Source organism: Streptomyces sp. DSM 118878, assembly GCF_052936595.1.
Genome location: NZ_CP193622.1, coordinates 3,797,496 through 3,851,554, shown reverse-complemented (window position 1 = coordinate 3,851,554; position 54,059 = coordinate 3,797,496). Strand labels below are relative to the sequence as shown.

Annotated in this window: 64 protein-coding genes and 4 tRNA genes (1 of these 68 only partly in view); 60 read left to right on the top strand and 8 right to left on the bottom strand. The window is 67.5% G+C overall.

All coding sequences use genetic code 11. From position 1 onward, the window contains the following. Positions 1 to 135: 135 nt before the first annotated feature. The 3 genes from htpX to ACRAKF_RS16975 all read left to right on the top strand — a co-directional run bounded on the left by htpX (position 136) and on the right by ACRAKF_RS16975 (position 1,799). Entirely contained in the window at positions 136 to 999 is an 864-nt protein-coding gene (gene htpX, locus ACRAKF_RS16985) for a zinc metalloprotease HtpX (RefSeq protein ID WP_447038009.1), read from the top strand. After that, positions 996 to 1,391: a YccF domain-containing protein gene (locus ACRAKF_RS16980; RefSeq protein ID WP_447038008.1), complete on the top strand. Its 396-nt coding sequence runs from the start codon at positions 996 to 998 to the stop codon at positions 1,389 to 1,391. Before htpX ends, ACRAKF_RS16980 begins: the two co-directional genes overlap by 4 nt. Positions 1,392 to 1,532: 141 nt before the next feature. After that, the gene (locus ACRAKF_RS16975; protein WP_447038007.1) at positions 1,533 to 1,799 is read left to right on the top strand and encodes a GlsB/YeaQ/YmgE family stress response membrane protein; all 267 of its coding nucleotides are present in this window, start codon (positions 1,533 to 1,535) and stop codon (positions 1,797 to 1,799) included. A 100-nt stretch (positions 1,800 to 1,899) separates the two neighbouring features. Here ACRAKF_RS16975 and ACRAKF_RS16970 read toward each other — a convergent pair whose 3' ends face one another. After that, positions 1,900 to 2,388, bottom strand: a complete 489-nt coding sequence (locus ACRAKF_RS16970) for a YajQ family cyclic di-GMP-binding protein (protein ID WP_447038006.1) — start codon at positions 2,386 to 2,388, stop codon at positions 1,900 to 1,902. 196 nt (positions 2,389 to 2,584) lie between these two features. Between ACRAKF_RS16970 and ACRAKF_RS16965 the strand changes: the two genes are divergently transcribed. Beyond that, positions 2,585 to 2,666, top strand: a tRNA-Tyr gene (locus tag ACRAKF_RS16965). A gap of 117 nt (positions 2,667 to 2,783) precedes the next feature. Beyond that, on the top strand, positions 2,784 to 2,996 hold the full coding sequence (locus ACRAKF_RS16960) for a hypothetical protein (protein WP_447038005.1): 213 nt from the start codon (positions 2,784 to 2,786) through the stop codon (positions 2,994 to 2,996). Between the two features lie 60 nt (positions 2,997 to 3,056). On the opposite strand, the gene ACRAKF_RS16955 is transcribed toward ACRAKF_RS16960, so the two are convergent. Next, the gene (locus ACRAKF_RS16955; protein ID WP_447038004.1) at positions 3,057 to 3,713 is read right to left on the bottom strand and encodes an SDR family oxidoreductase; all 657 of its coding nucleotides are present in this window, start codon (positions 3,711 to 3,713) and stop codon (positions 3,057 to 3,059) included. Between the two features lie 198 nt (positions 3,714 to 3,911). Beyond that, positions 3,912 to 5,213, bottom strand: coding sequence for a hydrolase (locus ACRAKF_RS16950; RefSeq protein ID WP_447038003.1), 1,302 nt, complete (start codon positions 5,211 to 5,213; stop codon positions 3,912 to 3,914). 277 nt (positions 5,214 to 5,490) lie between these two features. Here ACRAKF_RS16950 and ACRAKF_RS16945 point away from each other — a divergent pair. From ACRAKF_RS16945 to ACRAKF_RS16910, 8 genes are all read left to right on the top strand, one after another. Beyond that, positions 5,491 to 5,563, top strand: a tRNA-Thr gene (locus ACRAKF_RS16945). Positions 5,564 to 5,611: 48 nt separating this feature from the next. Continuing rightward, positions 5,612 to 5,684 (top strand) — tRNA-Met (locus ACRAKF_RS16940). Positions 5,685 to 5,769: 85 nt separating this feature from the next. After that, positions 5,770 to 5,934 carry a 50S ribosomal protein L33 gene (rpmG, locus tag ACRAKF_RS16935; RefSeq protein ID WP_006347275.1) on the top strand — a complete coding sequence of 55 codons (165 nt, stop codon included), beginning with the start codon at positions 5,770 to 5,772 and terminating at the stop codon, positions 5,932 to 5,934. 85 nt (positions 5,935 to 6,019) lie between these two features. Beyond that, positions 6,020 to 6,496 carry an FAS1-like dehydratase domain-containing protein gene (locus ACRAKF_RS16930; protein ID WP_447038002.1) on the top strand — a complete coding sequence of 159 codons (477 nt, stop codon included), beginning with the start codon at positions 6,020 to 6,022 and terminating at the stop codon, positions 6,494 to 6,496. Between the two features lie 4 nt (positions 6,497 to 6,500). Next, complete coding sequence (locus tag ACRAKF_RS16925; RefSeq protein WP_447038001.1) at positions 6,501 to 6,929, top strand: MaoC family dehydratase; 429 nt, start codon at positions 6,501 to 6,503, stop codon at positions 6,927 to 6,929. A gap of 169 nt (positions 6,930 to 7,098) precedes the next feature. Continuing rightward, entirely contained in the window at positions 7,099 to 7,656 is a 558-nt protein-coding gene (locus tag ACRAKF_RS16920) for a TetR/AcrR family transcriptional regulator (RefSeq protein WP_447038000.1), read from the top strand. Positions 7,657 to 7,793: 137 nt separating this feature from the next. Continuing rightward, the gene (locus ACRAKF_RS16915) at positions 7,794 to 9,236 is read left to right on the top strand and encodes an MFS transporter (RefSeq protein WP_447037999.1); all 1,443 of its coding nucleotides are present in this window, start codon (positions 7,794 to 7,796) and stop codon (positions 9,234 to 9,236) included. A 48-nt stretch (positions 9,237 to 9,284) separates the two neighbouring features. Further along, positions 9,285 to 10,397 carry a UDP-N-acetylmuramate dehydrogenase gene (locus ACRAKF_RS16910; protein WP_447042024.1) on the top strand — a complete coding sequence of 371 codons (1,113 nt, stop codon included), beginning with the start codon at positions 9,285 to 9,287 and terminating at the stop codon, positions 10,395 to 10,397. 16 nt (positions 10,398 to 10,413) lie between these two features. Here ACRAKF_RS16910 and ACRAKF_RS16905 read toward each other — a convergent pair whose 3' ends face one another. Further along, positions 10,414 to 11,046, bottom strand: a complete 633-nt coding sequence (locus ACRAKF_RS16905; RefSeq protein ID WP_447037998.1) for an NAD(P)-dependent oxidoreductase — start codon at positions 11,044 to 11,046, stop codon at positions 10,414 to 10,416. Positions 11,047 to 11,156: 110 nt separating this feature from the next. Between ACRAKF_RS16905 and ACRAKF_RS16900 the strand changes: the two genes are divergently transcribed. Beyond that, entirely contained in the window at positions 11,157 to 11,756 is a 600-nt protein-coding gene (locus ACRAKF_RS16900) for a TetR/AcrR family transcriptional regulator (protein ID WP_447037997.1), read from the top strand. Here ACRAKF_RS16900 and ACRAKF_RS16895 read toward each other — a convergent pair. Together ACRAKF_RS16895 and ACRAKF_RS16890 are read right to left on the bottom strand one after the other, a co-directional pair. Next, positions 11,746 to 12,765, bottom strand: coding sequence for an adenosine deaminase (locus ACRAKF_RS16895; RefSeq protein WP_447037996.1), 1,020 nt, complete (start codon positions 12,763 to 12,765; stop codon positions 11,746 to 11,748). The genes ACRAKF_RS16900 and ACRAKF_RS16895 overlap by 11 nt on opposite strands. Before the next feature lie 145 nt (positions 12,766 to 12,910). Beyond that, positions 12,911 to 14,137, bottom strand: coding sequence for a pyridoxal phosphate-dependent aminotransferase (locus ACRAKF_RS16890; protein ID WP_447037995.1), 1,227 nt, complete (start codon positions 14,135 to 14,137; stop codon positions 12,911 to 12,913). A gap of 181 nt (positions 14,138 to 14,318) precedes the next feature. On the opposite strand from ACRAKF_RS16890, the gene ACRAKF_RS16885 reads away from it, so the two are divergent. The 15 genes from ACRAKF_RS16885 (at position 14,319) to tuf (ending at position 33,482) form a co-directional block, all read left to right on the top strand. Continuing rightward, positions 14,319 to 14,391: transfer RNA gene (locus tag ACRAKF_RS16885), tRNA-Trp, on the top strand. A 107-nt stretch (positions 14,392 to 14,498) separates the two neighbouring features. Then, a complete protein-coding gene (gene secE, locus ACRAKF_RS16880) occupies positions 14,499 to 14,786 on the top strand; it encodes a preprotein translocase subunit SecE (protein ID WP_447037994.1) in 288 nt (95 codons plus the stop codon). 77 nt (positions 14,787 to 14,863) lie between these two features. Then, positions 14,864 to 15,784 (top strand): transcription termination/antitermination protein NusG, encoded by a 921-nt coding sequence (gene nusG / locus ACRAKF_RS16875; protein WP_447037993.1) that lies wholly within the window; start codon positions 14,864 to 14,866, stop codon positions 15,782 to 15,784. A 196-nt stretch (positions 15,785 to 15,980) separates the two neighbouring features. After that, positions 15,981 to 16,415 carry a 50S ribosomal protein L11 gene (gene rplK, locus ACRAKF_RS16870; RefSeq protein WP_355803871.1) on the top strand — a complete coding sequence of 145 codons (435 nt, stop codon included), beginning with the start codon at positions 15,981 to 15,983 and terminating at the stop codon, positions 16,413 to 16,415. Positions 16,416 to 16,501: 86 nt separating this feature from the next. Beyond that, positions 16,502 to 17,224, top strand: a complete 723-nt coding sequence (rplA, locus tag ACRAKF_RS16865) for a 50S ribosomal protein L1 (protein WP_447037992.1) — start codon at positions 16,502 to 16,504, stop codon at positions 17,222 to 17,224. 176 nt (positions 17,225 to 17,400) lie between these two features. Next, positions 17,401 to 18,303, top strand: coding sequence for a hypothetical protein (locus ACRAKF_RS16860; RefSeq protein ID WP_447037991.1), 903 nt, complete (start codon positions 17,401 to 17,403; stop codon positions 18,301 to 18,303). Positions 18,304 to 18,430: 127 nt separating this feature from the next. Then, positions 18,431 to 19,432 carry a hypothetical protein gene (locus tag ACRAKF_RS16855; RefSeq protein ID WP_447037990.1) on the top strand — a complete coding sequence of 334 codons (1,002 nt, stop codon included), beginning with the start codon at positions 18,431 to 18,433 and terminating at the stop codon, positions 19,430 to 19,432. Between the two features lie 261 nt (positions 19,433 to 19,693). Next, positions 19,694 to 20,224, top strand: coding sequence for a 50S ribosomal protein L10 (gene rplJ, locus ACRAKF_RS16850; protein WP_447037989.1), 531 nt, complete (start codon positions 19,694 to 19,696; stop codon positions 20,222 to 20,224). A 113-nt stretch (positions 20,225 to 20,337) separates the two neighbouring features. Then, the gene (gene rplL / locus ACRAKF_RS16845) at positions 20,338 to 20,718 is read left to right on the top strand and encodes a 50S ribosomal protein L7/L12 (RefSeq protein WP_447037988.1); all 381 of its coding nucleotides are present in this window, start codon (positions 20,338 to 20,340) and stop codon (positions 20,716 to 20,718) included. Positions 20,719 to 21,293: 575 nt separating this feature from the next. Beyond that, complete coding sequence (gene rpoB / locus ACRAKF_RS16840) at positions 21,294 to 24,779, top strand: DNA-directed RNA polymerase subunit beta (protein WP_447037987.1); 3,486 nt, start codon at positions 21,294 to 21,296, stop codon at positions 24,777 to 24,779. Between the two features lie 96 nt (positions 24,780 to 24,875). Beyond that, positions 24,876 to 28,790 (top strand): DNA-directed RNA polymerase subunit beta', encoded by a 3,915-nt coding sequence (locus ACRAKF_RS16835; protein WP_447037986.1) that lies wholly within the window; start codon positions 24,876 to 24,878, stop codon positions 28,788 to 28,790. A gap of 343 nt (positions 28,791 to 29,133) precedes the next feature. Further along, on the top strand, positions 29,134 to 29,505 hold the full coding sequence (gene rpsL, locus ACRAKF_RS16830; protein WP_003948652.1) for a 30S ribosomal protein S12: 372 nt from the start codon (positions 29,134 to 29,136) through the stop codon (positions 29,503 to 29,505). Between the two features lie 2 nt (positions 29,506 to 29,507). Beyond that, positions 29,508 to 29,978: a 30S ribosomal protein S7 gene (rpsG, locus tag ACRAKF_RS16825; RefSeq protein ID WP_055553483.1), complete on the top strand. Its 471-nt coding sequence runs from the start codon at positions 29,508 to 29,510 to the stop codon at positions 29,976 to 29,978. Positions 29,979 to 30,017: 39 nt separating this feature from the next. Beyond that, positions 30,018 to 32,144: an elongation factor G gene (fusA, locus tag ACRAKF_RS16820; protein ID WP_447037985.1), complete on the top strand. Its 2,127-nt coding sequence runs from the start codon at positions 30,018 to 30,020 to the stop codon at positions 32,142 to 32,144. Positions 32,145 to 32,288: 144 nt separating this feature from the next. Further along, complete coding sequence (gene tuf / locus ACRAKF_RS16815) at positions 32,289 to 33,482, top strand: elongation factor Tu (protein ID WP_447037984.1); 1,194 nt, start codon at positions 32,289 to 32,291, stop codon at positions 33,480 to 33,482. An 877-nt stretch (positions 33,483 to 34,359) separates the two neighbouring features. Here tuf and ACRAKF_RS16810 read toward each other — a convergent pair. Further along, complete coding sequence (locus tag ACRAKF_RS16810; protein WP_447037983.1) at positions 34,360 to 35,838, bottom strand: ADP-ribosylglycohydrolase family protein; 1,479 nt, start codon at positions 35,836 to 35,838, stop codon at positions 34,360 to 34,362. A gap of 509 nt (positions 35,839 to 36,347) precedes the next feature. Between ACRAKF_RS16810 and rpsJ the strand changes: the two genes are divergently transcribed. From rpsJ to truA, 31 genes are all read left to right on the top strand, one after another. Further along, positions 36,348 to 36,656, top strand: coding sequence for a 30S ribosomal protein S10 (gene rpsJ / locus ACRAKF_RS16805; protein WP_003948644.1), 309 nt, complete (start codon positions 36,348 to 36,350; stop codon positions 36,654 to 36,656). A 14-nt stretch (positions 36,657 to 36,670) separates the two neighbouring features. Continuing rightward, positions 36,671 to 37,315 (top strand): 50S ribosomal protein L3, encoded by a 645-nt coding sequence (gene rplC, locus ACRAKF_RS16800; RefSeq protein ID WP_447037982.1) that lies wholly within the window; start codon positions 36,671 to 36,673, stop codon positions 37,313 to 37,315. 8 nt (positions 37,316 to 37,323) lie between these two features. Then, the gene (gene rplD, locus ACRAKF_RS16795) at positions 37,324 to 37,977 is read left to right on the top strand and encodes a 50S ribosomal protein L4 (RefSeq protein ID WP_447037981.1); all 654 of its coding nucleotides are present in this window, start codon (positions 37,324 to 37,326) and stop codon (positions 37,975 to 37,977) included. Beyond that, a complete protein-coding gene (gene rplW / locus ACRAKF_RS16790) occupies positions 37,977 to 38,396 on the top strand; it encodes a 50S ribosomal protein L23 (RefSeq protein WP_447037980.1) in 420 nt (139 codons plus the stop codon). Before rplD ends, rplW begins: the two co-directional genes overlap by 1 nt. Before the next feature lie 39 nt (positions 38,397 to 38,435). Continuing rightward, positions 38,436 to 39,272, top strand: coding sequence for a 50S ribosomal protein L2 (gene rplB, locus ACRAKF_RS16785; RefSeq protein WP_447037979.1), 837 nt, complete (start codon positions 38,436 to 38,438; stop codon positions 39,270 to 39,272). Positions 39,273 to 39,284: 12 nt separating this feature from the next. Beyond that, positions 39,285 to 39,566, top strand: a complete 282-nt coding sequence (gene rpsS, locus ACRAKF_RS16780; RefSeq protein ID WP_447037978.1) for a 30S ribosomal protein S19 — start codon at positions 39,285 to 39,287, stop codon at positions 39,564 to 39,566. A gap of 42 nt (positions 39,567 to 39,608) precedes the next feature. Beyond that, positions 39,609 to 39,956, top strand: a complete 348-nt coding sequence (gene rplV / locus ACRAKF_RS16775) for a 50S ribosomal protein L22 (RefSeq protein ID WP_199547356.1) — start codon at positions 39,609 to 39,611, stop codon at positions 39,954 to 39,956. Continuing rightward, on the top strand, positions 39,956 to 40,798 hold the full coding sequence (gene rpsC / locus ACRAKF_RS16770) for a 30S ribosomal protein S3 (RefSeq protein ID WP_447037977.1): 843 nt from the start codon (positions 39,956 to 39,958) through the stop codon (positions 40,796 to 40,798). Before rplV ends, rpsC begins: the two co-directional genes overlap by 1 nt. Positions 40,799 to 40,803: 5 nt before the next feature. Next, positions 40,804 to 41,223, top strand: coding sequence for a 50S ribosomal protein L16 (gene rplP, locus ACRAKF_RS16765; protein ID WP_014047785.1), 420 nt, complete (start codon positions 40,804 to 40,806; stop codon positions 41,221 to 41,223). After that, positions 41,223 to 41,447, top strand: coding sequence for a 50S ribosomal protein L29 (gene rpmC / locus ACRAKF_RS16760; protein WP_005481220.1), 225 nt, complete (start codon positions 41,223 to 41,225; stop codon positions 41,445 to 41,447). Before rplP ends, rpmC begins: the two co-directional genes overlap by 1 nt. Beyond that, complete coding sequence (rpsQ, locus tag ACRAKF_RS16755; RefSeq protein ID WP_150171090.1) at positions 41,447 to 41,734, top strand: 30S ribosomal protein S17; 288 nt, start codon at positions 41,447 to 41,449, stop codon at positions 41,732 to 41,734. Before rpmC ends, rpsQ begins: the two co-directional genes overlap by 1 nt. Before the next feature lie 99 nt (positions 41,735 to 41,833). After that, positions 41,834 to 42,202, top strand: a complete 369-nt coding sequence (gene rplN, locus ACRAKF_RS16750; RefSeq protein ID WP_003974257.1) for a 50S ribosomal protein L14 — start codon at positions 41,834 to 41,836, stop codon at positions 42,200 to 42,202. Positions 42,203 to 42,204: 2 nt separating this feature from the next. Further along, on the top strand, positions 42,205 to 42,528 hold the full coding sequence (gene rplX, locus ACRAKF_RS16745) for a 50S ribosomal protein L24 (protein ID WP_384359238.1): 324 nt from the start codon (positions 42,205 to 42,207) through the stop codon (positions 42,526 to 42,528). After that, positions 42,528 to 43,085, top strand: a complete 558-nt coding sequence (gene rplE, locus ACRAKF_RS16740; RefSeq protein WP_135332558.1) for a 50S ribosomal protein L5 — start codon at positions 42,528 to 42,530, stop codon at positions 43,083 to 43,085. The genes rplX and rplE overlap by 1 nt, the downstream gene beginning before the upstream one ends. Positions 43,086 to 43,090: 5 nt before the next feature. Then, on the top strand, positions 43,091 to 43,276 hold the full coding sequence (locus tag ACRAKF_RS16735) for a type Z 30S ribosomal protein S14 (RefSeq protein WP_003956452.1): 186 nt from the start codon (positions 43,091 to 43,093) through the stop codon (positions 43,274 to 43,276). A 209-nt stretch (positions 43,277 to 43,485) separates the two neighbouring features. After that, on the top strand, positions 43,486 to 43,884 hold the full coding sequence (rpsH, locus tag ACRAKF_RS16730) for a 30S ribosomal protein S8 (RefSeq protein ID WP_018528360.1): 399 nt from the start codon (positions 43,486 to 43,488) through the stop codon (positions 43,882 to 43,884). 21 nt (positions 43,885 to 43,905) lie between these two features. After that, positions 43,906 to 44,445 carry a 50S ribosomal protein L6 gene (rplF, locus tag ACRAKF_RS16725; RefSeq protein ID WP_447037976.1) on the top strand — a complete coding sequence of 180 codons (540 nt, stop codon included), beginning with the start codon at positions 43,906 to 43,908 and terminating at the stop codon, positions 44,443 to 44,445. A gap of 3 nt (positions 44,446 to 44,448) precedes the next feature. Continuing rightward, positions 44,449 to 44,832 (top strand): 50S ribosomal protein L18, encoded by a 384-nt coding sequence (gene rplR / locus ACRAKF_RS16720; RefSeq protein ID WP_398300201.1) that lies wholly within the window; start codon positions 44,449 to 44,451, stop codon positions 44,830 to 44,832. Between the two features lie 63 nt (positions 44,833 to 44,895). Then, the gene (gene rpsE / locus ACRAKF_RS16715) at positions 44,896 to 45,501 is read left to right on the top strand and encodes a 30S ribosomal protein S5 (RefSeq protein WP_389714785.1); all 606 of its coding nucleotides are present in this window, start codon (positions 44,896 to 44,898) and stop codon (positions 45,499 to 45,501) included. Then, positions 45,501 to 45,683 carry a 50S ribosomal protein L30 gene (gene rpmD / locus ACRAKF_RS16710; protein WP_447037975.1) on the top strand — a complete coding sequence of 61 codons (183 nt, stop codon included), beginning with the start codon at positions 45,501 to 45,503 and terminating at the stop codon, positions 45,681 to 45,683. The genes rpsE and rpmD overlap by 1 nt, the downstream gene beginning before the upstream one ends. A 1-nt stretch (position 45,684) precedes the next feature. Continuing rightward, a complete protein-coding gene (rplO, locus tag ACRAKF_RS16705; RefSeq protein WP_055564835.1) occupies positions 45,685 to 46,140 on the top strand; it encodes a 50S ribosomal protein L15 in 456 nt (151 codons plus the stop codon). Between the two features lie 225 nt (positions 46,141 to 46,365). After that, positions 46,366 to 47,679: a preprotein translocase subunit SecY gene (gene secY, locus ACRAKF_RS16700; protein WP_447037974.1), complete on the top strand. Its 1,314-nt coding sequence runs from the start codon at positions 46,366 to 46,368 to the stop codon at positions 47,677 to 47,679. Beyond that, positions 47,679 to 48,332: an adenylate kinase gene (locus ACRAKF_RS16695; RefSeq protein WP_447037973.1), complete on the top strand. Its 654-nt coding sequence runs from the start codon at positions 47,679 to 47,681 to the stop codon at positions 48,330 to 48,332. Before secY ends, ACRAKF_RS16695 begins: the two co-directional genes overlap by 1 nt. A gap of 95 nt (positions 48,333 to 48,427) precedes the next feature. Then, entirely contained in the window at positions 48,428 to 49,264 is an 837-nt protein-coding gene (gene map / locus ACRAKF_RS16690; protein WP_447037972.1) for a type I methionyl aminopeptidase, read from the top strand. Positions 49,265 to 49,591: 327 nt separating this feature from the next. Further along, positions 49,592 to 49,813, top strand: a complete 222-nt coding sequence (infA, locus tag ACRAKF_RS16685; RefSeq protein ID WP_003948620.1) for a translation initiation factor IF-1 — start codon at positions 49,592 to 49,594, stop codon at positions 49,811 to 49,813. A 58-nt stretch (positions 49,814 to 49,871) separates the two neighbouring features. Beyond that, the gene (gene rpmJ, locus ACRAKF_RS16680; protein WP_003974245.1) at positions 49,872 to 49,985 is read left to right on the top strand and encodes a 50S ribosomal protein L36; all 114 of its coding nucleotides are present in this window, start codon (positions 49,872 to 49,874) and stop codon (positions 49,983 to 49,985) included. A 206-nt stretch (positions 49,986 to 50,191) separates the two neighbouring features. Further along, positions 50,192 to 50,572, top strand: a complete 381-nt coding sequence (gene rpsM / locus ACRAKF_RS16675) for a 30S ribosomal protein S13 (protein ID WP_447037971.1) — start codon at positions 50,192 to 50,194, stop codon at positions 50,570 to 50,572. A gap of 65 nt (positions 50,573 to 50,637) precedes the next feature. Next, entirely contained in the window at positions 50,638 to 51,042 is a 405-nt protein-coding gene (gene rpsK, locus ACRAKF_RS16670) for a 30S ribosomal protein S11 (RefSeq protein ID WP_003948617.1), read from the top strand. 148 nt (positions 51,043 to 51,190) lie between these two features. Then, entirely contained in the window at positions 51,191 to 52,213 is a 1,023-nt protein-coding gene (locus ACRAKF_RS16665) for a DNA-directed RNA polymerase subunit alpha (RefSeq protein WP_016645160.1), read from the top strand. A gap of 125 nt (positions 52,214 to 52,338) precedes the next feature. Further along, positions 52,339 to 52,839, top strand: a complete 501-nt coding sequence (rplQ, locus tag ACRAKF_RS16660; protein WP_447037970.1) for a 50S ribosomal protein L17 — start codon at positions 52,339 to 52,341, stop codon at positions 52,837 to 52,839. Between the two features lie 76 nt (positions 52,840 to 52,915). After that, entirely contained in the window at positions 52,916 to 53,770 is an 855-nt protein-coding gene (gene truA, locus ACRAKF_RS16655) for a tRNA pseudouridine(38-40) synthase TruA (protein WP_447037969.1), read from the top strand. 31 nt (positions 53,771 to 53,801) lie between these two features. Here truA and ACRAKF_RS16650 read toward each other — a convergent pair whose 3' ends face one another. Further along, a protein-coding gene (locus ACRAKF_RS16650; protein ID WP_447037968.1) for a hypothetical protein crosses the window boundary here: on the bottom strand, positions 53,802 to 54,059 show its final stretch. It continues 609 nt past the right edge of the window; the window shows 258 of its 867 coding nt (coding positions 610-867); its start codon lies off the right edge, out of view; it ends in the stop codon at positions 53,802 to 53,804.

Sequence of the window (54,059 nt, the reverse complement as noted above, 5' to 3'; positions counted from 1 at the left end):
CGGCCCACAGCGCTCCTGCGCGCACAAGGGAACTAGTGCTCTCCGCCTGGCGTTGACCAGTACGGGAGGGTCCACTGAACAGTGGAAGCACCAGTCAGCAGAGGGTTCCCCCACGCACCACCAGGAGGGCGTACCGTGCACCGCCGGCACAACGGGTTGAAGACCGCCGTACTCCTCGGGGGACTGTCCGCGCTCATCCTCGTCATCGGCAGTTTCTTCGGGCGTACGGGACTGGTCGTCGCGCTCTTCGTGGCGCTCGGCACCAACGCGTACGCCTACTGGAACAGCGACAAGCTGGCCCTGCGCGCGATGCGCGCCCGCCCGGTCAGCGAATTCGAGGCCCCCGAGCTGTACCGCATGGTCCGCGAGCTCTCCACCCAGGCCCGTCAGCCCATGCCCCGCCTGTACATCTCGCCCACCGAGGCCCCCAACGCCTTCGCGACCGGCCGCAACCCGCGCAACGCCGCCGTGTGCTGCACGGACGGCATCCTCCGCCTCCTGGACGAGCGCGAGCTGCGCGGCGTCATCGGCCACGAGCTCAGCCATGTCTACAACCGCGACATCCTGATCTCCTCGGTCGCCGGCGCCCTCGCCTCCGTGATCATGTTCCTGGTCAACTTCGCCTGGCTGATCCCGGTCGGCCGCTCGAACGACAACGACGGCCCCGGCATCTTCGGCATGCTCCTGATCATGCTGCTCGGCCCGCTCGCGGCCTCCATCATCCAGCTCGCGATCAGCCGTTCCAGGGAGTACGAGGCCGACACGTCCGGGGCGCAGCTGACCGGCGACCCGCTGGCCCTCGCCAGCGCCCTGCGAAAGCTCGACGCGGGGACGAAGCAGTTGCCGCTGCCGCCGGAGCCGCGTCTCGAGACGGCGAGTCACATGATGATCGCCAACCCCTTCCGCCCGGGACAGGGCATGTCCAAGATGTTCTCCACGCACCCGCCCATGGCGGAGCGCATCGCCCGACTCGAGCAGATGGCAGGTCGCAACCAGTGAAGACAGTCCTCAACGTCATATGGCTCGTCCTGTGCGGCTTCTGGATGTTCCTCGCCTACCTCCTCGCGGGCGCGCTGCTCTGCGTCACGATCATCGGCATCCCCTTCGGCCTGGCGAGCTTCCGCATCGGCCGCTATGCGCTGTGGCCCTTCGGCTATACGACGGTCGAGCGTCGCGACGCGGGCGCGCCCTCCTGCGTGGGCAACGTCCTGTGGCTGGTCCTCGCGGGCTGGTGGCTCGCGATCGGCCACATCGTCACCGGCGTACTTCTGTGCGTCACGATCATCGGCATCCCCCTGGGCATCGCCAACTTCAAGCTGATCCCGGTCTCCCTGCTGCCGCTCGGCCGCGACATCGTCCGCACGGACCAGCCGTTCGCCGCGCGCTACTAGGCACGACCGCCGCCAGGCACCACGCCCGGCTGACGTGTGTCCTGCACCTCACGGCATCACCGCAACCGCGTTCGTACGCACTGACGTCCTTCAGGACAACAGCGCACAAAAGCTCATCGCGCGGGAAAGGCAGGTCACCGTATGGGCATCGTCAGTTGGATCGTTCTGGGGCTGCTCGCGGGCGCCGCCGCCAAACTGCTGCTGCCCGGACGCGACCCGGGCGGGTTCATCGGCACCACCGTCATCGGCATCGCGGGCGCCTTCATCGGCGGCTGGCTCTCCGCCCGCTACCTCGACCGCCCCATCGACGGCCACTTCTACGACGGCGCGACGTGGGCGGCGGCCATCGGCGGCTCTCTCGTACTGCTGGTCGGCTACCGCATCCTCTTCGGCCACTCACGCCGCTGAGCAAGGATTTCCCCCGACTGCGGCCAGCAGCAAGGGCGGGTACCCGATCCGGGTGCCCGCCCTCCGTCGTCGTACGACCGGCTCACTGGTGGCCCGTTGCCTACCGGTAGTTGACGTACTGCAGGGCGAAGTCGAAGTCCTGCCCCTTGAGGAGCGCCTGTACGGCCTGAAGGTCGTCGCGGCTCTTCGAGCTGACCCGCAGCTCGTCGCCCTGGACCTGCGCCTTGACGCCCTTCGGGCCCTCATCGCGGATGATCTTGGCGACCTTCTTGGCGTTCTCCTGGGAGATGCCCTCCTCGATCGACGCGAAGATCTTGTACTCCTTGCCGGACAGCTGCGGCTCGCCCGCGTCCAGCGACTTCAGCGAGATGCCGCGCTTGATCAGCTTGGACTGGAAGATGTCGAGGATCGCCTTGACCCGCTCCTCGCCGTTCGCCTCCATCAGGATCTTCTCCCCGGACCACGAGATCGAGGCACCGGTGCCCTTGAAGTCGTAGCGCTGCGAGATCTCCTTGGCGGCCTGGTTGAGGGCGTTGTCGACCTCCTGCCGCTCGACCTTCGAGACGATGTCGAAACTGGAGTCGGCCATGTCCTGTGGCTCCTTGTATCGGGGTCTGCGTACTCAGCGGATACGCGGCCGCCTGGCGCCGACCGCGTCCGCAAAGCCTAGTCACAGCCCCCGCGCCGGGCGCTGATCAATCGGGTGGCGAAGCACCCCTGTCCATCAGGTATCGTTTACGTCGTTGCCACGGAGCCCCGCGAAAGCGGAGCGAGGCAGCAAACCCGGCGGTGTGCCCGAGCGGCCAAAGGGAGCAGACTGTAAATCTGCCGGCTCAGCCTTCCCAGGTTCGAATCCTGGCGCCGCCACATGAAGGTAAACCCCTCCGAACTGCGGAAATGCAGTTCGGAGGGGGTTTCTTCGTTTCGGGGCGCCGTCCTGCGTGCGATGAGCCCCGGGCGCTTCTCCACAGGCACACTGATCACATGTCGTCCCGTCGCAGGAACTGCCCGGAGTGCCGCCGTGAGATCGCCGTGGTCGGCGGGCGGTTCGCCCGTCACGATCCGGCGGGGCCGCGCGCCTCGGGCGAGCTGGTCTCCTGCCCGGGCTCCCGCAGGCAGGCGCCGCTGGGCGCCGCGCAGGCCGCTCTGGACGGCTACACCGTCCCGGATGCCCCGGGGCAGCTCCCGCTCTTCTGAAGGGCCCCCAGGGGGCCTTCTGGCGCCCGCGGTGACGCGAGCCTCCCGCCCCCGAGCGCCTCAGTTGCCCGCGACCGACTTGACCGCCACCGACACCGGCACCGAACCGCTCACCAGCTCCAGCGTCAGGCCCGCCGTCGCCGACGTCTCCAGGAGCTCCGCGAGCACCGCGGCGACATCGTCCCGTGGGACGGGTCCGCGCCCGGTCGACGCCTCCAGACGCACCAGCCCCGTGCCCGCGTCGTCCGTCAGCATCCCGGGACGCAGGATCGTCCAGTCGAGACCGGCACGCGCGCGTACGTTCGCGTCCGCCTCGCCCTTGGCTCTCAGGTAGGCGTCGAAGACCTCGTCCCCCTGGTGCGCCGGGTCGGCGCCCATGGACGAGACGACGACGTACCGCCGTACGCCCGCGCGTTCCGCCGCGTCGGCGAAGAGCACGGCCGCCCCGCGGTCCACGGTGTCCTTGCGGTCGACGCCGCTGCCCGGACCCGCGCCCGCCGCGAAAACGGCCGCGTCGGCCCCGCGCAGCCGGTCGGCGACCTCGTCGACCGAGGCCGACTCCAGGTCGCACAGCACCGGTTCGGCGCCGGCCGCGCGGAGGTCGTCCCCCTGCCCGGCGTCGCGGATCAGCCCGGCGACCTCGTCACCGCGCGCGGCGAGCAGCCGCTCCAGCCGCAGCGCGATCTGACCGTGTCCTCCAGCGATGACAATGCGCATGCTTTCGACCGTACGGCAGGGCGGGCGGGATCGCCGTGCACGGGACGTCCGCCCCGCGCGTCCCCGGACGCGACCCGGTCGCGTCCAGGCCTTCCCGAGGACGACGAAAACCGGCCCCACGCTTCAAGACCCCACGCTCCAAGACCCCACGCTCCAAGACCCCACGCTTCAAGAGCCCACGCTTCAAGACCCCACGCTTCAAGAAGACGCCTCCCCGCCCCTCGGCCTCCCCGGCTCGTTCCCCGTGCCCTGGGCGCGCCCCTGGCGCGGCAGGTCCAGCGCCACGGCCGCCGCCGAGTCGCAGTACTCCCGCACCGCGCTGGTCCGCGCCACCACGCGCCCCCGGTGCACCACGATCCGGCTGTACGCGAGCGACAGCGCCCCCGCGAGGCGGTCACCCCGCACCGCGAGCAGCTCGGCGGGGAAGCCGGCCTCCACCCGTACCTCCGGCAGGCCCATGGCGGCCCGCGCCGCCCCGCTCACCGCGTCGTAGGACTCCTCGGGGCGCAGTCCGTACCGCGAGGCCAGCAGGTAGGCGGCCTCCAGCGGGTCACCGCGGCCCACGGGGTTCGCCGCGTCCCGCATGGAGCCGCTGCCCGCGGCGACCCGCACCCCCGCCGCGCGCAGCAGCCGTACCGGCGCGTCACCGTGCCGCTCGGAGTTCGCGCACCCGCCCTGCGGCAGGCAGACCACCGTCACGCCGGCCGCGGCGAGCTGCTCGGCGGTGCGGGAGGCCACCTCTCTGGGCAGCCGGCCGAGCCCGCCGCAGGGGCCGATCGTGACCCCGGCGCGCAGGCCGCCCGCCATGGCGGCGAGCCGTCCGAGCCGGGCGGGGTCGGCGCCGTCCGTGTGCAGGTCGACGGGGCAGCCGTGCTCGGCGGCGAGCTCGAGGACGGCCTCCGCGTACCCCGTCGGATCGGGGTCGAGATCCGGACAACCGCCCACTACGGAGGCGCCCATTTTCACCGCGTCCCGCAGCATCGAGAGCCCGTCGGCCCCCGCGACGCCGGTCAGCAGCCGCGGCACCGCGACCGCCGCCAGGTCGACGAGGCCCCGCAGCGAACGCCGCGCCTGGAGCACGGCCTCCATCGGGCCGAGCTCCTGGACGTCGCCGATGCGCACGTGCGACCGCAGGGCCGTCGCGCCGTGCCCGAGCTGTAGCAGAGCCGCCTCGGTGGCCCTGCGCTGCACGTCGGGGACGTCGTACGAGACGGGGCCCGGGGCGTCGGCGGAGAGCGCCGTGTCACCGTGCGCGTGCGGCTCGGCGGCGGCCGGGAGCAGGAGGTAGCCGCCGAGGTTCACGCGCGAGCCGTGCGCGGTCAGGCTGCCGGCCGTGCCGACCGCCTCGATGTGTCCGCCGTCGAGCCGGACGTCCACCGTGCGTCCGTCGGTGAGCCGGGCGCCGCAGAGCAGCAGGGAACCGGATTCGGCCGCGGCGTCGGGACCGGACGGTCCTGAGGAGCCGGAGGAGTGGGGCTGCTGCGGCTGGCTGTCGGGCATCGCGCTCCTGGGGTTCTGGGGCGGCTGCTGTGGGGTCGGGTGGCTGCTGTGGATGCGATGGGGCGCCAAGATCACACAGCGTGTGCCGAGCCTAGGACGGCGACAGGTCCGCTTCGAGGAGGAGCGCAATAGTCGTACCGGTGTGGTGTGAGGGTCCGGACGCGGTACGGATGAGGCGGTCACAGACGCCTGGGACGGCTCTCCGGATGGCCGCGTAGAACCGTCGGGAAACGGATTTGGGCGATCGGCGACCAACCGTGTAATGTCTTCATCGCTCGCCCCAATAGCTCAGTCGGTAGAGCGTCTCCATGGTAAGGAGAAGGTCTGCGGTTCGATTCCGCATTGGGGCTCTGATGTCAAGTGATCCTCGCCTTCGGGCGAGGTGATCAGGGCATCGCAGCGGTGTAGCTCAGTCGGTAGAGCAAGCGGCTCATAATCGCTGTGTCACCGGTTCAAGTCCGGTCACCGCTACTACTGGTAGCCGATTGTGGGGTCGGTCCTTCGATCGGCTACTCTTGTATGCGTTCATCCGTCCATCCGTCCAAGGAGCACTCACGTGGCTGCCACCGACGTCCGCCCGAAGATCACGCTGGCCTGCGTGGAGTGCAAGGAGCGGAACTACATCACCAAGAAGAACCGGCGTAACAACCCGGACCGTCTTGAGATGAAGAAGCACTGCCCGCGTTGCAAGGCGCACACTGCGCACCGCGAAACGCGCTAAAAACAGGCTCGTACCCGAGGCCGTCCCCGATTTTGGGGGCGGCCTCGTGTCGTTCACTCAACCAACCACAGGAGGTACCGAGTCCATGGCGCTCGACCAGTCCTTCGTGGGGCGGTCCTATCCGCCCACCGATCCTTATGAGGTCGGCCGGGAGAAGATCCGCGAGTTCGCAGAGGCGGTGGGCGACGCCAATCCCGCGTACACCGACGCGAAGGCCGCCGAGGCGCTCGGTCACCCCGATGTGATCGCCCCGCCGACTTTTGTGTTCGCGATCACTTTCAAGGCCGCGGGCCAGGTAATCGAGGACCCGCAGCTCGGGCTCGATTACAGCCGCGTGGTGCACGGCGACCAGAAGTTCACCTATACCCGCCCGGTGCGCGCGGGCGACAGGCTTTCGGTCACGTCGACCATCGAGAACATCAAGACGCTCGCGGGAAACGAGATCATCGACATTCGCGGCGAGGTCCACGACGAGGCCGGCGAGCACGTGATGACCGCCTGGACCAAACTCGTCGCGCGCGCGGCGGAGCCCGCGGCCGAGCCCGCGGAAGAGGGGGCCTGAAGCCATGACGGCGAAGATTTCCTACGGTGACGTCGAGGTCGGTACCGAACTGCCGCCGCAGAGCTTCCCGGTGACACGCGCCACACTCGTGCGGTACGCGGGCGCGTCCGGGGACTTCAACCCGATCCACTGGAACGAGAAGTTCGCGGTCGAGGTCGGTCTCCCCGACGTCATCGCGCATGGCATGTTCACCATGGCCGAGGCGATCCGTGTGGTGACCGACTGGGTGGGCGACCCCGGGGCGATCGAGGAGTACGGCGTGCGCTTCACCAAGCCCGTCGTCGTCCCGAACGACGATCAGGGAGCCACCATCGAGGTCAGCGCCAAGGTCGCGGAGAAGCTCGACGACAACCGCGTACGGGTCGACCTCCTCGCGAGGAGCGCGGGTCTGAAGGTCCTCGGCATGTCGCGAGCGGTCGTACGGCTGGCCTGACGGCCGGCCTGGCGACTGGCCTGGCGGCCGGTCGCTATCAGTCGCATAGCTGTTGGTAAGGGGCGTTCTCCATTGAGGACGCCCCTTACGGCGTTACGGCGGCCCTCCTGGCGGCGCTCCCTCATTTGTGGGCCTTGACTGCTTAGTGATTGGCCACTAACTTACTCGCATGGTCAGGATGAGCGCTGAGGAGCGACGCGAGAGCGTCATCCGTGCGGCGATGGTCGAATTCGCCCGCGGTGGCTACAAGGGCACCTCCACCGAGGTCATCGCCAAGCGTGTGGGGGTCTCGCAGCCGTATCTCTTCCGGCTCTTCCCGAGCAAGCAGGCCATCTTCCTCGCCGCCTCCGAGCGGTGCTGCCGGGAGGTCAACGAGGTCTTCAGGCGGGCCGCCGAGGGGCTGGAGGCGGAGGAAGCCGTCCATGCCGCGGGGGAGGCCTATCGGGCGCTCATCGCCGACGACCCGGACATGCTGCTCATGCAGATGCAGATGTACGTCGCGGTGGCCTCCGCGGAGGCGGGCGGCGACCGGGAGTTCGGGGAGGCGCTTCGGGCCGCCTGGATGGAGATGTACGACACGGTCGTGCTCATCCAGGGCGGGGATGCCGATGAGGCGACGTCCTTCCTGGCGTACGGGATGTTGATCAACGTCCTGGTGTCGATGGGGTTCCGGCCCGATCACCGGGTGTGGCGAGGGTTCTACGACTCGGCGCAGCCGAAGGGATGAGTCCGGCGCGGGCGTCCGTGAGGTGCCGTGCACGCGCGCGTGAGGTGGTGAGCGCCGAGGTGGAGCGCACGCGCGTGCGGTGCGGATTTTTATGGCCGCAAAAGTTAGTCATCAATAACTAATCTTTGGGGGAAGCGATGTCACAGCAGTCGGCACGGCCCGGGGGAGCGGTCTGGGCCCTCGTCATCACCAGCGTCGCCGGATTCATGGCGGCGCTCGACAACCTCGTCGTCACCACCGCCCTGCCCTCCATCCACGAGGACTTCGGCGGCGGTATGCACGACCTGGAGTGGACGGTGAGCGCCTACACCCTCACCTTCGCCGTGCTGCTGATGTTCGGCGCGGCTCTGGGCGACCGTTTCGGCCGCCGCAAGCTGTTCATCGTGGGCCTCGCGATCTTCACCGTGGCGTCCGCCGGGGCGGCCCTCGCGCCCGGCCTGGAGCAGCTGATCGCCGCCCGCGCGGTGCAGGGCGTCGGCGCCGCGATCATGATGCCGCTGACGCTGACCCTGCTGACGGCGGCCGTGCCGGCGGACAGGCGCGGCATGGCGTACGGGATATGGGGCGCCGTCAACGGCCTCGCGGTCGCCGGCGGGCCCCTCATCGGCGGCAGCCTCACCGAGCACATCTCCTGGCACTGGATCTTCTGGCTGAACGTCCCGATCGGCCTGGCCCTGCTGCCGCTGGCCCGCCTCCGCCTTGTCGAGTCGTACGGGCCCGGGGCGCGCCTGGACATCACCGGCACCGTGCTCGCCAGTGGCGGCCTCTTCGGCATCGTCTACGCCCTGGTGCGCGGGCCGCTCGACGGCTGGAGCAGCGTCACCGTGCTCACCGGGCTCATCGCGGGCACCGCGCTGCTCGCCGGGTTCGTCCACCACGGCATCCGCAGCAAGGCGCCGATGCTGCCCATGCGCCTCTTCCGCAGCCGCGCGTTCTCCGGGATCAACGCGGCGAGCCTGCTGATGTTCCTCGGCATGTTCGGCTCGATCTTCCTGCTCAGCCAGTACATGCAGAGGGTGCTCGGGTACTCGCCCACGGAGGCGGGGCTGCGGATGCTGCCCTGGACCGGCATGCCGATGCTCGTCGCGCCCCTGGCGGGCTACCTCTCCGACCGCATCGGCGGCCGGCCGGTCGTCGCCGCCGGGCTGTTCCTCCAGGCCGTCGGCCTGGGCTGGTACGGGGCGGTGGTCGCGTCCGACGCCACGTACGCCTCTCAGCTCCCTGCCCTGATCATCAGCGGCATCGGGATGTCCCTGTACTTCGCTCCGGCCTCCGCCCTGGTCATGTCCAGCGTCGCGCCGCACGAGCACGGCATCGCGTCGGGCGCCAACAACGCGCTGCGCGAGGTGGGCGGCGCCCTCGGCATAGCCGTCATGTCCTCGGTTTTCTCGGCGCAGGGCAGCCTCGACTCGCCGCAGGGCTTCGTGGACGGCCTGGAACCCGCCCTGTGGGTCGGCGCCGTGACGGTGGCGCTGGCCTCGGTGGCCGCGCTGTGCATCCCCTCGCGTCGCGGCGGGGGCACGCCCGGCCAGACCCCGGAGGCGCCGGAGCGACGGAAGGACGAGCTGCTGACCGCCTGAGGCCGCCAGCCGCCAGCCGCCAGCCGTCGCCGCCAGTGCCGCCTGCGGCTGCCACCAGTACGGCCCCGCCGGGATCGGCGGGGCCGCTCTCGTACTCTTGGGCACGTGCAGGAACTCCATGACGCCCCGCTCGCCCCGCTGACGACCTTCCGTCTCGGCGGCCCCGCGACCCGCCTGATCACCGCGACGACCGACGCCGAGGTGGTCGAAGCCGTCCGCGAAGCCGACGCATCCGGTACGCCACTGCTGCTCATCGGCGGTGGATCGAACCTGGTCATCGGCGACAAGGGATTCGACGGCACCGCCCTGCGCATCGCCACCAAGGGCTTCGAGCTCGACGGGACGAAGCTGGAGCTGGCCGCCGGTGAGGTCTGGACGGACGCGGTCGAACGCACCGTCGAGGCGGGCCTCGCCGGCATCGAGTGCCTGGCCGGAATCCCCGGCTCGGCCGGTGCGACGCCGATCCAGAACGTGGGCGCGTACGGCCAGGAGGTCTCGTCGACGATCACCGAAGTGATCGCGTACGACCGGCGGTCGCACGAGACGGTCGTGATTCCGAACGCCGAGTGCGACTTCTCCTACCGGCACAGCCGCTTCAAGGCCGACGCCGACCGTTTCGTGGTCCTGCGGGTCCGCTTCGCGCTCGAGGACGCGGGTGGGATGAGCGCCCCCGTCAAGTACCCGGAGACGGCGCGCACGCTCGGCGTGGAGGCGGGCGACCGGGTGCCCGCGGCGGTGGCCAGGGAGACCGTCCTGAAGCTGCGGGCGGGCAAAGGCATGGTGCTCGACCCCGAGGACCACGACAGCTGGTCGGCCGGGTCGTTCTTCACCAACCCGATCCTCACCGAGGAGCAGTTCGCCGCCTTCCACGCGCGCGTGGCGGACCGCCTCGGCCCGGACGTCACGCCGCCCGGCTTCCCGGCGGGCGACGGCCGTGTGAAGACCTCCGCCGCCTGGCTCATCGACAAGGCGGGCTTCACCAAGGGCTACGGAAAGGGCCGGGCGCGCATCTCCACCAAGCACACCCTGGCCCTCACCAACCGCGGCGGCGCGACCACCGAGGACCTCCTGGCGCTGGCCCGCGAGGTCGTGGCCGGGGTCCGGGACGCCTTCGGGATCACGCTGGTCAACGAGCCGGTGACGGTGGGCGTCAGCCTGTAGGGGCAGACGACAGGATCTAGTACGCCACCCCCACCCCCTGCTTCACCGTCGACGGGTCGGCGATCATCGACAGCATGGCGTGCGCGACATCGGCGCGGCCGATGAAGCGTCCGCTGCGCGGGGTGCCGCCGACGGCCTTCCGGTAGACGCCGGTCAGGGGCTTGTCCTGGAGCCTCGGCGGCCGGACCGACGTCCAGTCCGTGGCGCTCCGGGCCAGCTCGGCCTCCATGCTCCGCAGGTCGTCGTAGACGCTCTTGAGGACCGCGCCGACCAACGCGAGCATCGCCCGGTCGGCCAGCGGCTGCCGTGGGGCCGGGGGGCCGAGCGGGGCGGCGCTGACCACGAGGATCCTGCGCACCGCCTCGGCGTCCATCGCCGCCAGGACCGACCGCGTGAGCCCCGTGGCGACTCCGGCGTCCGCGCGCCTGCGGGCACCGAGCCCGGAGAGCACCGCGTCCCGCCCCGCCACCGCCGCCCGAAGCGCCTCGGGGTCCTTGAGGTCGGCCCGGAACACCTCCAGGTCCGCTCCCTCGGCAGTGAACCGGGCGGGGTCACGCACCACGGCCGTGACCTGGTGCCCCGCCGTGAGTGCCTGCCTGACGATCTCTCCGCCGATGCCGCCGGTCGCACCGAACACCGTGAGCTTCATGGTTCGTCCTCCCCGAGTGGGTAGTGAGGTGAACACCAGGTGGGTAAGTATTCACTCACCCCTAGGGTGGGTAAGTACTCACTCACTCGTCAAGTCTGGTTGGACGACACATGCAGCAGAAGCCCACCCGGGCCCGCATCCTGGACGCGGCACATGAACTGATGCTGACCCTCGGCCTCTCCCGCGCCACCACCAAGGAGATCGCCAAGGCGGCCGGCTGCTCCGAAGCCGCGCTCTACAAGCATTTCGCGAACAAGGAGGAGCTGTTCGTGAGCGTCCTCCAGGAGCGGCTGCCCCGGCTCGGCCCGCTGCTCCAGCGTCTCACCGAGGAGCCGGGGGAGCGCGGCGTGGAGGAGAACCTCACGGAAATCGCCCGCCTGGCCAGCGATTTCTACGCCGAGAGCTTCCCGATCGCCGCGTCCCTGTACGCCGAGACCAAGCTCAAGCGCCGCCATGAGGACGCGCTCCAGAAGATGGGCAAGGGACCCCACGTCCCCATCGAGGCCCTGGACGCCTACCTCCGTGCCGAGCGCGACGCCGGCCGGATCGCCCCCGACGCCGACACCTTCGCGGCAGCCTCGCTGCTCCTGGGCGCCTGCGCGCAGCGCGCCTTCGCCTACGACGCCGTGGTCGGCAAGCGGCCACCGCAGCCCGTCGAGGAGTTCGCGGCGGCCCTCGCCCGCACCCTCCTCGCGGGTGTCAGCCGCTGAGCCACGTGTCGACCCCGGCAAGCAGCCGCTCCCGTACGTCCACGGGCGCGGCCGAGCCGCGGACCGACTGCCGGGCCAGCTCGGCCAGCTCGGCGTCGTCGAAGCCGTGGTGCTCGCGCGCCAGCTCGTACTGGGCGGCGAGGCGCGACCCGAAGAGCAGTGGGTCGTCGGCGCCGAGCGCCATCGGCACCCCGGCGTCGAAAAGGGTCCGCAGGGGTACGTCCCCGGGCTTCTCGTAGACGCCGAGGGCGACGTTGGACGCCGGACAGACCTCGCACGTCACGCCGCGGTCCGCGAGCCGCTTCAGGAGCCGTGGGTCCTCGGCCGCCCGCACCCCGTGCCCGATCCGCGCCGCGTGCAGGTCGTCGAGGCAGTCCCGCACCGAAGCGGGCCCCGTCAGCTCACCGCCGTGCGGTGCCGCGAGGAGCCCGCCGTCCCGCGCGATGGCGAAGGCCCGGTCGAAGTCGCGGGCCATGCCGCGGCGTTCGTCGTTGGAGAGCCCGAAGCCGACGATGCCGCGATCGGCGTACCGCACCGCGAGCCGTGCCAGCGTGCGGGCGTCCAGCGGGTGCTTCATGCGGTTCGCGGCGACGAGTACGCGTATACCGAGGCCGGTGTCCCGCGAGGCGCTCTCGACCGCGTCCAGGATGATCTCCAGGGCCGGGATCAGACCGCCGAGCCGCGGCGCGTACGAGGTCGGGTCGACCTGGATCTCCAGCCACCCGGAGCCGTCCCGCAGATCCTCCTCGGCGGCCTCGCGCACCAGGCGCCGGATGTCCTCGGGCTCACGCAGACAGGAGCGAGCGGCGTCATAGAGCCGCTGGAAGCGGAACCAGCCGCGCTCGTCGGTGGCGCGCAGTCTCGGCGGCTCGGCGCCGGTCAGCGCGTCCGGGAGGCGCACCCCGTACTTGTCGGCGAGCTCCAGCAGGGTCCCGGGCCGCATCGACCCGGTGAAGTGCAGGTGCAGATGTGCCTTGGGCAGCTCTCTTACGTCTCGTACACGCTCCATTGGAGGATCTTGCCGTACGCACGGGGGGTCCCGGAAGCCGCTTCCACCTTCGTGGCCTCCCCGAACGAAGAAACGGGCCGCCCCTCCGGAGAGAGACGGCCCGCACGCGCGCGTGGAGCGTGTTTTCCCGCGAGGCGGGTCGTTCTCAGTCGCGCGCCTCGGCCAGCAGCTTCTGGACGCGCGAGACGCCCTCGACGAGGTCCTCGTCACCGAGCGCGTACGAAAGGCGCAGGTAACCCGGCGTCCCGAAGGCCTCACCGGGAACCACCGCGACCTCGGCCTCCTCCAGGATCAGCGCGGCCAGCTCGACGGAGTCCTGCGGGCGCTTGCCGCGGATCTCCTTGCCGATCAGGCCCTTCACCGAGGGGTAGACGTAGAAGGCGCCCTCGGGCTCCGGGCAGAGCACGCCCTCGATGTCGTTGAGCATCCGCACGATGGTCCTGCGGCGCCGGTCGAAGGCCTCGCGCATCGTGTCGACGGCGACCAGGTCGCCGGAGACGGCGGCGAGGGCCGCGGCCTGGGCCACGTTGGAGACGTTCGACGTGGCGTGCGACTGGAGGTTCGTCGCGGCCTTCACGACGTCCTTCGGGCCGATGATCCAGCCGACCCGCCAGCCGGTCATCGCGTACGTCTTGGCGACGCCGTTGACCACGACGCACTTGTCGCGCAGCTCGGGGAGGAGCGCGGGGAGCGAGGTGAACTTCGCGTCTCCGTAGACGAGGTGTTCGTAGATCTCGTCGGTCATGACCCACAGGCCGTGCTCAATGGCCCAGTGGCCGATCGCCTCGGCGTCGGCCTCGCTGTAGACGGCACCCGTGGGGTTCGACGGCGAGACGAAGAGCACCATCTTGGTGCGCTCGGTGCGGGCGGCCTCCAACTGCTCGACCGAGACGCGGTACCCGGTGGTCTCGTCGGCGACGACCGGGACCGGGACACCGCCGGCGAGACGGATCGACTCCGGGTACGTCGTCCAGTAGGGAGCCGGGACGATGACCTCGTCACCCGGGTCGAGGATCGCGGCGAAGGCCTCGTAGATGGCCTGCTTGCCGCCGTTGGTGACCAGGATCTGCGAGGCGTCCACCTCGTACCCCGAGTCGCGCAGGGTCTTGGCGGCGATCGCGGCCTTCAGCTCGGGGAGGCCCCCGGCCGGTGTGTAGCGGTGGAACTTCGGGTTCTTGCAGGCCTCGACGGCCGCCTCGACGATGTAGTCCGGAGTGGGGAAGTCGGGCTCACCCGCGCCGAAGCCGATCACCGGGCGCCCGGCTGCCTTGAGGGCCTTGGCCTTGGCGTCGACGGCGAGGGTCGCGGACTCGGAGATCGCGCCGATGCGCGCGGACACCCGGCGCTCGGTCGGAGAAGTTTCAGCGCTCATGACCCCATCGTTCCAGACCCGAAACGGCCCCGGCGCGTGGGTTTCCCGGAGCATCGCCATCCATTCTGTTCGACGGAGCGCCGCGGACCACGTACACTCACTGCTCGTTGGCCCTCACCGGCCGCACCCTCTCCACGCACTCCGTGCATATGGGCGGATGCGGTAGGTTGGGGGAAATCAAAGGGTCGTAGCTCAATTGGTAGAGCACTGGTCTCCAAAACCAGCGGTTGGGGGTTCAAGTCCCTCCGGCCCTGCTACACACTCCTTCGCCAGGATGTGTGCGCATGTACGTACTGCAATGCACCGCCGTGCGGCTCAACCGGGCGCGGCACGGCCACGACCCGGAATCAGGTGAGGACGAGTGACGGACGCCGTGGGCTCCATCGACAAGCCTGATGCCCAGGACGAGACGGCGGAGTCCCAGAGGAAGGCCCGCAAGGGCGGCAAGCGCGGCAAGAAGGGCCCCTTCGGCCGTCTCGCGCTCTTCTACCGCCAGATCATCGCGGAGCTCCGCAAGGTCGTCTGGCCGACTCGCAGTCAGCTCACGACCTACACCACAGTGGTGATTGTCTTCGTCGTCATCATGATCGGTCTCGTGACCGTGATTGACTATGGCTTCAGCCACGCTGTCAAGTACATCTTCGGCTGAGCCGAGAGCGAAGGGCGCCGTTCCCGGCGCCCCTATTCGCGTGTTCCACCCCATGTATCCAGGAAGAAGCAGCCACCGTGTCTGACCCGAACCTGAACGACGCCACCGAGTCGGTCGAGTCCGCTGAGGACGAGCTCGACATCGTCGAGGCGGCGGACGCCGAGGAGCCGGATCAGGCCGAGGCAGCCGACGCCGACGCGGGCGACGCCGCCGAGGAGGCCGCCGTCCACCTGGAGGGCGACGCGGAGACCGCCGACGAGTCCGTCGAGGGCGAGGCCGCCTCCGAGGAGTCCGACGAGGACGAGGGCACCGACGCCGACGCGGAGACCGCCGACGCCGAGGCCGCCGACGAGGAGACCGCCGAAGAGGCGCCCGAGCCGGTCGACCCGATCGTCGCCCTGCGCGAAGAGCTCCGCACCCTCCCCGGCGAGTGGTACGTCATCCACACGTACGCCGGTTACGAGAACCGCGTGAAGACCAACCTCGAGCAGCGCGCCGTCTCGCTCAACGTCGAGGACTTCATCTTCCAGGCCGAGGTGCCGCAGGAAGAGGTCGCCCAGATCAAGAACGGCGAGCGCAAGACCATCCGCCAGAACAAGCTCCCCGGCTACGTGCTGGTGCGCATGGACCTGACGAACGAGTCCTGGGGCGTCGTCCGCAACACGCCCGGCGTCACCGGCTTCGTGGGCAACGCCTACGACCCGTACCCGCTGACCCTGGACGAGATCGTCAAGATGCTCGCCCCGGAGGCCGAGGAGAAGGCCGCCCGCGAGGCCGCCGAGGCCGAGGGCAAGCCGGCTCCGGCCCGCAAGCTCGAGGTCCAGGTGCTCGACTTCGAGGTCGGCGACTCGGTCACCGTCACCGACGGCCCGTTCGCGACGCTCCAGGCGACGATCAACGAGATCAACGCCGACTCGAAGAAGGTCAAGGGCCTCGTCGAGATCTTCGGCCGCGAGACCCCGGTCGAGCTCAGCTTCGACCAGATCCAGAAGAACTGATCCAGAAGAACTGATCCAAGGGGTACCGGTTACCTCTGGAACACACGCCTCCGACCAGGTCAGACGGGCTGCTAAAGCCGGTCTGACCTGCTCGGTTTTTAGCTGCACGACTATACCCGTTATCGTTGTGCGGTATGCCTCCATCCGGATGACCGGATGGCTGGCTGAAAACTCTCACTAGGACCCGGAGAGAGCAATGCCTCCCAAGAAGAAGAAGGTCACGGGGCTCATCAAGCTCCAGATCCAGGCCGGCGCGGCCAACCCGGCTCCGCCGGTCGGCCCCGCGCTGGGCCAGCACGGCGTCAACATCATGGAGTTCTGCAAGGCGTACAACGCCGCGACCGAGTCGCAGCGTGGCTGGGTGATCCCGGTGGAGATCACGGTCTACGAAGACCGCTCCTTCACCTTCATCACCAAGACGCCGCCGGCCGCCAAGATGATCCTGAAGGCCGCTGGTGTCGAGAAGGGCTCCGGCGAGCCCCACAAGACCAAGGTCGCCAAGATCACCGAGGCCCAGGTGCGTGAGATCGCCACCACCAAGATGGAGGACCTCAACGCCAACGACCTGGACGCCGCGTCGAAGATCATCGCCGGCACCGCCCGTTCCATGGGCATCACGGTCGAGGGCTGAGACCCTTCCCCGTCTGACCTCTCAGTGGTAGGGCCATGCGCCGGCCCGCACCACGACTCCGTACCTGAGCCAACACAGGAGCAGAAGTGAAGCGCAGCAAGACTCTCCGCGCTGCGGACGCCAAGATCGACCGGGAGAAGCTGTACGCCCCGCTCGAGGCCGTCCGTCTCGCCAAGGAGACCTCCTCGACCAAGTTCGACGGCACCGTCGAGGTCGCCATGCGTCTGGGTGTCGACCCGCGCAAGGCCGACCAGATGGTCCGCGGCACCGTGAACCTCCCGCACGGCACCGGCAAGACCGCCCGGGTCCTGGTCTTCGCGACCGGTGACCGTGCTGCGGCCGCGGAAGCCGCTGGAGCCGACATCGTCGGCGCCGACGAGCTCATCGACGAGGTCGCGAAGGGCCGCCTGGACTTCGACGCCGTCGTCGCCACCCCGGACCTCATGGGCAAGGTCGGCCGCCTCGGCCGCGTGCTCGGTCCGCGTGGTCTGATGCCGAACCCGAAGACCGGCACCGTGACCCCCGATGTCGTGAAGGCTGTCAACGACATCAAGGGCGGCAAGATCGAGTTCCGCGTCGACAAGCACTCGAACCTGCACTTCATCATCGGCAAGGTGTCCTTCGACGACACCAAGCTGGTGGAGAACTACGCCGCGGCCCTGGAGGAGATCCTCCGTCTGAAGCCGTCGGCCGCCAAGGGTCGCTACATCAAGAAGGCCGCCGTCGCCACCACGATGGGCCCCGGCATTCCGCTGGACTCGAACCGCACCCGCAACCTCCTCGTCGAGGAGGACCCGGCCGCCGTCTGATCCTGACGGCAGCCGCGTCGCGCACGCGTTCTGTGGACGGGCCCCGCAACCTTTCGAGGTGCGGGGCCCGTCCTGTTTTCGTACGGGGCACACACGGGTGTGCGGGGATACGGGTACGTGTGTCAGTGGCTTGCGCTAGCGTGCGGGTCGTCGATCAAGTCAAGGGGTGGGACTACATGAACAGCACGACGTTGCGGCGTACGGGTCTCTCGATCGCGGTGGCCGCCGCGCTGACGGGCCTGGCAGCCTGCGGATCGGGCGGCTCGGACGGTTCTTCCGACAAGGCCGGCGGTGCGGACGACAAGGGTGGCATCAAGGTCAGCCCCATAGCCGCCCTGCGCACGGTCGAGAAGTCGACCGACAAGGCGGACACCGCCCGCGTGGACGGCACGACCAGCATGGGTTCGCAGGCCACGATGGACATGAAGGGGGTCATGGGCTGGTCCGACGGCATCACCGGCGAGGTCACGGTCTCCTTCACCGGTGGCGCCCAGGCGCAGCAGATGAAGCAGCTCGGCCAGTCCACGCTCGACTACCGCTACCTGAAGAACGGCTTCTACGCGAACATGGGCGACACGTTCGCGGCCCAGGCGGGCGGCGGCAAGCACTGGGTCGAGTACGACTACGACACGCTGGCCGAGATGAGCGGCGCCGCGGGCGAGGCCTTCCAGGACCAGATGCAGAACAGCACGCCGAACCAGTCGGTGAAGATGCTGCTCGCCTCGGGTGACGTGAAGCGCGTGGGCGAGGAGAAGGTCCGCGGGACGAATGCCACCCACTACTCGGGCAAGGTCGACATCGCGGACTTCACCGCCAAGAACACGGACCTGGACGCGGACCAGATGTCCGAGCTGAAGAAGCAGTTCGAGCAGGTCGGCATGGAGACCGAGACCATCGACATCTGGGTCAACGACGACGACCTCCTCGTCAAGAAGATCGAGAAGGCCGCCACGAAGAACGGCCCCTTCTCGCAGACCGCCTACTACAGCGATTACGGCGCGCCGCTCTCCGTCGAGAAGCCCCCGGCCTCCGACACCATGAGCTTCAAGGACCTCATGGCGAAGCAGCCCGCGGCCTAGGCACCGCACCGAGCCCGGGTACCCAGGGCTTATCCAGAAGCCGCCTTTCCCGCCCTCGGGTACTCTCGGCTACCAGTACTGGTGTCGATGATGTGTGTTTCGATCATGCGTTCCTAGGGGTGGGGTCATGACTGCTGTTGTCGTACGAGGGAACCAGGGCCGCAAGAGGGTGGCGGGCGCCGTGCTCGCCACCGCGCTGCTCTGTACCGGCGCGGTCGCCTGTGGCGGCTCGGACGGCGAGGGGAACAAGAGCGACAAGGCCGGGGGGATCCAGTCCAAGTCGCAGGTCACCGACGTCATCACGGCGGCCTACAAGAAGACGACGGCCGCCAAGTCGGCCAAGGTCCAGATGACCATGACCACGCCGCCCGGAAAGATGGGCAAGGCGATGGGCGGGTCGGGCGAGATGAAGATGTCCGGCGTCATGGGCTGGGACCCCACCGTCGTGGACATGACGATGTCGGGTTCCGCGCTCACCCAGGGTGACCCGGACGCTCCGGAGAAGATCCGGATGCTCATGAGCGACGACGTCATCTACGCGGACGTGGGCGCCGCGGCCGCCAAGGACATGGGCGGCAAGCGCTGGATGAAGATGGACCTGGGCGCCATCGCCGAGCAGTCCGGCGACGACGAGCTCATGAAGCAGATGACCGGCAGCCTGGACAGCCTGTCCCAGGACCCGTCCAAGCAGCTCGCGATGCTCCTGGAGTCCCCGAACCTCAAGCACGCCGGTTCCGCCGAGGTCGACGGCGCGAAGACCGAGCGCTACAAGGGCCGTCTCACCGTCAAGGAGATGATGGAGACGAACGACGCCCTCGACGACGTGCTCAGCGAGAGCGAGAAGAACCAGCTCTTCAAGAACATCGAGAAGTCGGGCATCAAGGGCTACGACACCGAGGTCTGGGTCAACGAGGACGACTACCCGGTCCGTATGGACATCGACATCAAGAGCCCCGAGGGCACGGTCAAGACCTCCCAGAAGTTCTCCGACTACGGGACCGCCGCGAAGGTGACCGCCCCGCCGGCCGGTGAGACCTTCGACCTGATGGAGATGTTCAAGGAGCTCGGAAAGCTCGGCGAGGGCGACACCTCGGACACGGACGCCCTGGGTCTGGACAGCGGAGTCTGACCGGATTTGCCTGACGCGGACCCGTTCGCGTACGCTTCCCCAGAAGCCAAAGACCGCTGGTCGTTGCCGTTCTCCCGCAAGAGGGGGCGGTGGCCGAAGGATCCGCTGAGACGGCGGACGACCCGCGCAGGTGACCGAGGAAGCACTCCCGGATCGATTGTGATCCGGTCGAGTTCACGCCCCGTGCGCCTGCGCCGGGGCGTTTCGTTTTGTCGGCCCCTTCTGAGCGGTCCTCATCACCCGGAAGGAGGCCGACGCTCTATGCCGACGCCCGACAAGGCTGCCGCGGTAGCCGAGCTCACGGACAAGTTCCGCAGCTCGAACGCCGCCGTGCTGACCGAGTACCGGGGTCTCACCGTGGCCCAGCTCAAGCAGCTGCGCCGTTCCCTCGGTGAAAACTCCGAGTACGCCGTGGTGAAGAACACGCTGACCAAGATCGCGGCCAATGAGGCCGGGATCAACACGCTGGACGACCTGTTCACGGGTCCGACGGCGGTTGCCTTCGTCACCGGTGACCCGGTGGAGTCGGCGAAGGGTCTTCGTGACTTCGCCAAGGACAACCCCGACCTCGTCATCAAGGGCGGTGTCCTTGACGGCAAGGCGCTGTCCGCCGACGAGTTCAAGAAGCTCGCGGACCTCGAGTCCCGCGAGGTTCTGCTCGCCAAGCTGGCCGGTGCCATGAAGGGCAAGCAGACGCAGACTGCGCAGCTCTTCCAGGCTCTGCCGTCGAAGTTCGTCCGCACCGCGGAAGCGCTTCGCGCCAAGAAGGCCGAGCAGGGCGGTGCCGAGTAATTCGGCTCGCGCATTGATCGTCGTCCGCTAGGACGACGGTCGCAGCGGGCCGAACGTACGCCCGCCTTCATATACACCCGGCACCAGCCGAATTAGTGGAAGGATCGCCCATCATGGCGAAGCTCAGCCAGGAAGACCTGCTCGCCCAGTTCGAGGAGCTCACCCTCATCGAGCTCTCCGAGTTCGTGAAGGCCTTCGAGGAGAAGTTCGACGTCACCGCCGCCGCCGCGGTTGCCGCCGCCCCGGCCGGCCCGGCCGCCGCCGCCGAGGTCGCCGAGGAGCAGGACGAGTTCGACGTCGTCCTCACCGGCGCCGGCGAGAAGAAGATCCAGGTCATCAAGGTCGTGCGTGAGCTGACCTCGCTGGGTCTCAAGGAGGCCAAGGACCTCGTCGACGGCACCCCGAAGCCCGTCCTCGAGAAGGTCACCAAGGAGGCCGCCGAGAAGGCTGCCGAGTCCCTCAAGGCTGCCGGCGCCTCCGTCGAGGTCAAGTGACCTCACGAGTCGTCTGACTCTCTTCCCCGTACGTATGGCGGAAACGCTGTAACGCACGGGTCGCCAAAGGCGATCACCCATGTGGGTGGTCGCCTTTCGGCGTTCCTGGGCCACCCGTGGAGGTCGCCTTGCGATGTCGTACGCGGCGAGTATGGTGATCTTCGTTGTGCCTCGGGACGGCCCGTGACGGTGACGTTCTCAGGGCCGCGTCGGGGCAAGGGGGCCTTGACGAACCGCACGTAGCGCGCAATTCTCAGGACGCGTCGTCACAACGATCCGCATCCGAGGCATGGATCGGCGACGAAGAGGGCAGTATCGATGTGCGTTGAGGACGTGGCTTGCAGCAGGGGTTGAGAACAACGAGGGTCTCCCAGAACCCGCACTGGACATCAGTGGGCCGTTTGGCTACACTGACCCTTTGCGCTGCCTGTTAGCTGCCTCCTGCCCGTCACCAGGGGCATGCCCATGCTTGAGCACCGTGGACCGAATCTTCCCTCACCTGGGAATTCTGTCCCTGTGTCCATCTTGGGACCGGTACGCGCGTAGTGAGTCCGAGCCCTCGGAAGGACCCCCTCTTGGCCGCCTCGCGCACTGCCTCGACCGCGAATACGAACAACGGCGCAAGCACCGCCCCGCTGCGCATTTCCTTTGCAAAGATCAAGGAGCCCCTCGAGGTTCCGAACCTTCTTGCGCTGCAGACCGAGAGCTTTGACTGGCTGCTCGGCAATGACGCGTGGAAGGCTCGTGTCGAGGCGGCTCTGGACAGCGGACAGGACGTCCCCACCAAGTCCGGTCTGGAGGAGATCTTCGAGGAGATCTCCCCGATCGAGGACTTCTCCGGGTCGATGTCCCTGACGTTCCGCGACCACCGTTTCGAGCCTCCCAAGAACTCGATCGACGAGTGCAAGGAGCGCGACTTCACGTTCGCCGCCCCGCTCTTCGTCACCGCCGAGTTCACCAACAACGAGACCGGCGAGATCAAGTCCCAGACGGTCTTCATGGGCGATTTCCCGCTCATGACCAACAAGGGCACCTTCGTCATCAACGGCACCGAGCGTGTCGTCGTGTCGCAGCTGGTCCGTTCGCCGGGCGTCTACTTCGATTCCTCGATCGACAAGACGTCCGACAAGGACATCTTCTCCGCCAAGATCATCCCGTCCCGGGGTGCCTGGCTGGAGATGGAGATCGACAAGCGCGACATGGTCGGTGTCCGCATCGACCGCAAGCGCAAGCAGTCGGTCACCGTTCTGCTCAAGGCTCTCGGTTGGACGACCGAGCAGATCCTCGAGGAGTTCGGCGAGTACGAGTCCATGCGCGCCACCCTGGAGAAGGACCACACCCAGGGCCAGGACGACGCGCTGCTCGACATCTACCGCAAGCTCCGTCCGGGCGAGCCGCCGACCCGTGAGGCCGCTCAGACGCTGCTTGAGAACCTCTACTTCAATCCCAAGCGCTACGACCTCGCGAAGGTCGGCCGCTACAAGGTCAACAAGAAGCTGGGTGCGGACGCTCCGCTCGACGCGGGCATCCTCACGGTCGAGGACATCATCGCCTCGATCAAGTACCTGGTGAAGCTGCACGCCGGTGAGACCGAGACCGTTGGCGACAGCGGCACGTCGATCGTCGTCGAGACCGACGACATCGACCACTTCGGCAACCGTCGTCTGCGCAACGTCGGCGAGCTCATCCAGAACCAGGTCCGCACGGGTCTGGCTCGTATGGAGCGCGTTGTCCGCGAGCGGATGACGACCCAGGACGTCGAGGCGATCACGCCGCAGACCCTGATCAACATCCGGCCGGTCGTCGCCTCCATCAAGGAGTTCTTCGGCACCAGCCAGCTCTCGCAGTTCATGGACCAGAACAACCCGCTGTCGGGTCTCACCCACAAGCGCCGTCTGTCGGCGCTTGGCCCGGGTGGTCTCTCCCGTGAGCGGGCCGGCTTCGAGGTCCGTGACGTGCACCCGTCTCACTACGGCCGCATGTGCCCGATCGAGACCCCTGAGGGCCCGAACATTGGTCTGATCGGTTCGCTCGCCTCGTACGGCCGCGTCAACGCGTTCGGCTTCGTCGAGACGCCGTACCGCAAGGTCGTCGACGGCCAGGTCACCGACGACGTCGACTACCTGACGGCCGACGAGGAGGACCGCTTCGTCATCGCGCAGGCCAACGCGCCGCTGACGGACGACTTCCACTTCGCCGAGGCCCGCGTCCTGATCCGCCGCCGCGGCGGCGAGATCGACTACGTGCCCGGCACGGACGTCGACTACATGGACGTCTCGCCGCGCCAGATGGTGTCGGTCGCGACCGCCATGATCCCGTTCCTGGAGCACGACGACGCCAACCGTGCCCTCATGGGCGCGAACATGATGCGTCAGGCCGTGCCGCTGATCACCGCCGAGGCTCCCCTCGTCGGCACCGGCATGGAGTACCGCTGCGCGGTCGACGCCGGTGACGTGATCAAGGCCGAGAAGGCGGGTGTGGTCCAGGAGGTCTCCGCGGACTACGTCACCGTCACCAACGACGACGGCACGTACACCACGTACCGCATCGCCAAGTTCTCCCGGTCGAACCAGGGCACCTCGGTCAACCAGAAGGTTGTCGTCGACGAGGGCGCCCGCGTGATCGAGGGCCAGGTCCTGGCCGACGGTCCCGCGACCGAAGAGGGCGAAATGGCCCTCGGCAAGAACCTGCTCGTGGCGTTCATGCCGTGGGAGGGTCACAACTACGAGGACGCGATCATCCTGTCGCAGCGCCTCGTGCAGGACGACGTCCTCTCCTCGATCCACATCGAGGAGCACGAGGTCGACGCCCGTGACACCAAGCTCGGCCCGGAGGAGATCACCCGGGACATCCCGAACGTCTCCGAAGAGGTCCTCGCCGACCTCGACGAGCGCGGCATCATCCGTATCGGTGCCGAGGTCGTCGCCGGCGACATCCTCGTCGGCAAGGTCACGCCCAAGGGTGAGACCGAGCTGACGCCGGAGGAGCGCCTGCTCCGCGCGATCTTCGGTGAGAAGGCGCGCGAGGTGCGCGACACCTCGCTGAAGGTGCCGCACGGCGAGATCGGCAAGGTCATCGGCGTCCGCGTCTTCGACCGTGAAGAGGGCGACGAGCTGCCGCCGGGCGTGAACCAGCTGGTTCGTGTCTACGTGGCGCAGAAGCGCAAGATCACGGACGGTGACAAGCTCGCCGGCCGTCACGGCAACAAGGGCGTCATCTCGAAGATCCTGCCCATCGAGGACATGCCGTTCCTCGAGGACGGAACTCCGGTCGACATCATCCTGAACCCGCTGGGTGTCCCGTCCCGAATGAACCCGGGACAGGTCCTGGAGATCCACCTCGGCTGGCTCGCCAGCCGCGGCTGGGACGTCTCCGGCCTCGCGGACGAGTGGGCGCAGCGCCTCCAGGCCATCGGCGCCGACCAGGTCGACCCCGGCACGAACGTCGCGACCCCCGTCTTCGACGGTGCGCGCGAGGACGAGCTGGCCGGTCTGCTCGAGCACACGATCCCGAACCGCGACGGCGAGCGCATGGTGCTCCCGACCGGTAAGGCCCCGCTGTTCGACGGCCGCTCGGGTGAGCCCTTCCCGGAGCCGATCTCGGTCGGCTACATGTACATCCTCAAGCTCCACCACCTGGTGGACGACAAGCTCCACGCGCGTTCGACCGGCCCGTACTCGATGATCACCCAGCAGCCGCTGGGTGGTAAGGCTCAGTTCGGTGGTCAGCGCTTCGGTGAGATGGAGGTGTGGGCGCTGGAGGCATACGGCGCCGCGTACGCCCTCCAGGAGCTGCTGACGATCAAGTCCGACGACGTGACCGGCCGCGTGAAGGTCTACGAGGCCATCGTCAAGGGCGAGAACATCCCCGAGCCCGGCATCCCTGAGTCCTTCAAGGTGCTCATCAAGGAAATGCAGTCGCTCTGTCTCAACGTGGAGGTGCTGTCCTCGGACGGCATGTCCATCGAGATGCGTGACACCGACGAGGACGTCTTCCGCGCGGCGGAAGAGCTCGGTATCGACCTGTCCCGGCGCGAGCCGAGCAGCGTCGAAGAGGTCTGACGGGTTGGCCGGCCGGACCTCGTGTCCGGCCGGCTCTCCCCGGACCCGTTCAGACCATGATTGAGACTCGACCCCGAAAGAGGGATTGACGACAAAGTGCTCGACGTCAACTTCTTCGACGAGCTGCGGATCGGCCTTGCCACCGCGGACGACATCCGACAGTGGTCCCACGGCGAGGTCAAGAAGCCGGAGACCATCAACTACCGCACGCTCAAGCCCGAGAAGGACGGACTCTTCTGCGAGAAGATCTTCGGTCCGACCCGGGACTGGGAGTGCTACTGCGGCAAGTACAAGCGTGTCCGCTTCAAGGGCATCATCTGTGAGCGCTGTGGCGTAGAGGTCACCCGCGCCAAGGTGCGTCGTGAGCGGATGGGCCACATTGAGCTGGCCGCGCCCGTCACGCACATCTGGTACTTCAAGGGCGTCCCGTCGCGCCTGGGCTACCTCCTCGACCTCGCCCCGAAGGACCTCGAAAAGGTCATCTACTTCGCGGCGTACATGATCACGTTCGTGGACGAGGAGCGTCGCACCCGCGACCTGCCCTCCCTGGAGGCGCACGTCTCCGTGGAGCGTCAGCAGGTCGAGAACCGCCGCGACTCCGACCTCGAAGCCCGCGCCAAGAAGCTCGAGACCGACCTGGCCGAGCTTGAGGCCGAGGGCGCCAAGGCCGACGTACGCCGCAAGGTGCGCGAAGGTGCCGAGCGTGAGATGAAGCAGCTCCGCGACCGTGCGCAGCGCGAGATCGACCGTCTCGACGAGGTGTGGAACCGCTTCAAGAACCTCAAGGTCCAGGACCTGGAGGGTGACGAGCTGCTCTACCGCGAGCTGCGTGACCGCTTCGGCACGTACTTCGACGGTTCGATGGGTGCCGCTGCACTGCAGAAGCGCCTTGAGTCGTTCGACCTGGATGAGGAAGCCGAGCGGCTTCGCGAGATCATCCGTACCGGCAAGGGCCAGAAGAAGACCCGTGCGCTCAAGCGCCTCAAGGTCGTCTCCGCGTTCCTGCAGACCAGCAACAGCCCCAAGGGCATGGTGCTCGACTGCGTGCCGGTCATCCCGCCGGACCTGCGTCCGATGGTGCAGCTGGACGGTGGCCGCTTCGCGACCTCCGACCTGAACGACCTGTACCGCCGTGTGATCAACCGCAACAACCGCCTGAAGCGGCTTCTCGACCTCGGCGCGCCCGAGATCATCGTGAACAACGAGAAGCGCATGCTCCAGGAGGCCGTGGACGCCCTCTTCGACAACGGTCGTCGTGGTCGCCCGGTCACCGGTCCCGGCAACCGCCCGCTGAAGTCCCTGAGCGACATGCTCAAGGGCAAGCAGGGCCGCTTCCGTCAGAACCTTCTCGGTAAGCGTGTGGACTACTCCGCGCGTTCCGTGATCGTCGTCGGTCCGCAGCTGAAGCTGCACCAGTGCGGTCTGCCGAAGGCCATGGCGCTGGAGCTCTTCAAGCCGTTCGTGATGAAGCGCCTGGTCGACCTGAACCACGCGCAGAACATCAAGAGCGCCAAGCGGATGGTCGAGCGCGGCCGCACGGTCGTGTACGACGTCCTGGAAGAGGTCATCGCCGAGCACCCGGTTCTCCTGAACCGTGCGCCGACGCTGCACCGCCTCGGCATCCAGGCCTTCGAGCCGCAGCTGGTCGAGGGCAAGGCCATCCAGATCCACCCGCTCGTCTGCACCGCGTTCAACGCGGACTTCGACGGTGACCAGATGGCCGTGCACCTGCCGCTCTCCGCGGAGGCGCAGGCCGAGGCCCGCATCCTGATGCTGTCCTCGAACAACATCCTCAAGCCCGCCGACGGCCGTCCGGTGACGATGCCGACCCAGGACATGGTCCTCGGTCTGTTCTTCCTCACCACCGACGGCGAGCTGCGGGACACCAAGGGCGAGGGCCGCGCGTTCGGTTCCACCGCCGAGGCGATGATGGCGTTCGACGCCGGCGAGCTCGCTCTCCAGTCGACCGTCGACATCCGCTTCCCGGTGGGCACCATCCCGCCGCGCGGCTGGACCCCGCCGGTCAGCGCCGAGGGCGAGGACTTCGGCGAGGAGCGTGCCTACCAGCCGGGTGACAGCTTCCGGCTGCGTACGTCCCTGGGCCGCGCGCTCTTCAACGAGCTGCTGCCCGAGGACTACCCGTTCGTCGACTACTCGGTGGGCAAGAAGCAGCTCTCCGAGATCGTCAACGACCTGGCGGAGCGCTACCCCAAGGTCATCGTGGCGGCGACGCTCGACAACCTGAAGGCGTCCGGCTTCTACTGGGCGACCCGTTCCGGCGTCACCGTGGCCATCTCCGACGTCGTCGTGCCCGAGGCCAAGAAGGCCATCGTCAAGGGCTACGAGGAGCAGGACGAGAAGGTCCAGAAGCAGTACGAGCGCGGTCTGATCACCAAGGACGAGCGCACGCAGGAGCTCATCGCGATCTGGACCAAGGCGACCAACGAGGTTGCCGAGGCGATGAACGCGAACTTCCCCAAGACGAACCCCATCTTCATGATGGTTGACTCGGGTGCCCGAGGAAACATGATGCAGATGCGTCAGATCGCCGGTATGCGTGGTCTGGTGTCGAACGCGAAGAACGAGACCATCCCGCGTCCGATCAAGGCCTCGTTCCGTGAGGGCCTGACCGTCCTCGAGTACTTCATCTCCACGCACGGTGCCCGTAAGGGTCTGGCGGACACGGCTCTCCGTACCGCCGACTCCGGTTACCTCACCCGTCGTCTGGTCGACGTCTCCCAGGACGTCATCATTCGCGAGGAGGACTGTGGCACCGAGCGCGGTCTGAAGCTGAAGATCGCGGTCAAGGGCGAGGACGGTGTGCTCCGCAAGACGGAGAACGTCGAGACCTCGGTGTACGCCCGCATGCTGGCCGAGGACGTCGTCATCGACGGCAAGGTCATCGCGCCGGCCAACGTCGACCTCGGTGACGTCCTCATCGACGCCCTGGTCGCCAACGGCGTCGAGGAGGTCAAGACCCGCTCGGTCCTGACCTGTGAGTCCGCGGTCGGCACCTGTGCCTTCTGCTACGGCCGTTCGCTCGCCACCGGCAAGCTGGTCGACATCGGTGAGGCGGTCGGCATCATCGCCGCCCAGTCCATCGGTGAGCCCGGCACGCAGCTGACGATGCGTACCTTCCACACCGGTGGTGTGGCCGGTGACGACATCACCCAGGGTCTGCCCCGTGTCGTCGAGCTCTTCGAGGCTCGTACGCCCAAGGGTGTCGCCCCGATCTCGGAGGCGGCCGGCCGCATCCGTATCGAGGAGACCGAGAAGACCAAGAAGATCGTCGTCACGCCGGACGACGGCAGCGACGAGACTCCCTTCCCGATCTCGAAGCGCGCCAAGGTCCTCGTGCGTGAGGGTGACCACGTCGAGGTGGGCCAGAAGCTCACCTTCGGTGCCACCAACCCGCACGACGTGCTGCGGATCCTCGGTCAGCGCGCGGTCCAGGTCCACCTGGTCGGCGAAGTCCAGAAGGTCTACAACAGCCAGGGCGTGTCGATCCACGACAAGCACATCGAGATCATCATCCGGCAGATGCTGCGCCGCGTGACGATCATCGAGTCCGGCGACGCGGAGCTGCTGCCGGGCGAGCTCGTCGAGCGCTCGAAGTTCGAGACCGAGAACCGTCGTGTGGTCACGGAAGGCGGCCACCCGGCCTCCGGCCGTCCGCAGCTGATGGGTATCACCAAGGCCTCCCTTGCGACGGAGTCGTGGCTGTCCGCGGCTTCCTTCCAGGAGACGACCAGGGTCCTGACGGACGCGGCGATCAACGCCAAGTCCGACTCCCTGATCGGCCTCAAGGAGAACGTCATCATCGGTAAGCTCATCCCGGCCGGTACGGGTCTGTCCCGCTACCGCAACATCCGGGTGGAGCCGACCGAGGAGGCCAAGGCCGCGATGTACTCGGCCGTCGGCTACGACGACATCGACTACTCGCCCTTCGGGACGGGCTCGGGCCAGGCTGTGCCGCTGGAGGACTACGACTACGGTCCGTACAACCAGTAAGCGGTAGTACGTCCCCCCAGGGGCGTACGAAGCCGTCTACAGGGCGGTCATCCCTCGCGGGGTGGCCGCCCTGTGTCGTACGTTGCAGGCGGGTGTGTCCCCCGCGTGGGCATTTGTTTTGACCAGAGCCGATGAGGTAGGTACGCTCAGACCTTGTGCCTGGGGTGTGCCTGGGCTCGTGCGCGTGTCATCAACCGCAGCGCGGGTCCGTGAACGGCCGCCGCAATCTGCGCTCCTCTCCGCTTGTCGGCGGGGGTCCGCAGCATTCGACACACCCGACCGCGTGGGTCGGCGAGTGTTTCAGGTTAGCTTTACTATTCGGCACACAGAAACCGGAGAAGTAGTGCCTACGATCCAGCAGCTGGTCCGTAAGGGCCGGCAGGACAAGGTCGAGAAGAACAAGACGCCCGCACTCGAGGGTTCGCCCCAGCGCCGTGGCGTCTGCACGCGTGTGTTCACGACCACCCCGAAGAAGCCGAACTCGGCCCTCCGTAAGGTCGCGCGTGTGCGTCTGACCTCCGGGATCGAGGTTACGGCCTACATTCCGGGTGAGGGACACAACCTGCAGGAGCACTCCATCGTGCTCGTGCGTGGTGGCCGTGTGAAGGACCTGCCTGGTGTTCGCTACAAGATCATCCGCGGCTCCCTCGACACCCAGGGTGTCAAGAACCGCAAGCAGGCCCGCAGCCGCTACGGCGCCAAGAAGGAGAAGTAAGAATGCCTCGTAAGGGCCCCGCCCCGAAGCGCCCGGTCATCATCGACCCGGTCTACGGTTCTCCTCTGGTGACCTCCCTCATCAACAAGGTGCTGCTGAACGGCAAGCGCTCCACCGCCGAGCGCATCGTGTACGGCGCCATGGAGGGCCTGAAGGAGAAGACCGGCAACGACCCGGTCATCACCCTCAAGCGTGCGCTCGAGAACATCAAGCCGACCCTCGAGGTCAAGTCCCGCCGTGTCGGTGGCGCGACCTACCAGGTCCCGATCGAGGTCAAGCCGGGCCGTGCGAACACGCTCGCCCTGCGCTGGCTGGTCGGTTACTCCCGCGCCCGTCGCGAGAAGACCATGACCGAGCGTCTGCTCAACGAGCTCCTCGACGCCTCCAACGGCCTCGGTGCCGCTGTGAAGAAGCGCGAGGACACCCACAAGATGGCCGAGTCCAACAAGGCCTTCGCGCACTACCGCTGGTAGTCGCTACCCACATCGAGACCGAGAGAAGACTGAGCCGACATGGCTACCACTTCACTTGACCTGGCCAAGGTGCGCAACATCGGCATCATGGCTCACATCGACGCGGGCAAGACGACGACCACCGAGCGGATCCTGTTCTACACGGGTGTGTCGTACAAGATCGGTGAGGTCCACGACGGCGCCGCCACGATGGACTGGATGGAGCAGGAGCAGGAGCGTGGCATCACGATCACCTCTGCTGCCACCACCTGTCACTGGCCGCTGAACGACGTTGATCACACCATCAACATCATCGACACCCCGGGCCACGTCGACTTCACCGTCGAGGTGGAGCGTTCGCTCCGCGTGCTCGACGGTGCCGTGACGGTGTTCGACGGCGTCGCCGGCGTCGAGCCCCAGTCCGAGACCGTGTGGCGTCAGGCGGACCGCTACGGCGTCCCGCGTATCTGCTTCGTCAACAAGCTCGACCGTACGGGTGCCGAGTTCCACCGCTGCGTCGACATGATCGTCGACCGCCTCGGTGCGACCCCGATCGTCATGCAGCTGCCCATCGGCGCAGAGGCTGACTTCAAGGGTGTCGTCGACCTCGTCACGATGAAGGCCTTCGTCTGGTCCGCCGAGACCAAGATGGGCGAGGCCTACGACATCGTCGACATCCCCGACACGCACACCGAGGCTGCCGAGGAGTACCGCGGCAAGCTGCTCGAGGCTGTCGCGGAGAACGACGAGCAGATGATGGAGCTGTACCTGGAGGGCCAGGAGCCCACCGAGGAGCAGCTGTACGCGGCGATCCGTCGCGTCACCATCGCCTCCGGCAAGGGCGGCGACACCACCGTCACCCCCGTCTTCTGCGGTACGGCGTTCAAGAACAAGGGCGTCCAGCCCCTGCTCGACGCCGTCGTGCGCTACCTCCCCTCCCCCCTGGACGTCGAGGCCATCGAGGGCCACGACGTCAAGGACCCGGAGCAGGTCGTCAAGCGCAGGCCGTCGGACGACGAGCCGCTGTCGGCGCTCGCGTTCAAGATCGCGAGCGACCCGCACCTGGGCAAGCTCACCTTCGTCCGGATCTACTCCGGTCGCCTGGACGCCGGCACCGCGGTGCTGAACTCCGTCAAGGGCAAGAAGGAGCGCATCGGCAAGATCTACCGCATGCACGCGAACAAGCGTGAGGAGATCGCGTCGGTGGGCGCCGGTGACATCGTCGCCGTCATGGGCCTGAAGCAGACCACCACGGGTGAGACGCTCTCTGACGACAAGAACCCGGTGATCCTGGAGTCCATGGACTTCCCGGCGCCGGTCATCGAGGTCGCCATCGAGCCGAAGTCCAAGGGTGACCAGGAGAAGCTGGGTGTCGCCATCCAGCGTCTCTCGGAGGAGGACCCCTCCTTCCGGGTTCACTCGGACGAGGAGACCGGCCAGACCATCATCGGTGGTATGGGCGAGCTTCACCTCGAGGTGCTCGTCGACCGCATGAAGCGCGAGTTCCGCGTCGAGGCGAACGTCGGCAAGCCGCAGGTGGCCTACCGCGAGACGATCCGCAAGGCCGTCGAGCGCGTGGACTTCACCCACAAGAAGCAGACCGGTGGTACCGGTCAGTTCGCGAAGGTGCAGATCGCGATCGAGCCCATCGAGGGCGGCGACGCGTCGTACGAGTTCGTGAACAAGGTCACCGGTGGCCGTATCCCGCGGGAGTACATCCCGTCGGTGGACGCCGGCGCGCAGGAGGCCATGCAGTTCGGCATCCTGGCGGGTTACGAGATGACCGGCGTCCGCGTCATTCTTCTCGACGGTGCCTACCACGAGGTGGACTCCTCCGAGCTCGCCTTCAAGATCGCCGGTTCGCAGGCCTTCAAGGAGGCCGCGCGCAAGGCGTCCCCCGTGCTGCTCGAGCCGATGATGGCCGTTGAGGTCACCACGCCCGAGGACTACATGGGCGATGTCATCGGTGACATCAACTCCCGCCGTGGCCAGATCCAGGCCATGGAGGAGCGCAGCGGCGCTCGCGTCGTGAAGGGCCTCGTGCCCCTCTCGGAGATGTTCGGCTACGTCGGAGACCTCCGCAGCAAGACGTCGGGTCGCGCAAGCTACTCAATGCAGTTCGACTCCTACGCCGAGGTTCCGCGGAACGTCGCCGAGGAGATCATCGCGAAGGCCAAGGGCGAGTAACTCACCCGAGTTCACGCTTTAGGCTTGACACCATCCGCCGGGGTTCGACCCCGCAGGGCAAGAACCCCGGCGGCTGGCTTCCCAGCAAAGATCACCTGGCGCCGATGAAGCAAGGCGTACAGAACCACTCCGCAGGAGGATTCAGTGGCGAAGGCAAAGTTCGAGCGGACTAAGCCGCACGTCAACATCGGCACCATCGGTCACATTGACCACGGTAAGACGACCCTCACGGCCGCCATTACCAAGGTGCTGCACGACGCGTACCCCGACCTGAACGAGGCCTCGGCCTTCGACCAGATCGACAAGGCTCCCGAGGAGCGCCAGCGCGGTATCACGATCTCGATCGCGCACGTCGAGTACCAGACCGAGGCGCGTCACTACGCCCACGTCGACTGCCCGGGTCACGCGGACTACATCAAGAACATGATCACGGGTGCCGCGCAGATGGACGGCGCCATCCTCGTGGTCGCCGCCACCGACGGCCCGATGCCGCAGACCAAGGAGCACGTGCTCCTGGCCCGCCAGGTCGGCGTTCCGTACATCGTCGTCGCCCTGAACAAGGCCGACATGGTGGACGACGAGGAGATCCTGGAGCTCGTCGAGCTCGAGGTCCGTGAGCTCCTCTCCGAGTACGAGTTCCCGGGCGACGACCTGCCGGTCGTCAAGGTCTCGGCGCTCAAGGCGCTCGAGGGCGACAAGGAGTGGGGCCAGACCGTTCTGGACCTCATGGCCGCCGTCGACTCCGCCATCCCGGAGCCCGAGCGTGACGTCGACAAGCCGTTCCTGATGCCGATCGAGGACGTCTTCACGATCACCGGTCGTGGCACGGTCGTCACCGGTCGTATCGAGCGTGGTGTCCTCAAGGTCAACGAGACCGTCGACATCATCGGCATCAAGACCGAGAAGACCACCACCACGGTCACCGGCATCGAGATGTTCCGCAAGCTGCTCGACGAGGGCCAGGCCGGTGAGAACGTCGGTCTGCTCCTCCGTGGCATCAAGCGCGAGGACGTCGAGCGCGGCCAGGTCATCATCAAGCCCGGTTCGGTCACGCCGCACACCGAGTTCGAGGCCCAGGCCTACATCCTGTCGAAGGACGAGGGTGGCCGTCACACCCCCTTCTTCAACAACTACCGCCCGCAGTTCTACTTCCGCACCACCGACGTGACCGGCGTCGTGACCCTCCCCGAGGGCACCGAGATGGTCATGCCGGGCGACAACACTGAGATGACCGTTGAGCTCATCCAGCCCGTCGCGATGGAAGAGGGCCTGAAGTTCGCCATCCGTGAGGGTGGCCGGACCGTTGGCGCCGGCCAGGTCACCAAGATCAACAAGTAAGCTTCTTCGCTTGCGCGTTGATCGGGGAGACCCGGTTGCTCTGAACTGAGCGCACAGCAGTACCTGGCAGTACCGGAAGGGCCCGTACGACTTCGGTCGTGCGGGCCCTTTCGCGTGCGTGAGACGTTTGCCGGCCGTTGGGCCGGCCGTTGGGTCGGCCGGGCGGCGCCCGGGGCCAGGGGGGCCGTGTCGCGGGTCGTGAGGAGCAGGCGGGGGTCGTGGTGGCGCAGGCCGGCGAGGAGGTCCGTCGCCTGCTGGAGGAGCGGCGGGGACGCCCCAGCGGTGCGCCGGCGCCTCTACGAGGAGCAGGCCCGGCCCCGGCTCCGCCGGCACGGCGGGGTGCTCCGGCGTGGCGTGGGTGCGTGGGCACCTGGGGGTGGCGGGGCGGCGACGTGGCGGGGTGGTGGTGAGCCCTGGCGGTGTGGGTTCGGGCCGCTTGGGGTGGGGATTGCAGGAAAGTTTCGCGACACGCCGTGTGTGGGGGCTCCTGGGCGGGACTTTTCTGCAGGGGCGCCCGGCTGAGGGGGCGCCCGCTGAGGGGGCGTCCGGCCGAGGGGGGCCCGCTGAGGGGGCGTCCGGCCGAGGGGGTGCCCGGATGAGGGGGGCCCGCCGAGGGGGCGTCCGGCCGAGGGGGTGCCCGCCGAAGGGACGTCCGGCCGAGGGGGCGTCCGGCTGAGGGGTGCCCGGCCGAGGGGGTGCCCGGCTGAGGGGCGTCCGGCTGAGGGGGCGTCCCGCCGAAGGGGCGCCCGGCCGAGGGGGGCGCCCGCCGAAGGGGTGCCCGGCCGAGGGGGCGTGCGGCCTAGGGGCAGCCCGGCCTAGGGGGCGTCTCGCTCAGCCCCGGTCCCACGCCCCGCTCAGCCCCGGTCCCACGCCCCGCTCAGCCCCGGTCCCACGCCCCGCCGAGCACCCCGAGCCGAGGCCCGTACTCCACCGCCTCCACCCACTCCGGCGGCCACCCCGACGGGCCCCCGTGCGCCCCCGCCAAGGCGCCCGCCAACGCTGCCGTCGCCGCTGAGGCGCCGGAGGTGTGGGCGGCGCGGCGCAGGGTGTGGCGGGGGTGGGCGTCCGTGGTGAGGAAGGCGTACAGGGCGCCGCCAAGGACTGCGTCGGCGGTCCATGCCGCGCCCACCGCCCTGCCCGGCTCGGCCCCGCTCCCCAGGGCGGCCTCCACCGCGTCCAGCGCCGCCACGCACTCGTCCCAGCCCATCGCGACGAACGACGCCGCGTCGGCCCGCGGCGCCAGGTCGCCCAGCCAGTCCGCGCGGTAGACGTAACGGGACGCCTCCGCGTGGACGCGCAGCTCCGCGAGGAGGTCGGCGGGCGCGCAGCCGTGCCTCAGGAGGTCCACCGCGTGTGCCGCCAGGTCGCTCGCCGCCAGGGCCGTGGGGTGGCCGTGAGTGAGGGCCGCCTGTAGCTGGGCGATGCCCGAGCGCTGGTCGGGGGAGAGGTAGGGCGCGAGGCCCACCACGGCCGCCCGTACCACCGCCGCGCACCCCTTCGAACCGGCCGCCGTCGCCTCCTGCCAGGGGACGGGGGACGCGAGGGCCTCGCACGCGTTCAGCGTCGTACGGCCGGGGGAGCGGTCGTTGTCGGGGGAGTATCGCCAGCGGACGAGGCGCGTACGCAGGGCCGTCGTCACGGCCCCCGGCGTCAGCCACGGCGGGGCCGGCAGCGCGCCCCGTACCGTGAGGGCCTCGCGCGCCTCCGCCTCCGGGAGGCGAGCCGGGACCGCTACCCCCGCCAGTGCCTCGCCCACCGACAGTGAGAGCTGCGTCTGGTCGGAGACGCGGACCGTGCCGTCGGGGGAGAGGGGCAGCTCCATCGATTCCCAGCTCCCGTACGCCTCCGTGATGGCGTCCATGGAGAGGGCCGACAGCGGGCGGCCCATCGCGTCACCCAGGGCCAGGCCGAGCAGGGCCCCGCGCGCCGAATGCCACCGGGGAGCCCGGCGCGGAAGGCCCGCCAGGTCGTACAGGCCCTCCAGGCTCGGAGCCGTCGTCAGCGAACCCGGCACCGCCGCCGGTGAGACCGCCAGCTCGCCCAGGACCACCGTGGGGGCCACTCCGCGTGCCCTGCCGTCGCGCAGCGCGAGGAGCCAGCGGCTGTCGCCGCGGGCCCGGTAGTCGGCGTCGCCGCGCACGATCCACCCCGCCGCGTCGTCCTCGTCGCACGCCCAGACGTACGTGGTGACGGTGCCCCGTTCGTCGGTCAGTGCCACGTACCGGACGGGGCGTGCGGTCGTCGAGGCGTACTCCGCGGGGCCGCTCACCTGCGTGAACGCCACGTCGTCCGCGAAGCGGGGGTTGATGTACCGGCGGGGCACGAAGCGGGGGCCGGGGGCTGCCGGATCGGTCATGGCGGGTTTCCGTCTCGTCGGGCGGCGGATCGTCACGCCCACCCTGTCGGATCGGCCCCGCCCCGGCGAACCGCACCCCGGGTTTGACCTCCGTCACTCACCGGGTACGCTCTACGGCCCGATTGGCCCCGGGCGTGTCCTGTATGGCAGACTGTCGGGGTTGCTCGGTTGAGTGCCGATGCTGCGCGCCTCCCGCCGGGAGGACCGGAAGCGAGTCCCACAGTACTCGTCGCCCTATCTGTCGAAGGGCCCGCAAGGGTTCGCAGGCAGCGCTTTGGCGGACGTACGGGAATCTTTCGGGAAGTGCAGCGCGGTGGTTCGACCAGGCGCCCGGTGGGTTTCTTCCCCCGGACCCGCGGTCATCAGGGCCGCAGCCCCTAGCAGGGATTCTCCTTCGGGAGAGTTGTGTGAGCGGGACTGCGACACGCCCGACCACGTGGGTCGGAGGAAGTAGAAAAAAGGGCCTCCCGGGAGCCAGAGCGTTCGAGACAAAGGACTACTAAGTAGCCATGGCGGGACAGAAGATCCGCATCCGGCTCAAGGCCTACGACCACGAGGTCATCGACTCTTCGGCGAAGAAGATCGTCGAGACGGTGACTCGAACTGGTGCGTCTGTCGCGGGCCCGGTGCCGCTGCCCACTGAGAAGAACGTGTACTGCGTCATCAAGTCGCCGCACAAGTACAAGGACTCGCGCGAGCACTTCGAGATGCGCACGCACAAGCGTCTGATCGACATCCTCGACCCGACGCCCAAGACCGTTGACTCGCTGATGCGCCTGGACCTTCCGGCCGGCGTTGACATCGAGATCAAGCTCTGAAGGGCGCGGAGAAGATGACCAAGCAGATCAAGGGCATCCTGGGCGAGAAGCTCGGCATGACCCAGGTCTGGGACGAGAACAACCGTGTCGTCCCGGTGACCGTGGTCAAGGCCGGGCCCTGCGTCGTTACCCAGGTCCGTACGAATGACAGCGACGGCTACGAGTCGGTCCAGATCGCCTTCGGCGAGATCGACCCTCGCAAGGTGAACAAGCCCCTCAAGGGCCACTTCGCCAAGGCCGACGTGACCCCCCGTCGCCACCTCGTCGAGATCCGTACCGCTGAGGCCAGCGCGTACACCCTCGGCCAGGAGCTGACTGCCGAGACGTTCGAGGCCGGTATCAAGGTCGACGTCACCGGCAAGAGCAAGGGCAAGGGCTTCGCCGGTGTGATGAAGCGTCACAACTTCCACGGCGGCAAGGCCTCCCACGGTGCCCACCGCGTGCACCGCAAGCCCGGTTCCATCGGTGGCTGTGCCACCCCCGGCCGTGTCTTCAAGGGCATGCGCATGGCGGGTCGCATGGGCAACGAGCGGGTCACCACCCAGAACCTGACCGTCCACGCCGTTGACGCGGAGAAGGGCCTGCTCCTCATCAAGGGCGCGGTTCCTGGTCCGAACGGCGGCCTCGTCCTGGTCCGTACTGCGGCCAAGGGGGCCTGAGGTAACCCATGAGCACCATTGACATCCTTTCGCCGGCAGGCGACAAGACCGGGACGGTCGAGCTCCCCGCGGAGATCTTCGACGTCGAGAAGATCAGCATTCCGCTGATCCACCAGGTCGTCGTCGCCCAGCTGGCCGCTGCCCGCCAGGGCACGCACAAGACCAAGCGTCGCGGCGAAGTCCGCGGTGGCGGCAAGAAGCCGTACCGCCAGAAGGGCACCGGCCGCGCGCGCCAGGGTTCGACCCGTGCGCCGCAGTTCGCCGGCGGTGGCGTCGTCCACGGCCCGCAGCCGCGCGACTACTCGCAGCGCACGCCCAAGAAGATGAAGGCTGCCGCTCTGCGTCACGCCCTCACCGACCGGGCGCGCAACTCCCGCATCCACGTCGTCTCCGGCGTGGTCGAGGGCGAGGTCTCGACGAAGGCCGCGAAGAGCCTGCTCGGCAAGGTCAGTGAGCGCAAGAACGTGCTCCTGGTCATCGAGCGCTCGGACGAGGCTTCGATGCTCTCCGCCCGCAATCTGCCCCAGGTCCACATCCTGGAGCCGGGCCAGCTGAACACGTACGACGTGCTCGTCTCGGACGACGTGGTCTTCACCAAGGCCGCGTTCGAGTCCTTCGTGTCCGGCCCGAAGGCCACTGACACCGAAGGGAGCGAAGCCTGATGGCCATCCGTCACCAGAGCATCGCGTCCAAGGCTGCGAAGGCCGCCAAGGCGGCGCGTGTCGCCAAGGCGAAGCGCATCGCGACCGAGGGCAAGATCGCCGTTGAGCCCACCCCGCTGAGCAAGTCCTTCTCGGACCCGCGCGACGTCCTCGTCAAGCCGGTCGTCTCCGAGAAGTCGTACGCGCTGCTCGACGAGGGCAAGTACACGTTCATCGTGGCCCCTGGCGCCAACAAGACCCAGATCAAGCAGGCCGTCGAAGCGGTCTTCTCGGTCAAGGTCGCCGGCGTCAACACGATCAACCGTCAGGGCAAGCGGAAGCGTACGCGCACCGGTTTCGGCAAGCGTGCCGACACCAAGCGCGCCATCGTGACCCTTGCTGAGGGCGACCGTATCGACATCTTCGGCCAGGCCTCCTAACGGAGCGCCCTGGTCCGAATATCGGACGAGGACTGAGAAATGGGAATCCGCAAGTACAAGCCGACTACGCCGGGCCGCCGTGGCTCCTCCGTAGCCGACTTCGTCGAGGTAACGCGGTCCACGCCGGAGAAGTCGCTGGTTCGCCCGCTGCACAGCAAGGGCGGCCGTAACAACGCCGGTCGGATCACCGTTCGCCACCAGGGTGGCGGACACAAGCGCGCCTTCCGCGTGATCGACTTCCGTCGTCACGACAAGGACGGTGTGCCGGCCAAGGTCGCGCACATCGAGTACGACCCCAACCGCACCGCGCGCATCGCGCTGCTGCACTACGCGGACGGCGAGAAGCGCTACATCCTCGCCCCGCGCGGTACGCAGCAGGGTGACCGGATTGAGAGCGGCCCTGGTGCCGACATCAAGCCCGGCAACAACATGGCGCTGCGCAACATCCCGGTCGGTACGACCATCCACGCCATCGAGCTGCGGCCCGGCGGCGGCGCGAAGTTCGCCCGCTCCGCGGGTGCCTCCGTGCAGCTGCTCGCGAAGGAAGGCGCCATGGCGCACCTTCGCATGCCGTCCGGTGAGATCCGTCTGGTCGACGTCCGCTGCCGCGCCACCATTGGCGAGGTCGGCAACGCCGAGCAGTCGAACATCAACTGGGGCAAGGCCGGCCGTATGCGCTGGAAGGGCGTTCGCCCGACCGTGCGTGGTGTCGTGATGAACCCGGTCGACCACCCGCACGGTGGTGGTGAAGGCAAGACCTCCGGTGGACGTCACCCGGTCTCGCCGTGGGGTCAGAAGGAGGGTCGTACTCGTGATCGCAACAAGGCGAGCAACAAGTACATCGTCCGTCGCCGCAAGTCGAACAAGAAGCGCTAGGAGCGGGTTTAGATGCCGCGCAGTCTCAAGAAGGGGCCCTTCGTCGATGACCACCTCGTAAAGAAGGTGGACGTCCAGAACGAAGCCGGCACCAAGAACGTCATCAAGACCTGGTCCCGTCGCTCGATGATCGTCCCCAGCATGCTGGGTCACACGATCGCGGTGCACAACGGCAAGACCCACATCCCGGTGTTCGTCACCGAGTCGATGGTCGGCCACAAGCTCGGCGAGTTCTCGCCGACTCGCACCTTCCGCGGCCACGTCAAGGACGACCGGAAGTCGAAGCGCCGCTAGCGCGGGGTGGAAACGACTATGACTAACACCGAAGGGACAACCATGGAAGCCAGGGCCCAGGCGCGGTACATCCGCGTCACGCCCATGAAGGCCCGCCGCGTGGTGGACCTCATCCGTGGCATGGATGCCACGGAGGCTCAGGCGGTCCTGCGTTTCGCCCCGCAGGCCGCGAGCGTGCCGGTCGGCAAGGTGCTGGACAGCGCCATTGCCAACGCCGCGCACAACTACGACCACTCTGACGCTTCTTCGCTGGTCATCAGCGAGGCGTTCGTGGATGAGGGTCCGACCCTGAAGCGGTTCCGTCCGCGTGCTCAGGGCCGTGCCTACCGGATCCGTAAGCGGACCAGCCACATCACCGTGGTCGTCAGCAGCAAGGAAGGAACCCGGTAATGGGCCAGAAGGTAAACCCGCACGGGTTCCGGCTCGGTATCACGACCGACTTCAAGTCGCGTTGGTATGCCGACAAGCTGTACAAGGACTACGTCAAGGAAGACGTCGCCATCCGTCGGATGATGACGTCCGGCATGGAGCGCGCCGGCATCTCGAAGGTTGAGATCGAGCGCACCCGTGACCGCGTGCGTGTGGACATCCACACCGCACGTCCCGGCATCGTCATCGGCCGCCGTGGCGCCGAGGCCGACCGCATCCGCGGTGACCTCGAGAAGCTCACGGGCAAGCAGGTCCAGCTGAACATCCTCGAGGTCAAGAACCCCGAGGTCGACGCTCAGCTCGTGGCCCAGGCCGTGGCGGAGCAGCTGTCCTCCCGCGTCTCCTTCCGTCGCGCCATGCGTAAGAGCATGCAGTCGGCGATGAAGGCGGGCGCCAAGGGCATCAAGATCCAGTGTGGTGGCCGTCTCGGCGGCGCCGAGATGTCGCGCTCGGAGTTCTACCGCGAGGGCCGCGTGCCCCTGCACACGCTCCGTGCCAACGTCGACTACGGCTTCTTCGAGGCCAAGACGACCTTCGGCCGCATCGGCGTGAAGGTCTGGATCTACAAGGGCGACGTCAAGAACATCGCCGAGGTCCGCGCCGAGAACGCCGCGGCCCGTGCGGGTAACCGCCCGGCCCGTGGTGGCGGCAACGACCGTCCGGCCCGTGGTGGCCGGGGTGGCGAGCGTGGCGGCCGTGGCCGCAAGCCGCAGCAGCAGTCCGCGCCGGCTGCCGAGGCCCCCAAGGCCGACGCTCCCGCCGCTGCCGCTCCGGCTGCTGAGAGCACCGGAACGGAGGCCTGACCGAAATGCTGATCCCCCGTAGGGTCAAGCACCGCAAGCAGCACCACCCGAAGCGCAGCGGTATGTCCAAGGGTGGGACGCAGGTTGCGTTCGGCGAGTACGGCATTCAGGCCCTCACTCCGGCGTACGTGACCAACCGCCAGATCGAGGCGGCTCGTATCGCGATGACCCGCCACATCAAGCGTGGCGGCAAGGTCTGGATCAACATCTACCCGGACCGCCCGCTCACCAAGAAGCCCGCCGAGACCCGCATGGGTTCCGGTAAGGGTTCTCCCGAGTGGTGGATCGCGAACGTCAAGCCGGGTCGGGTGATGTTCGAGCTGTCCTACCCGAACGAGAAGATTGCTCGTGAGGCGCTCACCCGCGCTGCTCACAAGCTTCCGATGAAGTGCCGCATCGTTCGGCGCGAGGCAGGTGAGTCGTGATGTCGGCCGGTACCAAGGCGTCCGAGCTGCGCGAACTGGGCGACGAGGAGCTTCTCAACAAGCTCCGCGAAGCCAAGGAAGAGCTGTTCAACCTCCGCTTCCAGGCGGCGACGGGCCAGCTCGAGAACCACGGTCGGCTGAAGGCCGTCCGTAAGGACATCGCGCGGATCTACACCCTGATGCGTGAGCGCGAGCTGGGCATCGAGACGGTGGAGAGCGCCTGATGAGCGAGAGCAACGTGACTGAAGAGACGAAGGCCGCCCGCGGCTTCCGCAAGACCCGTCAGGGTCTTGTCGTCAGCGACAAGATGGACAAGACCGTCGTCGTCGCTGTCGAGGACCGCGTGACCCACGCGCTGTACGGCAAGGTCATCCGCCGTACGAACAAGCTCAAGGCGCACGACGAGCAGAACGCTGCCGGCGTCGGCGACCGCGTCCTCCTGATGGAGACGCGTCCGCTGTCGGCGACCAAGCGCTGGCGCATCGTCGAGATCCTCGAGAAGGCCAAGTAATTCTCCGAGGGGCACCCCCCTCGGAGTTCGTTCCGCCAGGCTCCCGGGGCAGTTCGCTGAACTGCCCCGGGGGAACCGGCAGACAATCAGGAGATAGACGTGATCCAGCAGGAGTCGCGACTTCGTGTCGCCGACAACACGGGTGCGAAGGAAATTCTCACCATTCGTGTTCTCGGTGGCTCGGGTCGCCGCTACGCGGGCATCGGTGACGTCATCGTCGCCACCGTCAAGGACGCGATCCCCGGTGGCAACGTGAAGAAGGGTGACGTCGTCAAGGCGGTCATCGTTCGCACCGTCAAGGAGCGCCGCCGTCCGGACGGCTCGTACATCCGCTTCGACGAGAACGCCGCCGTCATTCTGAAGAACGACGGCGACCCTCGCGGCACCCGTATCTTCGGCCCTGTCGGCCGTGAGCTGCGCGAGAAGAAGTTCATGAAGATCATCTCGCTCGCGCCGGAGGTGCTGTAAGCATGAAGATCAAGAAGGGCGACCTGGTCCAGGTCATCACCGGTAAGGACAAGGGCAAGCAGGGCAAGGTCATTGCCGCTTTCCCGCGCGACGAGCGCGTCCTGGTCGAGGGTGTCAACCGGGTCAAGAAGCACACGAAGGCCGGCCCGACCGCCAGCGGCTCGCAGGCCGGCGGCATCGTGACCACCGAGGCCCCCGTCCACGTCTCCAACGTCCAGCTGGTCGTGGAGAAGGACGGCAACAAGGTTGTCACGCGTGTCGGTTACCGCTTCGACGACGAGGGCAACAAGATCCGCGTTGCCAAGCGGACGGGTGAGGACATCTGATGACGACCACCACCACTCCGCGTCTCAAGACGAAGTACCGCGAGGAGATCGCGGCCAAGCTGCAGGAAGAGTTCTCGTACGAGAACGTCATGCAGACGCCGGGCCTCGTCAAGATCGTGGTCAACATGGGTGTCGGCGACGCCGCCCGTGACTCGAAGCTCATGGACGGTGCCGTCCGTGACCTGACCACCATCACGGGTCAGAAGCCGGCCATCACCAAGGCCCGGAAGTCCATCGCGCAGTTCAAGCTGCGCGAGGGTCAGCCGATCGGCTGCCACGTCACGCTCCGTGGCGACCGCATGTGGGAGTTCCTGGACCGCACCCTGTCGCTCGCGCTTCCGCGCATCCGCGACTTCCGTGGTCTGTCCCCCAAGCAGTTCGACGGCCGTGGCAACTACACCTTCGGTCTCACGGAGCAGGTCATGTTCCACGAGATCGACCAGGACAAGATCGACCGCGTCCGGGGTATGGACATCACCGTGGTGACCACGGCGACCAACGACGCTGAGGGCCGTGCGCTCCTTCGTCACCTCGGCTTCCCGTTCAAGGAGGCGTAAGCGAGATGGCGAAGAAGGCTCTGATTGCCAAGGCTGCTCGTAAGCCCAAGTTCGGTGTGCGTGCGTACACCCGCTGCCAGCGCTGCGGCCGCCCGCACTCCGTCTACCGCAAGTTCGGCCTCTGCCGCGTGTGCCTTCGTGAGATGGCTCACCGTGGCGAGCTGCCGGGCGTGACCAAGAGCTCCTGGTAGTCCTTCTTTCTGGACTGCTTGGATCTCTCGGTAAGTAAAGGGTTGGCAGATGCCGTCCTCCACATGGCTTAGGCTAGGAGGGTTGGGCGTCTGCCGCCCTGACCGACTTACTACGCCGTAGGTCCCCGCACCGCACCCGTCCTGCCTCTGAGTGGGGAGAGGGATGGCGCACATAGGAAACCCCGGCGAGAGAGGCCGAAGGCCAATTCATGACCATGACTGATCCGATCGCGGACATGCTGACTCGTCTGCGTAACGCGAACTCGGCGTACCACGACACCGTGGCTATGCCGCACAGCAAGATCAAGTCTCACATCGCGGAGATCCTCCAGCAGGAGGGCTTCATCACGGGCTGGAAGGTCGAGGACGCCGAGGTTGGCAAGAACCTCGTCCTCGAGCTGAAGTTCGGCCCGAACCGTGAGCGCTCCATTGCGGGCATCAAGCGGATCTCCAAGCCCGGTCTCCGGGTTTACGCGAAGTCCACCAACCTGCCGAAGGTCCTCGGCGGCCTCGGCGTGGCGATCATCTCCACGTCGCACGGTCTCCTGACCGGCCAGCAGGCAGGCAAGAAGGGCGTAGGTGGGGAAGTCCTCGCCTACGTCTGGTAGTCGGGAACGGAGGAATAGCTAATGTCGCGTATTGGCAAGCTCCCCATCACGGTTCCCGCCGGCGTGGACGTCACCATCGATGGCCGCACGGTCGCGGTGAAGGGCCCCAAGGGTTCCCTCTCGCACACCGTTGTCGCGCCGATCGAGATCGCTAAGGACGAGGACGGCGTTCTGAACGTCACTCGCCCGAACGACGAGCGTCAGAACAAGGCCCTGCACGGCCTGTCCCGCACGCTGGTGGCGAACATGATCACCGGCGTGACCCAGGGTTACGTGAAGAAGCTCGAAATCAGCGGTGTCGGTTACCGCGTCCTCGCGAAGGGCTCCAACCTGGAGTTCTCGCTGGGCTACAGCCACTCGATCCTGGTCGAGGCCCCCGAGGGCATCACCTTCAAGGTGGAGTCCGCGACCCGTTTCTCGGTCGAGGGCATCGACAAGCAGAAGGTCGGAGAGGTTGCGGCCAACATCCGCAAGCTGCGCAAGCCCGACCCGTACAAGGCCAAGGGCGTCAAGTACGAAGGCGAAGTCATCCGCCGCAAGGTCGGAAAGGCGGGTAAGTAAGCCATGGCATACGGAGTCAAGATTGCTAAGGGCGACGCTTACAAGCGTGCTGCCATCAAGCGTCGTCACATCCGCATCCGTAAGCACATCTCGGGTACGGCTGAGCGTCCGCGCCTGGTCGTGACGCGCTCCAACCGCCACATCGTGGCCCAGGTCATCGACGACATCAAGGGTCACACCCTTGCGTCGGCCTCGACCCTGGACACCACGATCCGCGGCGCCGAAGGCGACAAGTCCGCGCAGGCCAAGTCGGTCGGCGCCCTGGTCGCCGAGCGTGCCAAGGCTGCCGGTGTCGAGACTGTCGTGTTCGACCGTGGTGGTAACCAGTACGCCGGGCGCATCGCAGCCCTGGCGGACGCCGCCCGCGAAGCCGGACTCAAGTTCTGAGTCGTCCGTCGCGCAGCGACTGTGTCACTGCGTAGCTAGCGGAAACAGAGAGAGGTAATTCCAATGGCTGGACCCCAGCGCCGCGGTGGCGGTGCCGGTGGCGGCGAGCGGCGGGACCGGAAGGGTCGCGACGGTGGCGCTGCCGCCGAGAAGACCGCATACGTTGAGCGCGTTGTCGCGATCAACCGTGTCGCCAAGGTTGTGAAGGGTGGTCGTCGCTTCAGCTTTACCGCGCTGGTCGTGGTAGGCGATGGTGACGGCACCGTGGGTGTCGGTTACGGCAAGGCCAAGGAGGTGCCGGCCGCCATCGCCAAGGGTGTTGAGGAGGCCAAGAAGCACTTCTTCAAGGTCCCCCGTATCCAGGGCACCATCCCGCACCCGATCACGGGCGAGAAGGCCGCGGGCGTCGTCCTGCTCAAGCCTGCTTCCCCCGGTACCGGTGTTATCGCCGGTGGCCCGGTGCGTGCCGTGCTCGAGTGCGCCGGCGTTCACGACATCCTGTCGAAGTCGCTCGGTTCGTCGAACGCGATCAACATCGTGCACGCGACCGTCGCGGCCCTCAAGGGTCTGCAGCGTCCCGAGGAGATCGCGGCTCGCCGTGGTCTGCCCCTCGAGGACGTCGCTCCCGCGGCTCTGCTGCGGGCGCGTGCCGGGGCTGGTGCTGCGTAATGGCACAGCTCAAGGTCACGCAGATCAAGTCGTACATCGGCAGCAAGCAGAACCACCGCGACACCCTGCGCTCCCTTGGTCTCAAGGGCATCAACACGCAGGTCGTCAAGGAGGACCGCCCCGAGTTCCGCGGAATGGTGCACACCGTCCGCCACCTCGTGACGGTTGAGGAGGTCGACTGACATGGCGGAGCAGAACCCGCTGAAGGTCCACAACCTCCGGCCCGCCCCGGGCGCCAAGACCGCCAAGACCCGTGTGGGTCGTGGTGAGGCGTCCAAGGGTAAGACCGCTGGTCGTGGTACCAAGGGCACCAAGGCCCGTTACCAGGTTCCGGAGCGCTTCGAGGGTGGCCAGATGCCCCTCCACATGCGTCTCCCGAAGCTCAAGGGCTTCAAGAACCCGTTCAAGACCGAGTTCCAGGTCGTGAACCTCGACAAGCTGAGCGCGCTGTACCCGGAAGGTGGCGAGGTCACCGTAGAGGGTCTCGTCGCCAAGGGTGCCGTTCGCAAGAACAGCCTCGTCAAGGTCCTCGGCCAGGGTGAGGTCACCGTGGCGCTGCAGGTGACGGTTGACGCCGTCTCCGGCTCCGCCAAGGAGAAGATCACCGCCGCCGGCGGTACTGTCACCGAGCTCGTCTGATTCATCAAGACGTGTCGATGACATGAGCGATTCCCAGCCGGGGATGCCCCACAAAAGGGGCATCCCCGGTTGGTCGTTCCAAGGGGGGCACGGTCGCCGGTAAGGTGGCGTGCACTGTCTAAGCTCCGTGCGGTCTGCCCGCACGGTTTTGTTGACTGATTCGTATTCGTCGAACCTCAAGACCACCACCTCTGGCGCACGCGCGCGGGGGTCGCAGGAGGCACCGTGCTCACCGCGTTCGCCCGGGCGTTCAAGACGCCCGACCTGCGCAAGAAGCTGCTCTTCACGCTCGGCATCATCGTGATCTACCGGCTGGGGACGCATGTCCCCATCCCCGGTGTCAGCTACAAGAACGTCCAGACGTGCATCGACACCCAGAGCCAGAACCAGGGCTTGTTCGGTCTCGTCAACATGTTCAGCGGTGGCGCACTGCTGCAGATCACGATCTTCGCGCTCGGCATCATGCCGTACATCACCGCGAGCATCATCCTGCAGCTGCTGACCGTGGTGATTCCGCGGCTGGAGGCCCTCAAGAAGGAGGGCCAGGCCGGTACGGCGAAGATCACGCAGTACACGCGCTATCTGACCATCGCGCTCGCGATCCTCCAGGGCACCGGCCTGGTGGCGACCGCCCGCACCGGCACCCTCTTCCAGGGCTGCCCCGTCGCCAGCGAGATCGTTCCGGACCAGTCGATCTTCGTCACCATCACGATGGTGATCACGATGACCGCGGGTACGGCGTGCGTCATGTGGCTCGGTGAGCTCATCACCGACCGCGGCATCGGCAACGGCATGTCGATCCTGATGTTCATCTCGATCGCCGCGACCTTCCCGAGCGCCCTGTGGGCCATCAAGCAGCAGGGTGACCTGGCGGGCGGCTGGATCGAGTTCGGCACCGTCATCGCGGTCGGTCTCGTCATGGTCGGCCTGGTGGTCTTCGTCGAGCAGGCGCAGCGCCGCATTCCGGTCCAGTACGCGAAGCGAATGATCGGCCGAAGGTCCTACGGCGGTACGTCGACGTACATCCCGCTGAAGGTGAACCAGGCAGGCATCATCCCTGTGATCTTCGCCTCCTCGTTGCTCTACATTCCGGCTCTCGTCGCCCAGTTCGCGGGCGGCAATTCCGGATGGAAGCAGTGGATCGAGGCGAACCTGACCACAGGTGATCACCCGATTTATATCGCCACGTACTTCATCCTGATCGTCTTCTTCGCCTTCTTCTACGTCGCGATTTCCTTCAACCCCGAGGAAGTCGCCGACAACATGAAGAAGTATGGTGGCTTCATCCCGGGCATCCGGGCTGGCCGTCCTACCGCTGAGTATCTGAGTTACGTACTCAACCGGATCACGTGGCCGGGTTCGCTGTACCTGGGTCTGATCGCTCTTGTGCCGACGATGGCGTTGGTGGGCTTCGGGGCAAACCAGAACTTCCCCTTCGGCGGGACGAGCATCCTCATCATCGTGGGTGTGGGTCTGGAGACCGTGAAGCAGATCGAGAGCCAGCTCCAGCAGCGCAATTACGAAGGGTTCCTCCGCTGATGCGAATCGTCCTCGTCGGGCCGCCCGGTGCGGGCAAGGGAACGCAAGCCGCGTTCCTCGCCGCGAATCTGTCGATCCCGCACATCTCCACGGGCGACCTCTTCCGTGCCAACATCAGCCAGGGCACGGAGCTCGGCAAGCGGGCGAAGGCGTTCATGGACGCCGGCAATCTCGTCCCCGACGAGGTCACCATCGGCATGGCGCACGACCGCATGGCGCAGCCGGACGCCGAGCACGGTTTCCTGCTCGACGGTTTCCCGCGGAACGTGTCGCAGGCCGAGGCCCTGGACGAGTCGCTCAAGGCGGCGGGCCAGAAGCTCGACGCGGTGCTCGACCTGGAGGTCCCCGAGGACGAGGTGGTCAAGCGCATCGCCGGCCGCCGCATCTGCCGGAACGATTCCAGCCACGTCTTCCACGTGACGTACAGCAAGCCCGAGGCGGAGGGCGTCTGCGACGTCTGCGGCGGCGAGCTCTACCAGCGCGGTGACGACCAGGAAGAGACCGTGCGCAAGCGGCTCGACGTGTATCACCGCGAGACCGAGCCGATCATCGATCACTACAAGGCCCAGGGCCTGGTGGTCACGATCTCCGCGCTCGGCAAGGTGGACGAGGTCACCAAGCGCGCGATGGCCGCGCTCAAGGGCGACAAGTAGCCAGTACGCCGGTTCGGCCGCGGTGCCCCTAGGGGGACCGCGGCCGTACTGTTGTGTACGTAGCTGTTGGACGGATGACGGAGAGCGGAAGCCCCATGGTGCAGATCAAGACCCCCGAGCAGATCGCGAAGATGCGTGAGGCGGGCCTTGTCGTCGCCGCCATCCACGCCGCGACCCGCGAGGCCGCGGTGCCCGGCGCGACCACGAAGGATCTGGACGACGTCGCCCGCAAGGTCATCGCCGAGCACGGGGCCAAGTCCAACTTCCTCGGCTACGGCGGCTTCCCCGCCACGATCTGCACCTCGGTCAACGAGGTCGTCGTGCACGGCATCCCGGACGACAAGACCGTCCTGAAGGACGGCGACATCATCTCCATCGACGCCGGCGCCATCATCGAGGGCTGGCACGGTGACGCCGCGTACACCGCGTTCGTCGGCTCCGGTCACGCCCCCGAGCTGGTCGAGCTCTCCCGGGTGACCGAGGAGTCGATGTGGGCCGGCATCGCCGCCATGAAGCAGGGCAACCGGCTCGTCGACATCTCCCGGGCCATCGAGACGTACATCCGCCGCCAGCCGAAGCCGGGCGGCGGCAAGTACGGCATCGTCGAGGACTACGGCGGCCACGGCATCGGCACCGAGATGCACATGGACCCGCACCTCCTGAACTACGTCGAGCGCCGCCGCGGCAAGGGCCCCAAGCTGGTCCCCGGCCTCTGCCTCGCCATCGAGCCCATGGTCTCCCTCGGCACCCCCCGCACGGAGGTCCTGGAGGACGACTGGACCGTCATCACGACGGACGGCACCTGGTCCTCCCACTGGGAGCACTCCATCGCCCTCACCGAGGCGGGCCCCCTGGTCCTGACATCCCCGGACTGCGGCAAGGCGAAGCTGGCGGAGTACGGGATCACGACGGCACCGGATCCGTTGGGCTGAGACGGGCCGCCCGACGGACGGAGTCCGGCGCAGCCGCTCGAAGCTTGTGAGGCGCCCCGGCGCCGAACCCGCGAGAGGGGCGTCCAGGAATGGTCTGCGGCAAGGCGAAGCTGGCGGAGTACGGGATCACGACGGCACCGGATCCGTTGGGCTGAGACCCGTGGCGTCGGGGAACCCCGTTGCTTAAGGATCTTCTTCATGGGGCAGACTTTCCCGATTCGTCTTTCCGAGTGCGCTGACGTAGACTGACGCGTCGGCTCTCGTGCATCCGTGTGTCTCCATGCGGCGCACGAAGTCGATCAAGGTAGTCGATTCGAAGGGCGAAGCGTGGCCAAGAAGCAAGGTGCCATCGAGATCGAAGGCACTGTCGTCGAGTCTCTCCCGAACGCCATGTTCAAGGTGGAGCTCCAGAACGGCCACCAGGTCCTGGCACACATCAGCGGCAAGATGCGCATGCACTACATCCGCATCCTCCCTGACGACCGGGTCGTGGTGGAGCTGTCTCCGTACGACCTGACGCGTGGCCGGATCGTCTACCGGTACAAGTAGATCTTGCCCGCATCCCGCTCACGCGGGGTGGAGGCACTGACCCGGAGAACCTCACCCAATGAAGGTCAAGCCGAGCGTCAAGAAGATCTGCGACAAGTGCAGGGTGATCCGCCGTCACGGCCGGGTCATGGTCATCTGCGACAACCCGCGCCACAAGCAGCGCCAGGGCTGACGCACGACTGCAGTTCGCAGATTTTCGCGCGACGCACGTAATCAATACGCAGAGCACGTCCCTCTTCAGATCCATAGGTAATGGAGGGCGACACCCCCGGTCGGAGGCCGGGGACCCAGTACGTACCAACTCTTCTCGCAGCAGAAGGGGACGGCGGCTGGGAGTGGTTCTGCCGAAGACCTCCGAAGAATCAACAGGAGCCATGAATGGCACGCGTTGAAGGCGTTGACCTCCCGCGCGAAAAGCGCATCGAGGTCGCCCTCACCTACGTGTTCGGCATCGGCCGCACGCTGGCCCAGCAGACGCTGGACGCCACCGAGGTGGACCGCAACACCCGCGTCCGCGACCTGACCGAGGAAGACCTCGTCAAGATCCGCGAGTACGTGGACGCCAACATCAAGACCGAGGGTGACCTCCGCCGCGAGATCCAGGCCGACATCCGCCGCAAGGTCGAGATCGGCTGCTACGCGGGTATCCGTCACCGTCGTGGCCTGCCCGTCCGCGGTCAGCGCACCAGCACGAACGCCCGCACCCGCAAGGGCCCGCGTCGCGCCATCGCCGGTAAGAAGAAGCCGGGCAAGAAGTAGTCCTCGCTCAGCGGTCTATCGACAGCTGACGCTGCAGGACCGACCACCTCCCGTAGGAGTTATAGATGCCCCCCAAGGGTCGTCAGGGCGCTGCCAAGAAGGTGCGCCGCAAGGAAAAGAAGAACGTTGCTCACGGGCACGCTCACATCAAGAGCACGTTCAACAACACGATCGTGTCCATCACGGACCCGACCGGCAACGTGATCTCGTGGGCCTCCGCCGGCCACGTGGGTTTCAAGGGCTCGCGCAAGTCCACGCCGTTCGCCGCGCAGATGGCCGCCGAGTCGGCTGCCCGTCGCGCGCAGGAGCACGGCATGCGCAAGGTCGACGTCTTCGTCAAGGGTCCCGGCTCCGGCCGTGAGACCGCGATCCGTTCGCTTCAGGCGACCGGTCTTGAGGTCGGCTCGATCCAGGACGTGACGCCCACGCCGCACAACGGCTGCCGTCCGCCCAAGCGTCGCCGCGTCTGAGTCGTCGGCACGTCGCTTGACCTGAGGTTCCGGGCGGTACGGCTCTTCCGAGCCGTATCGCCCGTACCCTTGTAGCAGTAACACCATGGGGCTTCGGCCCCGGGCAGGGCATCAAATAGTGGGTGCCCCTGACTGAAGGAAACACTTCATGCTGATCGCTCAGCGTCCCTCGTTGACCGAAGAGGTCGTCGACGAATTCCGCTCCCGGTTCGTGATCGAGCCGCTGGAGCCGGGCTTCGGTTACACCCTCGGCAACTCCCTCCGCCGTACGCTCCTCTCGTCGATCCCCGGCGCTGCTGTCACCAGCATCCGCATCGACGGTGTCCTGCACGAGTTCACCACCGTGCCGGGCGTCAAGGAGGACGTCACCGACCTCATCCTGAACATCAAGCAGCTCGTCGTCTCCTCGGAGCACGACGAGCCCGTCGTGATGTACCTGCGCAAGCAGGGCCCGGGTCTGGTCACCGCCGCCGACATCGCGCCCCCGGCCGGTGTCGAGGTGCACAACCCCGACCTCGTCCTCGCCACGCTCAACGGCAAGGGCAAGCTGGAGATGGAGCTGACCGTCGAGCGCGGTCGCGGCTACGTCTCCGCCGTGCAGAACAAGCAGGTCGGCCAGGAGATCGGCCGTATCCCGGTCGACTCGATCTACTCGCCGGTGCTCAAGGTCACGTACAAGGTCGAGGCGACCCGTGTCGAGCAGCGCACTGACTTCGACAAGCTGATCGTCGACGTCGAGACCAAGCAGGCCATGCGCCCGCGTGACGCCATGGCGTCCGCCGGTAAGACCCTGGTCGAGCTGTTCGGTCTGGCGCGTGAGCTCAACATCGACGCCGAGGGCATCGACATGGGCCCCTCGCCGACGGACGCGGCCCTGGCCGCCGATCTCGCCCTGCCGATCGAGGAGCTCGAGCTCACCGTTCGGTCGTACAACTGCCTCAAGCGCGAGGGCATCCACTCCGTGGGTGAGCTCGTGGCCCGCTCCGAGGCGGACCTGCTCGACATCCGCAACTTCGGTGCGAAGTCGATCGACGAGGTCAAGATGAAGCTGAACGGCATGGGTCTCGCGCTGAAGGACTCGCCTCCCGGCTTCGACCCGACCGCCGCGGCCGACGCCTTCGGCGCCGACGACGACGCGGACGCCGGTTTCGTCGAGACCGAGCAGTACTAGTACTAGTTCCGATTGTGGCTGCGGGACCGTTGTGGCTGGTCGCGCAGTTCCCCGCGCCCCTATCGGGGCGCGGCCGCTGACCCCGGTACCTGATACGGCCGGGGCAGACATCAAGGAGAAACACCATGCCGAAGCCTGCCAAGGGTGCCCGTCTGGGCGGCAGCGCCGCGCACGAGAAGCTGCTGCTCGCGAACCTCGCCAAGCAGCTCTTCGAGTACGGCCGCATCACCACCACCGAGGCGAAGGCCCGTCGCCTGCGTCCGTACGCGGAGCGTCTGGTCACCAAGGCGAAGAAGGGTGACCTTCACAACCGCCGCCAGGTGCTGTCCGTCATCACCGACAAGAGCATCGTGCACACGCTCTTCACGGAGATCGGCCCGCGCTACGAGAACCGCCCCGGTGGTTACACCCGCATCACCAAGATCGGCAACCGTCGCGGCGACAACGCGCCCATGGCGGTCATCGAGCTGGTGGAGGCCCTGACCGTGGCCCAGAAGGCCACCGGTGAGGCCGAGGCCGCGACCAAGCGCGCGGTGAAGGAAGACGCCCTCAAGAAGGACGAGGCCGTCGAGGACACCAAGCCGGCCGCCGACGAGGCCGCCGCCGAGGAGTCCAAGGACGCCTGAGCGTCCTGACCGGTGTACGGGCGGGCCCGCATCCCTTTGGGGGTGCGGGCCCGTTCCGCTTGAGAGGAACTTTTGCGTGAGTGATGAGGCAGCGCCCGGGTTCGTGCGGGTGCGGTTGGACCTGTCGTACGACGGCAAGGACTTCTCCGGCTGGGCCAAGCAGCGTGAGGGCAGGCGGACCGTCCAGGGGGAGATCGAGGCCGCGCTGCGGACCGTGACCCGCTCGCGGGAGACGTACGAGCTGACCGTGGCCGGGCGGACCGACAGCGGGGTGCACGCGCGTGGGCAGGTCGCCCACGTCGACCTGCCGGAGGACGTGTGGGCCGAGCACCGGGACAAGCTGCTGCGCAGGCTCGCCGGTCGGCTGCCGCACGACGTGCGGATCTGGCAGGTCGCCGAGGCGCCCGCCGGGTTCAACGCGCGGTTCTCCGCCGTGTGGCGGCGCTACGCCTACCGCGTGACCGACCACCCCGGCGGCGTCGACCCGCTGCTGCGCGGCCATGTGCTGTGGCACGACTGGACGCTCGACCTCGACGCGATGAACGCCGCCGCCGAGCGGCTGATCGGCGAGCACGACTTCGCCGCGTACTGCAAGCGGCGTGAGGGCGCCACGACCATCCGTACGCTCCAGGAGCTGCGGTGGGAGCGGCGGGACGACGGGATCCTCGAAGCCACCGTCCGCGCAGACGCCTTCTGCCACAACATGGTGCGCTCGCTCGTCGGCGCCATGCTGTTCGTGGGCGACGGGCACCGGCCCGCGGAGTGGCCCGCCAAGGTGCTCGCGGCCGGGGTGCGGGACTCCGCCGTGCATGTCGTGCGGCCGCACGGGCTCACGCTCGAAGAGGTCGGCTACCCCGCCGACGAGCTGCTCGCCGCGCGCAGCAAGGAAGCGCGGAACAAGCGGACGCTGCCCGGCGCCGGCTGCTGCTGAGCGCCGGTGCCGCCCCGGCCCGGCGGCCGGACTACTCGGGACCGGCCGCCGCGGCCGACGCCTGCGCCTCGCCCCGCGCGTGGATGCGCTGGAAGGCGAAGCGGGCCATGGTGTCGCCGGTCCCGTACGCCGTGCGGTCGCCCGTGGTGACGTCCTTGCCGCTGGTGTAGCCGGTGGTGGTGAAGTACGCGTAGCGGCCGTAGGCGTTGTACGTGCCGCGGCAGACGCCCGTCTGGCAGAAGCCGGGCACGCCCTTGCCGGGCAACGCGTTGACCAGGCCCTTGTCGAC

Bases quoted from the DNA above. Each gene is read 5' to 3' on its own strand.
- ACRAKF_RS16975 (WP_447038007.1), top strand. From the start codon at position 1,533: ATGGGCATCGTCAGTTGGATCGTTCTGGGGCTGCTCGCGGGCGCCGCC.
- ACRAKF_RS16970 (WP_447038006.1), bottom strand. From the start codon at position 2,388: ATGGCCGACTCCAGTTTCGACATCGTCTCGAAGGTCGAGCGGCAGGAG.
- ACRAKF_RS16960 (WP_447038005.1), top strand. From the start codon at position 2,784: ATGTCGTCCCGTCGCAGGAACTGCCCGGAGTGCCGCCGTGAGATCGCC.
- ACRAKF_RS16955 (WP_447038004.1), bottom strand. From the start codon at position 3,713: ATGCGCATTGTCATCGCTGGAGGACACGGTCAGATCGCGCTGCGGCTG.
- ACRAKF_RS16950 (WP_447038003.1), bottom strand. From the start codon at position 5,213: ATGCCCGACAGCCAGCCGCAGCAGCCCCACTCCTCCGGCTCCTCAGGA.
- ACRAKF_RS16930 (WP_447038002.1), top strand. From the start codon at position 6,020: ATGGCGCTCGACCAGTCCTTCGTGGGGCGGTCCTATCCGCCCACCGAT.
- ACRAKF_RS16925 (WP_447038001.1), top strand. From the start codon at position 6,501: ATGACGGCGAAGATTTCCTACGGTGACGTCGAGGTCGGTACCGAACTG.
- ACRAKF_RS16920 (WP_447038000.1), top strand. From the start codon at position 7,099: ATGGTCAGGATGAGCGCTGAGGAGCGACGCGAGAGCGTCATCCGTGCG.
- ACRAKF_RS16915 (WP_447037999.1), top strand. From the start codon at position 7,794: ATGTCACAGCAGTCGGCACGGCCCGGGGGAGCGGTCTGGGCCCTCGTC.
- ACRAKF_RS16905 (WP_447037998.1), bottom strand. From the start codon at position 11,046: ATGAAGCTCACGGTGTTCGGTGCGACCGGCGGCATCGGCGGAGAGATC.
- ACRAKF_RS16900 (WP_447037997.1), top strand. From the start codon at position 11,157: ATGCAGCAGAAGCCCACCCGGGCCCGCATCCTGGACGCGGCACATGAA.
- ACRAKF_RS16895 (WP_447037996.1), bottom strand. From the start codon at position 12,765: ATGGAGCGTGTACGAGACGTAAGAGAGCTGCCCAAGGCACATCTGCAC.
- ACRAKF_RS16890 (WP_447037995.1), bottom strand. From the start codon at position 14,137: ATGAGCGCTGAAACTTCTCCGACCGAGCGCCGGGTGTCCGCGCGCATC.
- rplK (WP_355803871.1), top strand. From the start codon at position 15,981: ATGCCTCCCAAGAAGAAGAAGGTCACGGGGCTCATCAAGCTCCAGATC.
- ACRAKF_RS16860 (WP_447037991.1), top strand. From the start codon at position 17,401: ATGAACAGCACGACGTTGCGGCGTACGGGTCTCTCGATCGCGGTGGCC.
- ACRAKF_RS16855 (WP_447037990.1), top strand. From the start codon at position 18,431: ATGACTGCTGTTGTCGTACGAGGGAACCAGGGCCGCAAGAGGGTGGCG.
- rplJ (WP_447037989.1), top strand. From the start codon at position 19,694: ATGCCGACGCCCGACAAGGCTGCCGCGGTAGCCGAGCTCACGGACAAG.
- rplL (WP_447037988.1), top strand. From the start codon at position 20,338: ATGGCGAAGCTCAGCCAGGAAGACCTGCTCGCCCAGTTCGAGGAGCTC.
- rpsG (WP_055553483.1), top strand. From the start codon at position 29,508: ATGCCTCGTAAGGGCCCCGCCCCGAAGCGCCCGGTCATCATCGACCCG.
- fusA (WP_447037985.1), top strand. From the start codon at position 30,018: ATGGCTACCACTTCACTTGACCTGGCCAAGGTGCGCAACATCGGCATC.
- ACRAKF_RS16810 (WP_447037983.1), bottom strand. From the start codon at position 35,838: ATGACCGATCCGGCAGCCCCCGGCCCCCGCTTCGTGCCCCGCCGGTAC.
- rpsJ (WP_003948644.1), top strand. From the start codon at position 36,348: ATGGCGGGACAGAAGATCCGCATCCGGCTCAAGGCCTACGACCACGAG.
- rplC (WP_447037982.1), top strand. From the start codon at position 36,671: ATGACCAAGCAGATCAAGGGCATCCTGGGCGAGAAGCTCGGCATGACC.
- rplD (WP_447037981.1), top strand. From the start codon at position 37,324: ATGAGCACCATTGACATCCTTTCGCCGGCAGGCGACAAGACCGGGACG.
- rplW (WP_447037980.1), top strand. From the start codon at position 37,977: ATGGCCATCCGTCACCAGAGCATCGCGTCCAAGGCTGCGAAGGCCGCC.
- rplB (WP_447037979.1), top strand. From the start codon at position 38,436: ATGGGAATCCGCAAGTACAAGCCGACTACGCCGGGCCGCCGTGGCTCC.
- rpsS (WP_447037978.1), top strand. From the start codon at position 39,285: ATGCCGCGCAGTCTCAAGAAGGGGCCCTTCGTCGATGACCACCTCGTA.
- rplV (WP_199547356.1), top strand. From the start codon at position 39,609: ATGGAAGCCAGGGCCCAGGCGCGGTACATCCGCGTCACGCCCATGAAG.
- rpsC (WP_447037977.1), top strand. From the start codon at position 39,956: ATGGGCCAGAAGGTAAACCCGCACGGGTTCCGGCTCGGTATCACGACC.
- rplP (WP_014047785.1), top strand. From the start codon at position 40,804: ATGCTGATCCCCCGTAGGGTCAAGCACCGCAAGCAGCACCACCCGAAG.
- rpmC (WP_005481220.1), top strand. From the start codon at position 41,223: ATGTCGGCCGGTACCAAGGCGTCCGAGCTGCGCGAACTGGGCGACGAG.
- rpsQ (WP_150171090.1), top strand. From the start codon at position 41,447: ATGAGCGAGAGCAACGTGACTGAAGAGACGAAGGCCGCCCGCGGCTTC.
- rplX (WP_384359238.1), top strand. From the start codon at position 42,205: ATGAAGATCAAGAAGGGCGACCTGGTCCAGGTCATCACCGGTAAGGAC.
- rplE (WP_135332558.1), top strand. From the start codon at position 42,528: ATGACGACCACCACCACTCCGCGTCTCAAGACGAAGTACCGCGAGGAG.
- ACRAKF_RS16735 (WP_003956452.1), top strand. From the start codon at position 43,091: ATGGCGAAGAAGGCTCTGATTGCCAAGGCTGCTCGTAAGCCCAAGTTC.
- rpsH (WP_018528360.1), top strand. From the start codon at position 43,486: ATGACCATGACTGATCCGATCGCGGACATGCTGACTCGTCTGCGTAAC.
- rplF (WP_447037976.1), top strand. From the start codon at position 43,906: ATGTCGCGTATTGGCAAGCTCCCCATCACGGTTCCCGCCGGCGTGGAC.
- rplR (WP_398300201.1), top strand. From the start codon at position 44,449: ATGGCATACGGAGTCAAGATTGCTAAGGGCGACGCTTACAAGCGTGCT.
- rpsE (WP_389714785.1), top strand. From the start codon at position 44,896: ATGGCTGGACCCCAGCGCCGCGGTGGCGGTGCCGGTGGCGGCGAGCGG.
- rpmD (WP_447037975.1), top strand. From the start codon at position 45,501: ATGGCACAGCTCAAGGTCACGCAGATCAAGTCGTACATCGGCAGCAAG.
- rplO (WP_055564835.1), top strand. From the start codon at position 45,685: ATGGCGGAGCAGAACCCGCTGAAGGTCCACAACCTCCGGCCCGCCCCG.
- ACRAKF_RS16695 (WP_447037973.1), top strand. From the start codon at position 47,679: ATGCGAATCGTCCTCGTCGGGCCGCCCGGTGCGGGCAAGGGAACGCAA.
- map (WP_447037972.1), top strand. From the start codon at position 48,428: ATGGTGCAGATCAAGACCCCCGAGCAGATCGCGAAGATGCGTGAGGCG.
- rpmJ (WP_003974245.1), top strand. From the start codon at position 49,872: ATGAAGGTCAAGCCGAGCGTCAAGAAGATCTGCGACAAGTGCAGGGTG.
- rpsM (WP_447037971.1), top strand. From the start codon at position 50,192: ATGGCACGCGTTGAAGGCGTTGACCTCCCGCGCGAAAAGCGCATCGAG.
- rpsK (WP_003948617.1), top strand. From the start codon at position 50,638: ATGCCCCCCAAGGGTCGTCAGGGCGCTGCCAAGAAGGTGCGCCGCAAG.
- ACRAKF_RS16665 (WP_016645160.1), top strand. From the start codon at position 51,191: ATGCTGATCGCTCAGCGTCCCTCGTTGACCGAAGAGGTCGTCGACGAA.
- rplQ (WP_447037970.1), top strand. From the start codon at position 52,339: ATGCCGAAGCCTGCCAAGGGTGCCCGTCTGGGCGGCAGCGCCGCGCAC.